Here is a 56,296-nt window from a genome sequence, read left to right as displayed (position 1 = left end):
GCGTGATGACCGTCGACTTCGTCCTGGACGGGAAGGAGTTCACCGCGCTCAACGGCGGGCCCGACTTCACCTTCAACGAAGCCTTGTCCCTGCTCGTCGACTGCGCGGACCAGGACGAGGTCGACCACTACTGGTCCAGGCTGTCCGAGGGCGGCGAGGAGGGCCCGTGCGGCTGGCTGAAGGACCGGTTCGGCGTGAGCTGGCAGATCGTCCCGTCCGTCCTGGAGGAGCTCATCGCCGACCCGGACGAGGCCCGCGCCCAGCGGGCGATGAAGGCGATGCTGGGCATGGGAAAGCTCGACATCGCCGCGTTGCTGGCCGCGGCGGACAAGACCTGACCGGTACAGAAACGGGCAGGACCGTGGGCGGCGCTCCCGGTGGGCCGCAGGGCGGAACGGCGCGATCATGGAGGTGAGGGAAGCTGACGCGAGGAAGTGACGATCATGGACGGCTCCCGGACCTCCTACCCTCCGGTCACGGTGACGGCCCGGCTGGACACCCCGCTGTCGCGCTGGCTGTGGCTGGTCAAGTGGGTCCTGGTGATCCCCCACTGGATCGTCCTGATCTTCCTCTGGATCGGCTTCCTGATCGTGACCGTGATCGCGTTCTTCGCGATCCTGTTCACCGAGCGCTATCCGCGGGCCCTGTTCGACTTCAATCTGGGGGTGCTGCGCTGGTCCTGGCGGGTGTCCTTCTACTCGTACAGCGCCCTGGCCACCGACCGTTACCCGCCCTTCAGCCTGGGCCCGGAGCCCGGCTACCCGGCACGGCTGGACATCGCGTACCCGGAGCGTCTCTCGCGCGGTCTGGTCCTCGTCAAGTGGTGGCTGCTCGCCATCCCCCAGTACCTGGTGATCGCCTTCTTCGCCGGCGGGATGCGGGCGGGATGGTGGAGCGGCGGCCTGACGTCGCTGCTGACCCTGATCGCGGCCGTCGCCCTCGCCTTCACCGGCCGGTACCCGCGGGATCTGTTCGTCCTGGTGGTCGGCCTGAACCGCTGGGTCCTGCGGGTGGCGGCCTACGCCTTCCTGATGACGGACGCCTACCCGCCGTTCCGGCTCGACCAGGGAGGCGAGGAGACCCCGGTCAAGCCCTGGCCGGTCGAGGACCGCTGACCGCCGGGCGCCGACGGGAAGGGCCCGCCCCGGGCCGGACGGCGGATGTCGGGGTGCGGATCAGGAGTAGACGAGCGGGCAGCCGCGGCGGATCGAGTGCTGCGCGGCGCGCAGGTACAGGGCGACGTAGAAGGCTGTGTCCAGGTCTTCGCCCCACGGTCCCGGCCGGGTCGCGGCCAGCTCCTTCGCCGCTCCGTCCATGAACCACGTGGTGAGGTCGAGGTTGTCGCACATCGACGGGGTCTCGGCCGGCAGGGCGACGGCCGCCGACAGTCTCTCCGCGAGGGCCAGCACCTGAGGCGCGCCGGCGACGACGGTCGACTCCGTGTAGCCGGTCTCGAACGGGAGCCGGATCTCCTCGTCCAGCGACAACGGAACCAGCACCGACCAGCCGCAGACCGTGTCGAACTCCTCCGGTGTCAGGTGCGCCTCGCACAGGGCGCTGAAGCCGTCCATGGGAGGGATGAGCTTCTCCTCGAACGCCTGCCCCGAGCCGCGCACGAAGGGGGCCTCCTCGGGCACGGAGAGATAGGGCGCCAGGCCCCGCTGCCGCAGCTCCCCGTTCAGCGCCGCAGCGACGTCGCCCCACCCGTCCTCCTCCGCACCGAACCACTCCGCCGCGTCGACACTGACCAGATATATGCCCATGGCCCGCAACGTACAGCGCACCACTGACACCCGGGGATCACCGACAACATCGGTTTCCGGTTCAACATCGACCGGGTCCGCTCCCGGTGGCATCCGTCCCGGCCCTTCCGCAGACTTTCCGTATGAGGGCCGATGCCGAGGCGTTCCTCCGTCGACTCGCCCGGGAATTCAGACCACGGGCGGACCGCTCGGTCGATGTGATCCTGGTACGGCTCCAGGAAGAGCTTCCCGAGCTGTGGGAGCACGAGGATCTGGCCGCCATCACGCTCAGTGAGACGGCCGGGCACGTCATGACCTTCCTCGACGCCCTCGAGAACGGCCTGGACGCCACCGAGGCCGAGCCACCGCCCGAGGGCCTCGAACTCGCCCGGACCTTCGCCCGGCGCGGGCTCTCGCTCAGCACGCTGCTGCGCGCGTACCGGATCGGCCACATGAGCGTGCTCCAGCAGCTCCAGGCCGAGGCGCTCCGGCTGACGGGGGACGCGGAGCTGGTCAACGCCGCCACGATCAGGATGACCGGGACGGCGTTCGCGTACGTCGACCGGGGCTCGCAGCAGGTGGTCGCCGCGTACCAGGAGGAGCGCGACCGGCGGCTGCGGCGGCGCCTCGCCCTGGCGGCGGAGGCGAGCCTGCGGATCGGGAGCACCCTCGACATGGCCCGTACCGCCGAGGAGTTGGCCGAGGTCGGCACCGAGGACTTCGCCGAACTGGTCATCGTCGATCTCCTGGAGCCCGCCCTGCAGGAGGACGCCCCGCCCCATCCGGCCGCGGAGGATCCGGTCCTGCGTCGCGTCGCCCAGCTTCCCGCCGGACCACAGTCGTTCACCGTCTCCGTGGGGCGGACGCATCACTTCCCGCCCGATTCCGAACCGGCGCGCGCGCTGGCCACGGGAAGGCCCGCCCTGTGCGAGGTGAAGGGCACGTCGGCGTGGTGGACTCAGGAGGCGGGAGGCGACGTCGCCTTCCCCTCGGTCCTGCTGCTCCCGCTCCAGGCGCGCGGGAGCGTCCTCGGCCTCGTGCAGTTCTTCCGCGGCCCCGACGCGGCCCGGTTCGACGAGGACGACCTGCATCTCGCCCAGGAGATCGCCGCCCGCGCGGCGGTGTCGATCGACAACGCCCGTCAGTACACGCACGAACATCTGACCGCGCTCACCCTCCAGCGCAGCCTGCTTCCCCGGCACACTGCGGTGCAGTCGGCCGTGTGGACGGCCTCCCGGTATCTGCCCAGCGGAGCGCGTGCGGGTGTCGGCGGCGACTGGTACGACGTGATCGCGCTGTCCGGTGCCCGTGTCGCGCTCGTCGTGGGCGACGTCGTCGGCCGCGGTCTGCATGCCGCCGCCACCATGGGCCGCCTCCGTACGGCCGTCCGGGCCTTCGCCGACATCGACCTGATGCCCGACGAACTCCTCACCCACCTCGACGACGTGGTCATCCGGATGCAGCGCGAGGAGGGCCGCGACGACGGCGAACTCAGCGCCACCTGCCTGTACGCCGTGTACGACCCGGTCTCCCGCGTCTTCTCGCTGGCCAGCGCGGGACATGTGCCCCCGGCCGTGGCGCACCCTCCCGGAGCGGCACCCGCCGATCTCGCCGACGTCCCCGACCTTCCGATCGGCCCACCCCTGGGGCTCGGCGGACTGCCCTTCGAGACGGTCCAGTTGACGCTGCCGGAGGGCAGTCTGCTGGCGCTGTACACCGACGGTCTCATCCAGAGCCGTACGTACGACGTGGACACCGCCCGCGCCGCCCTGGGCGCCGCCCTCGCCGGAGCGCCCGAGGATCCGGAGGAGGTCTGCGACAGGCTGCTCGCCGCGCTGCTGCCCGACCACCCCTCGGACGACGTCGCCCTCCTGGTGGCCCGCACCCGTGCGCTCGACCCCGGCCACGTCGCCACCCTGGACGTCACCTCCGACCCGGCGGCCGTGGCCGGGGCCCGCGCCTTCACCGCCGAGCGGCTCACCGACTGGGGCCTGGAGGAGCTCGCCTTCACCACGGAGCTCGCGGTCAGCGAGCTGGTGACGAACGCGATCCGGTACGGCAAGCCGCCCGTCCGGCTGCGGCTGATCCTCCAGTCGACGCTCACCTGCGAGGTCTTCGACGGCAGCAACACCGCGCCGCACCTGCGCCGCGCCCGGACCTCCGACGAGGGCGGCCGCGGCCTGCTGCTGGTCGCCCAGATCACCGAGCGCTGGGGCACCCGGCAGGGCCGCGAGGGCAAGGTCATCTGGGCCAAGCAGGCCCTCCCGGCATAGCCGCGGCCGCGCCCGGTGGGCGTCGGCGCGAAACGGGACTCTTAGCCGAAAATGCCTCTGGCGCCGGCCCGTGGTCGGTGCCACCCTCGTGCGAATCGGCCGAGTGCCTTTCCGATCGGCCCGCATGCCGAGATCGCTGGAGGAACCGTGTCCGGTTGTTCAGATTCCTGTGGTGCGACGAGCGGCGCGCAGCCCGGCCCGGTCTTCATCCCCCAGGGCTCACTGCGGGTCGGCCCGCCCGAGGCCGCCCCGCTGACCCGGCTGCTGGTCGAGATCCCGGCCGACCCGGCCACCTCGGAGCGGGGAGAGCTGGAGAACGACGTGCAGCTCGTCGCCTTCGGAGACGGCACGTACTGCCTGACGCACGCGCTGCGACACCGGCAGATCTTCGGCGGCGAAGACCTCCGCAGGACGGTGGAGGCCCTCTCTGCGGACGGAGCCGTGGACGATGCGGTGTTCGCCCTGATGAAGGCCGAGGGGTTCGTCTCGGGACGGGGCGAGGACAAGAACGCCGTGCGCGCCTCGCTGGCCGCCCAGGAGGCCGAGCGGGTGGAGAAGGATCCGGACTTCTCCCTGCTCCGCGTCCTGCTCACCGACTTCTGCAATCTCAAGTGCGACTACTGCAAGGTCGTCCAGAACGTCGAGGCACCCCAGAAGGCGCCCACCGGCACCGCGCGGCTCACCGAGGTCGTCGAGTACTTCTTCGCCAACTCCAGGCCCGCCCAGCCCAAGATCATCCACTGTACGGGCGGTGAGCCGACCCTGCACTGGCCGGAAATGGAGCACCTCCTCGAGGAGAAGCAGCGGCTCGCCCGGCCGGACGAGAACTGCTGGGTCGTCGTCGGCACCAACGCGACCCTGATCACCGCCGAGCGCGCCCGGACCCTCGCCCGCCACGGCGCCAAGTGCATCGTGTCGATGGACGGACCGGAGGAGATCCACGACCTCTTACGCCCCAACCACGCCGACCGCGGCTCCTGGACGCAGGTCGACCGGGGCATCAGGATCCTTCAGGAGCACGGTGTCGAGGTGTCCATCTCCGCCGTCTTCGGCAGCCACAACCTGACGCGGGCCGACGAGATCATCGAGTGGTTCATGGCCGAGTACCGGCCGACCGGCCTGGGCGTGAACTTCATGAAGCCTCCCACACCGCAGCAGCAGGACTACCCGTATCTCATCGACGGTGTGGACTACGCACAGACCCTCTACGACATCCACCGCAAGTGGCGCGACCAGGGCCTGTTCCTCGAACTCGTCCACCGCAAGCTGGAGCCGTTCGTCAAGGGCCACTACCGCTTCCACGACTGTGGGGCCGCGGCCGGCGCGAACCTGAACCTCGACGCCAAGGGGAAGGTCGGACCCTGCAAGTCGTTTCTCGTCATGGACCGGCTCGCGCTCTCCGCGCTGGACGGCACCGCGTACTCGGATTCCGTCCTCAGCCGCTGGCGGATGCGGTCACCGATCTACTACACCCACTGCGACGGCTGCTCGGCCCGTGGCATGTGCGGCAACGGCTGTGCCTACGACGCCTACGTCGCCCATGGGGACGAGATGTCCATCGACCGCAGAAGCTGCGAGTACACCAAGAGGTTCAACGAGCTGATGCTGCGCGACCTGTTCGAGCTGTCGGGCGGCGGCGAACGCGTCGAGCGCGAGGGTGCCTACGCGGTGACCCAGCGGGGGCGCGACCTGGTGATGGGCGCGGTCGCGGCGATCCCCGGCACACTGTCGTACTCGATCGGGCACCACACCCACCAGTAGCACCGCGGGAGGACGAAGGCGAGGGGGCAAAGATGCGGGAGCGTGAGGTCATCGCACTGATGCGCGGCGGGCTCGGGGACGGCGAGGGCACGGACGCCGACTTCGATCACTGGCTGGTCCCGGGCACGGACGTGCGCCTCGCGTCGAGTGTGGACCGGGCGGTCCACGGCGACTGTCCTCCCGGCGAGCCCTTGGACATCTGGGCGTACCGAGCGGTCAACGCGGCCCTGTCGGACCTGGCGTGCGCGGGGGTGTCGCAGCCGGCGGTCCAGCTCGACCTCCAGATCCCCCGGAGCGCCGACCCCACCATGGTCGTGGCGATCGCCACCGGAGTACGGCATGCGATCCGGATCAACGGCGCGACCGTGCAGAACGGCTGCAACACCACCTTCGGCCCCACCGCCCTCACCACGTCGGTCAGGGGCGCCGGGCGGAGCTCCGCACTCCCGCCGGGGCGAACCGGAGCGGCTCCGGGAGACCTGGTGGTCGTGTCGCGCCGGCCGGGACGCTTCAACGCGGCGCTCGCCCACCTGAACCGCCCCGCGGGCGACGTGCCACCCGGCTGGCTCGCGTCCGCGCTGCTCGGCGGAGTGCCCGAACTGGAGCTCGGGCGGCTGCTCGTCGAGGGCGCGTCGATCACCGCCGTCATCGACGCCAACGACTGCCTGCTCCTCACCCTGGCCGATCTGGCCAGAGCCTCCGGGGTCGGCATCGACCTCGACGGCTCCGCCCTCGACAGGCTGGGTGAAGGACTTCCCGAAGCCGTGTCCGTCGAGTGCCTGCTGGGGCCGCCCTCCGGCGACCTGTCCCTCGTCATGACCCTTCGTCCGGAACGGTTCGACGAGATCCGGGCCGTCTTCGCGCGGCTGGGCCGCCGCCCCTGGCTCCTGGGCCGCTGCACGACGGCCCGGGGCGAACTGACCCTGGACGGCGGGGGCCCGGTGACGGAGACCGAGGTGGCGCAGCGCAGGTGGTCCCCGTCGACGGCGTTCCACCACCCCCTTCCGTGCCTCCCGGAAGCAGTCGTACGCGGGCAGGGCGAACCCTGCGTCGGGAGGCAGGGGGAATGACGGCCGAGGTGACCCTGGGGGTGTGCGCCCACACCCATGATTCGTCGGCAGCCCTGTTCGTCGCCGGCAGCCTGATCGGCTTCCTGGAGGAGGACCGGCTGGTCGACGACAAGCACACCCGGGCGTTCCCCGGCGAAGCGGTCCGCCTGCTTCTGGCGGAAGCGGGGCTCGGACCCGAGGAAGTGACCGCCGTCGGATACACCTTCGACAGCTCCCTCTACCGCCTCGGCAGGGAGAGGGCCGTGCGCAGGGCAGGGGACCCCGAACGCCGTCGCCGGGCCGTGCGCTCGTACGACTCCATCGCCGCGGCGCACGCCGCGACGCTCGGACGGCTGGCCGCCGAGTTCCCGTGCGCGGCGATCACGGAGGTGCCCCACCACCGGGCCCATGCCTTCTCGGCGCTGGCGCCGCAGGGCTGGCACGATCGCGACGTGCTGGTCGTCGACAGCATCGGAGAGGCCGCGACCACCTCGCTGGGCGGCTGGAACCGTGCGGCCCGCTCTCTCGATCTGCACGCCCTGACGTTCGACACGGACTCCCTCGGCTACGTGTACGGGGCGCTCACGGACCACCTGGGCTTCCGGATGCGGGACGAGGAGGGCACGGTCATGGCGCTCGCGGCCTACGGGGACCCGTCGCGGTTCCGGGCACTGCTCGCGCGCACGGTTCCCCTGACACCCCAGGGGTTCCGGGTGAGCACCCGCCTCGTGGGACAACGGGTGTTCGGCGACGGCGGCGACCGGCTGACGGACGCGTTCGTGGGGGCCTCCGTCCCCCGCCGCACACGCGGAGAAGAGCTCACGCAGGACCACGCCGATCTGGCGGCCTCCCTCCAGGAGCGCGTCGAGGAGGTGACCGCGCACCTGGTGGGTCTGCGTCCCGGACCGGGCAGGAGCTGGGCGGTCGCCGGCGGGGTCGCCACCAACTGCGTCGCCGTCGGCAGACTGCGCGACCTTCCGAACGTCGCGGAACTCTTCGTGCCCCCGGCGCCGGGCGATTCCGGAACGTCACTGGGCGCCGCCGTGGCCGTCGTCCTGGAGAGGCAGGGTCTGCTGGCCGAGGTACCCGCGTCGCCGTACTGGGGTGTGGAACCGGCGGTCCCGGAGGCCGAGGAGGTGCGCGCCCTCGGGTTCGAGGCGTCCGGCCCCCACGAGGAACGGGACCTCGCTCACCAGGTGGCCGCGGCCCTGGCCGGGAACGGCATCCTCGGCATCTACCGGGGCGATGCGGAGGCGGGCCCCAGAGCCCTGGGGCATCGGTCCGTCGTCGCCAATCCCCTCTCGCCCGAGGTGCACGAGCGGCTGGCCACCCGGGTCAAGAGGCGCGAGACCTTCAGGCCGTTCGCTCCGATGGTCCTCGCGGACCGAGCGGCCGGGTACTTCGACCTGCGGGGGCGCGAGTCGCCCTACATGAGCCTCGCCGTGGACGCGCGGCAGGAACTCCTCCACCACGCGCCCACGGTGATCCACCGCAACGGCACGGCTCGGGTGCAGACCGTGGCGGCGGGCACGGACGCGTTCCTGGAGGCGCTGCTCCGTCACTACGAACGGTTGACGGGCTCGCCCCTGCTGATCAACACCTCGCTGAACCTGAAGGGCCGCCCCACCGCGGGATCGTGGCAGGCGGCGTTGAGCTGCCTCACCGACATGTCCCTGGACGGCCTCGTGCTCGGGGACCTGTTCGTGACGCGTCGCCCGGAGGATGCGCCGTAGAGAAGCCCGTTCTCCGGCCAGGGCGTGTTGCGCCCTGGCCGTCGGCGCCGGCGCAGGGCGTGAGCGTCACAGGGCGGTGCCGACCGGTCCCGGCGTGGTCTCGGCGATGCTTGCCCGCTTGTACGTGCGCATGAGGACGGCCGTCTCCGTGGCGGTGACCCCGTCCAGGCGCGCGAAGACGCGGGTGGTGAAGGCGTGCAGTTCGCGGGTGTCACGGTGGCTGGAGTAGCCCAGGACGTTGCTCGCGCCCGTGGTGAGGACCAGGTGCCGGACGGCGGGTTCGCGCGCCAGCAGGCGGAGCGCCGGTTCCAGGCCGCGCGGGGCGACGGAGAGCCTGAAGCGGGCCTCCACCGGATAGCCGAGGACGGCCGGGTCCGCGTGCAGCCTCAGGTGCAGGACGTGGGACGCCATCAGGCGGGCGAGCCGGCGGCGGGCCGTGGTCTCGCCCATCTGGAGGGCATGGGCGAGGCGTGTGGTCGACATGCGGGCGTCCGTGCCCAGCAGGGAGACCAGGCGGCGGTCCAGGTCGTCCACGGCCGGCGGGTCCGGCAGGGGTACGCCCTCCGTCATCCGGCGCCGTACGTCCGTCGGCATGTCGTCGTACGGGGCCCAGTCGCTGGCTGTCAGGAGGAGCCGCAGCACCACCTGGGAGCGGATGTCGACGACGCCGTCGAGGCGGCCGATCGCCGAGTCGATCAGGGTGAGCAGCGTGTCGTGGTCAGGAGCGGCGATCTCGGCGTACACCTCCAGATCGCCGGTGGCGACCTCGACCGACCGGGTGTCCGGGCGGCGTGCGAGCGACAGGGCGGTCTCGTGCAGGCGGCCCGGTGCGCACCGTACGGCGATCTCGGCGATCACCCCCTCACCCAGGTATTCAGGCACCAGAGCGGCGGTGAACCGGACCCTCCCGGTCGCGGTGAGCCGCTCCAGGCGGCGGGCCACGGTCCGTTCGTGGACCCCGGCGGACGCGCCGATCTCGGCGAAGGGCGCCCTCGGGTTGCGGTGAAGAGCCCGGAGCACCATGTGGTCCACGGCGTCCAGCGCCAGGGGGGCGGTTGAGGGGGCGGTGGCGGTCATGGGCCCTCCGTCTCGGACGCGGTGCGCCGGGCACCCTACGGCACGTCGGCGGTCGTGCGGACGGATGCCCGATCCCAGCCGGTGGACGCGGGCTGCTGCCAGAATCCGCCGTATCCCCTTCTCCATTGTCTCCTTCCCCCGACTGTGGGCGTGACTCTTGTCGGGTCCGGTGAGCGTTGGCCACATTGTGGTGCGGATCGCGTCGCCCGACGGCCCGGTCGGCCCGGTCGTCCGACGGCCCGACCGACCCGGTCGTCCGGCCGGGTCTCCGCCGCCCCCTTCCGGCCCGCCCGCGAGGGCCCCACTCCTTCCCACAGGTGGTACGTATGACGGACACCGCTGCACCTCCGGCCACACCGAGATCGCCGGTACGCCCTACGCCCGCGGTCGCCGTGCTCGCCTCGGTGATGCTCGTGGAGCTCTCCAGCGGCATCACCCAGGGCTTCCTCTCGCCGATCCTGCGCGGCCTCACGGACACCCTGAAGGTGTCGGCGGCGGACCTGAACTGGATCAGCATCGCCAACCTGCTCTCCAGCGTCGCGTTCACGCCGGTGCTCTCCCGCATGGGAGACCTGTACGGCCACCGCAGGACGCTGCGCTGGAACCTCGCGATCGTCCTGCTCGGCTCCGTCCTTGTCGGCGTCTCCCGCGACTTCTCGACGCTGCTCGCCGGGCAGGTCCTCCAAGGCGCCTTCGCCGGCTTCTTCCCTCTCCTCGTCGGCATCCTGCGCAACCGCTCCGGGCGGGCCGCCGAAAGCCGCAAGGGCATCAGCGTGATGGTCGCCGCGCTCGTCGGCGGCCTGGCCCTGGGACTCGTGACCAGCGGCCTGGTGGCGCGCTCGGTCGACAGTCCGACCGCCGCCCTGTGGGTGCCCGCCGTCGCCACCTCGATCGCCCTCGCCGTCAGCTGGCGCCTGCTGCCGGAGTCGGACCACCGGCCGGGCGGCAGGATCGACTGGACCGGTGGCATCCTGCTCTGCGTCGGGCTCCTCGCCGTGATGCTCGGTCTCGGCCTCGGCGGCACGCCGGGCTGGGAGTGGATCTCCCCGCGCACGCTGGGCTGCCTGATCGGCGGCGCCGTCGTGACGGCGATCTGGGTCCGCGTCGAGCTGAGGACCGACGACCCGATGATCGACGTCCGGATGTTCCGCCGCCGCAACGTCGCCGTGGTCTCCCTCGTGACGATCACCTTCACCTTCTGCATGCTGGGCCTCCAGGTCGCCAACCCCGTGTTCCTCGGCACCAGCACCGCTCGCGACGGTTACGGACCCGGCCTCGACCCCTTCGCCATCGCCCTGGCCATGCTGCCCAACCTGCTGGCCCTCGCCGCGGGTGCGCTCGCCGCCCCCGCGGTGGCCCGGGCGCTGTCCGACCGGCTCACGCTCGTGTGCGGCTGTCTCCTGATGGCCTTCGGGTACGTCGTCTCCGCCCTGTGCCACACCGATCTCGCCGGCTTTCTCGCCGGCACGGCGGTGGCCGGGCTCGGCACCGGCTTCATGCAGCACTCCACCCGCACCCTCGCGGTCGAGTCCGTACCGCACGACCGCACCGCCGTCGGGTCCGGCATCAACGAACTGCTCATCAACGTCGGCGGATCCCTCGGCGCCGCGGCCGTCCTCACGGTCTTCGCCCACCACACCGCCGCCGGCCGGCCGCTGCCCGCGCTCGGCGCCTACACCACCTCATGGACCCTGTGTGCGGTCGTCTCCGTCGCCGGCGCCGCACTCGCCCTGCTGTACCGCACGAACCAGCCCGCGAAGGACCACGCATGACCGCCACCACACTGCGAGAACGGACCCGTGCCGTCCTCGAAGCCCGCCGGGACGAACTCCGCGGCCTCAGCCACGCCCTGCACGCCGACCCCGAACTCGCCTACGAGGAGCACCGGTCGGCCCGGCGCATCGCCGACCTCGTCGAGGCCGCGGGCTTCGACACCGAGCGCGGTGCGTACGGCCTGCCGACCGCGTTGCGGGCGACCGCGGGCACCGGCGAGCTGGTGATCGGCATCTGCGCCGAGTACGACGCCCTGCCCGGCATCGGCCACGCCTGCGGGCACAACGTCAACGGCGCCGCCGCGGTGGCCACCGCCCTCGCCCTCGCCCCGTACGCCGACGACCTCGGCATCACCGTGAAGCTGCTGGGCACCCCTGCCGAGGAGTCCGGCGGCGGAAAGGTGGACATGCTGCGGGCCGGCGCCTTCGACGACGTGGCGGCAGCGATGATGGTCCACGCCGCCCCGCAGGACGCCGTGGGTATGACCTCCCAGGCCATCGGCAGCTGGAAGGTCGGCTACACGGGCCGCGCCGCCCACGCCGCGGCCATGCCCGACCGCGGGATCAACGCGGCCGACGCGATGATGATCGCTCAGGTCGCCATCGCCGCCCACCGCCAGCAGATGCTGCCGGGGGCGGTGGTCTCCGGCGTCGTCACCCACGGCGGGGACGCCGCCAACGTCATCCCCGACCGTGTCACCGCTGACTACGACTGCCGTGCCGGCACCCTGGAGGAGCTCCGTACGCTGCAGGCCCGCATCCGTGCCTGCTTCCGGGCCGGTGCGATGGCGACGGGTGCCGAGCTCGCGATGGAAGCGGTCGGCAACGACTACGCGGACCTGCGCCAGGACCTCGCCATCGCCCGCCGCTACCTGGAGGCCGCCCGGGACCTCGGACGGGTGGTCCAGGACGTCGACCCCACCCTGCGCGGCGGATCGACGGACATGGGCAACGTCTCGCACCTCGTGCCCACCATCCACCCCATGATCGGCTACGACTGCGGGGGCGCGATCATGCACAACCCGGAGTTCACCCGGTACGGCACCACGCCGCAGGCCGACCTGGCTCTGCTCGAGGGCGGCCTGGCCATGGCGTGGACCGCCATCGACCTCGCCGCCGACGACGCCCACCGCACCTCCCTGCTCACCCGCCTGACCACCCGGAACCCCGCCACCCCTCACTGACGTGGTTCGACGCAAGTCGTCCCCGCCGCGCTCAGCACGGCGGGGACGAGCCCGTCACGGTGGCCTCGGCGGGCCGGCGATCCAGCCGAGTTCGTAGGCGCGCCAGCCCAGTTGGATCCTGGTGGTGCCGCCCGCCAGGTTCATCATTCCTCTCACTCGTCGCTTCACGGTACGCAGACCCATCCGCAACTGCTTCGCGATGCTCGTGTCCGTCATTCCGACCAGGAGCAGGGCGAGGATCTGGAGGTCGGTCGCATCGGGTCCGGCGGGTTCGACGGGTTCGTCCTCGATCAGCTTTCCGCCCCCGCCGAGCTGCAGCGGCAGCGCGCTCCTCCACACCCGCTCGAACAGATCCATCAGCAGGTCCAGAACCCCGCTCGCGTGGATCACCAGAGCGGCGGGCTCGGAGCCGTGGTCACCGAGCGGCACCATCGCCAGCGTGCGGTCGGCCACCACCAGCTTCGTCGGAACCCTCTCGACCAGCCGGACCTCCTGCCGGCGCCCGAGCCCCACGACGAGTTCGGAAAGCTGGCCCGGCAGCACCAGAGCGCCGCGCTCGAGCACCACCCGATAGGCGACTCCCCGGGCCACGGCCTCGCCCTCGACCGGGTTGTCCATCGGCGCGACGGCGACCGGCGTGCCGGTGACCAGCACGCACAGCTCCTCCACCGCCCCCATCTGCAACTGGAGGAAGCGGTGCGAGACAGCGGTCGCTCCTGTCACCACCTCCACGAGGTCGTGCACCGCGGGCCGCGCGGCCTCGAACCGGTAGGCGTCCGCCAGCAGCGCCGCCGCCCGTTCGACCTCGTCCAGCACGTGTCGCTGCCGGGTGAGCAGCGCGCCCAGGGCGACCCCGGGCGGAGCCGCCACCCAACGCCCCGCGGCGGCGTCGGGCTGTGCCGCGAGGCCTCGCTCCTCGAGGTGGCGCAGCACGGCAGCCACCGAGGTCTCGGCGAGCGCGAGCCGACGGGCGAGTTCGGGCACGTCAGCGCCGCCGAGCCGAACGAGGCTGCGGTACGCCTCCTCCTGCGTGTCGTCGAGTCCCACTGCTCCGAGCACTCTGCCCCCCTTTCGGAGGGTGTCCTTCCACCGTCCCCCTGGCGGGAAACGGCCGCGGCACCTTCCCGCCCGCGAACGCTGTTCCGCACCGCTCGTCCCCTTTGCCAAGGTGTCGCCACCGCAGCAGCAACGACCAAGGGAGAACGATGCGCCCGAAACCACGTACGGCTCTGGGAGCGGCGACCGCCGCCGTCCTGGCCGTCACCGCGCTGACGCCGTCAGCGGCCGCCGAGCCGCAGGAAGGCGCCCCCGGCGACAGACCGCTCGTCGGTACGCAGGCGGCGACCGCACAGCACACGGACAGGCCCGTGACGGTCACCCTCGTCACCGGGGACCGGGTCCTGGTGACCACGGGCCACTCGGGTCGCGCCTCCGCGACGGCACTGCCGCGCGACGACGGCAGCGTCCCCCTGCTCGAGACCCGCCGCTCCGGCAAGGACTTGTACGTCTACCCCGAGGGCGCCGCCGAGCCGCTCGCCGCGGACCGCGTCGACGAGGAACTCTTCAACGTCACGGGTCTGATCCGGCAGGGGTACGACGACTCCCGCACCTCGGCCCTGCCCCTGATCGCGGTCTACGACTCGTCCGTCGACGTGACCCGGGCCGTCCCGGCCTCCCCACGCGGCGCGGCCCGCGGCCAGGTCCTCAGGGCTGTCGACGGCGTGGCGCTCAAGGCCGACAAGAAGAACGCGGCCGCCTTCTGGGCCGACATCACCTCGCGCCGCTCCCGATCCGGCGCCGACGTCCGGAAGCTCTGGCTGGACCGTAAGGTTCAGGCCACGCTGGAGCGTTCGACGAAGCAGGTCCACGCGCCCGAGGCCTGGGCCGCCGGCTTCGACGGCAAGGGGACCAAGGTCGCCGTCCTCGACACCGGCGCCGACGTCGAGCACCCCGACCTCAAGGGCCGGGTCGTCGCCTCGGAGAACTTCACCGACTCCGACACCACCGACGACCGCCAGGGCCACGGCACCCACACCATCTCCACCGTCGGCGGCTCCGGCGCGGCGAGCGGCGGCGCGAAGAAGGGCGTCGCACCGGGCGCGGACCTCCTCAACGGCAAGGTCCTGAACGACTCCGGCTCCGGCGCCACGTCCTGGATCATCGCCGGCATGGAGTGGGCCGTCGCCCAGGGCGCCGACGTCGTCTCCATGAGCCTGGGCAACCCCGCCGAAACCGACTGCACCGACCCCATGAGCATCGCCGCCGAGGAACTCGCCCAGAACCAGGGCACCCTGTTCGTCGTCGCCGCCGGGAACACCGGACCCTCGCTCAACACGGTCTCCTCGCCGGGCTGCGCGCCCAGCGTCCTCACCGTCGGCGCCACCGACCGCGACGACTCCACCGCCTCCTTCTCCAGCCGCGGCCCGACCACACTGAGCCACACCCTCAAGCCGGAGATCGCCGCCCCGGGCGTCGGCATATCCGCCGCGGCGGCCGGCGGCCGGGGCGTGTACGCCTACCAGGCCATGTCCGGTACGTCGATGGCCACCCCGCACGTCGCCGGCGCCGCCGCCATCGTCAAACAGCGACACCCCGACTGGACCGCCCAGCAGATCAAGGCCGCGCTCGTCTCCTCCGCCCACAGCGCCGTCCCCGGCGACGTCCGCGAGACCGGCGCAGGCCGGCTCGACGTCAAGGCCGCCATCGACCAGACGGTCCTCGGCGCCGACGCCGTCCAGGGCGGCACCTTCAACTGGCCCCAGCACAACAGCGACCGCACCACGGTCCCCGTCCCCTACACCAACACCACCGCCAAGGCCCTCACCCTGACACTCGCCGTCGACAAGGTCACCGGCAACGACGGCTCGCACATACGGTCCACCGTCGCCCGGCTCGGCACACGCACCGTCACCGTCCCGGCAGGCGCCACCGTCCAGGTCCCGCTCCACCTGGACCCCACCGCCCACCTGGAGCGCGCCCAGTACGGCGACGTCACCGGCCGCGTCCTCGCCACCGGCCCCGACGGCCTCCACGTCTCCACACCCTTCTCCCTCTACGTCCAGCCCGAGACCGTCACCCTGCGCGTCAAGACCGTGGACCGACTCGGCCGGCCGGCAGCAGGCGCCTCCGCACTGGACGTCGTCAGCACCGACACCGCCACCGGCGAGCGCCGCTACAACGGCGGCGCGGCGGAGCAGACGTACCGGCTCCGCGTCGGCAGCTACTTCCTGTCCGGCTACGTCGTCACCCCCGACGCCGGCGAGGGTGCCGGGCTCGTCGACTCGATCACGTACCTGGGCCGCCCGCAGATCGAGCTGACGAAGGACACCACCGTCGTCCTCGACGCCCGCCGGGCGCACCGGCTGCGACTGCGCACCGACCGCACGACCGAAGTGCGCAGCGCGGTGCTGAGTTTCGCGCGGTCCTGGGACGACACCTGGGGGCACTCCGGGACGTTCTCCGGCAGCCGTACCGTTCGCGGTTACTACGCCTCCGTCGAAGGCGAGGCGAGCGACGGGGACTTCGAGTTCACCAGCTACTGGCGGGCCGCGGCGCCACAGATCTCCGAGTTCGCCGTCGTCGGGGGCGAGGGACTGCACCCCGTCACCGCGTCGACGGGTTCGGTCAACCTCGACGGAACGGGCCGGGCACCTCTCGTCGATGCCAAGTCCGGAACGGCCGAGGAGCTCGCGGCCGCCGGTGTCCAGGGCAGGATCGCCCTGGTTCGTGTCGCGGACGGCGCGGCGAGCGTCGCCCGGCACGTCCGCGACGCCAAGGCCGCGGGTGCCAAGGCCGTCCTCGCCTACCACACCGCCCCCGGCCGCTGGCTGCCCACCATCGGCACCGGCGCCGAACTCCCGGCTCTCGCCGTCGAGTCCGCCGAGGCCAGGGCGTTGCTGGACCGGCTGGCGACCGGCGAGGTCACCCTCTCCTGGAAGGCCACGGCGAAGAGCCCGTACACGTACACCCTCGCGTTCCCGCACCGCGGCGAGATCGACGAGGACCGCACGTACCGCGTCGACGACGACCGCCTCGGCCGGAGCACGTCCACGTACCACTCCATGGGCGTCGCCACCGACTACATCGACGCCGTGTTGGCCGGCCGGCCGGACGGCTCGCGGGTACTGGTGCCCTTCGACAGCGTCGCGGTGCCCGGCACCCGGGCCGATCTCTTCACCCCCGGCGACACCACCTGGCAGCGCTACCTCTCCAGCAGCTTCCCCTGGGGCGAGTCCATGGTGGCCGCACCGCGCGCGTACACGACGGGCGAGCGGCGCACCGAGGAGTGGTACGACGGCGTCATCGCCCCGCGCGCGCCGATCGACGTCACAGGAAAGCCCCGTCTGGCCGCCGAACGCCAGGGCGACCTGATCGGATTCGCCTCCGCGATGTGGGGCGACGGCACTCACTACGGCGAGGCCGGATCGTTCGGGGACATCGGCAACCTCACACTGCGCCGCGACGGAGAGCAGCTCGGCAGATCCGTCTACCCCTACGGGGTCTTCGACGTCCCGGCACAGGAAGGCACGTACGAGCTCGAGCAGTTCATCCAGAAGATCAGTGCGCCGGCCAAGGTCTGGCAGCGGTCGACCGCGGTCGACACCGTCTGGCGGTTCCGCTCCGCACGTGACGAGAGCGTCTACTCCCAGCCCGTCCCGATCCTCTTCCCCCGCTACGGGCTGCCCGAGGACGGTGCCAAGACCCTCGCCGCGAAGGCCGGTCAGAGGATCACCCTGACCGCGACCGGTCATGGCGGCTACACCCCAGCCGCTCTCGCCTCCGCCGCGCTGTCGTACTCGTACGACGGCGGCGCGACCTGGACCGCTGCCCCGGTCACCCGGCACGACGGCCGGTGGACCGCGACCGTGGACCACGCGGCCGCCTCCGGCCGACAGGTCACCCTGCGTGCCGAACTGACCGACGCGAACGGCAACTCCGTCCGCCAGACGGTCACCCGCGCCTACGACGTCCGCTGACCCCGAGGCCCCGCAGGACGTCCCCCACAACGGACGGACGTTCCGCGGGGCCACAGCCGCCCGATGGCTGGAGGCGGCCGCATGCGCCCGTACGGCGAGCGGCGGAGCCCACCCGGGTCAGCCCAGGAAGCTCAGCCGCACCTGGCGCTCCGGGTTGTCCTTGTTCGTGTCCACCAGGCAGATCGACTGCCAGGTGCCCAGTTCCAGGCGTCCTGCGATCACCGGGAGCGTCACGTGGGGTGGGACCAGGGCCGGGAGGACGTGGTCGCGGCCGTGGCCCGGGGAGCCGTGGCGGTGCTGCCAGCGGTCGTCGGCCGGAAGGAGGTGGTGGAGCGCCGTCAGGAGGTCGCTGTCACTGCCCGCGCCCGTTTCGAGGATGGCCAGGCCGGCCGTGGCGTGGGGGACGAAGAGGTTGAGGAGGCCGTCGCTGGCCGGTGCCGTCTGCGTGAGGAAGTCCGCACAGGCCTTGGTGAGGTCGGTGACCGTCTCCGCAGAGCCGGTGGTGAGCGTGAGCACACGGGTGGTGAAGGTGGACATGAGGCCATCCTGCCGGTCACCGGGCGGGATCGCGCCTCCACGCTCCGCGGGGCAGGACGGGAAGATCCCGGGCCGCTCCTCGGTTGGTGGAATCGTGAACGATTTCGGGGTTGAGAGCAGCGGGCAGGACGTGCGGGACATCGACGTGGTCGTGATCGGCGCCGGGCAGGCGGGGCTCTCCGCCGCCTATCACCTGCGCCGCACGGGCCTCGCGCCCGATCGCGACTTCGTCGTCCTCGACCACGCCCCGCGCCCCGGCGGCGCGTGGCAGTTCCGCTGGCCCTCGCTCACGTACGGCAAGGTGCACGGGATGCACGCGCTGCCCGGGATGGAGCTGACAGGCGCGGACGGGCGCCGGCCCTCGTCCGAGGTGATCGGCGAGTACTTCACGGCGTACGAGGAGCGTTTCGACCTGCGCGTCCACCGGCCGGTGGAGGTGAGCGCCGTCCGCGAGGGCGAGGGCGGGCGGCTGCTCGTGGAGACCTCGGAGGGGACGTACGCGACCCGTGCACTGATCAACGCGACCGGCACCTGGGACCGGCCCTTCTGGCCGCGCTACCAGGGCCAGGAGACCTTCCGGGGGCGTCAGCTGCACACCGTGGACTACCCCGGCCCCGAGGAGTTCGCGGGTCTGCGGGTGATCGTGGTCGGCGGCGGGGCCTCGGGTACGCAGCACCTGATGGAGATCGCCGAGGTCGCGGCCGGGACGACCTGGGTGACCCGGCGCGAGCCCGTCTACCGCGAGGGGCCGTTCGGCGAGATGCAGGGCCGGGCGGCGGTCGCGCTGGTCGAGGAGCGGGTACGGCGCGGGCTGCCGCCGCAGAGCGTCGTCTCCGTCACCGGGCTCCCGCTCACCGACGCGATCCGCGACGCACGGGAGCGCGGCGTCCTGGACCGCAACCCCATGTTCGACCGGATCACGCCGACCGGCGTGGCCTGGGCCGACGGCCGGACCGTCGACGCCGATGTGATCCTCTGGGCGACCGGCTTCCGCGCCGCCATCGACCACCTCGCCCCGCTCAGGCTCCGCGAGCCGGGCGGCGGTATCCGGGTGGAGGGCACGCGGGCGGTACGGGACGAGCGCGTCCACCTCGTCGGATACGGGCCCTCGGCCTCGACGATCGGCGCCAACCGGGCCGGGCGCGCCGCCGTCAGCGAGATCCGCCGCCTCCTGGAGCGAGAGCCCGTCGCGGCCTCGTAGGCCGGCAGGGCCGCGACGGAGAAGCGAGGTCAGCCGGCCGTGGCCGCGCGGCGGACGGCGTTGAACTCCTCTACGTTCGCCTGGTGTTCGGCGTAGTCGGCGGTGAACCGGGTGTCCCCCGGCTTCACGGTCACGAAGTACAGCCAGTCGCCCTCGGCGGGCCGGGTCGCCGCCGCCATCGCCTGCTCGCCCGGATTGCCGATCGGGGTGGGCGGCAGACCGGGGCGCTCGTAGGTGTTGAACGGGCTGTCGATCTTGGTGTCGGCGTGGCTGGTGTCGACGGTGGAGCGCCCCATGGCGTAGTTCAGCGTGGAGTCCATCTGAAGCGCCATGCCCCGGGCGAGCCGGTTGTAGACGACGCGGGCGACCTTGCTCATGTCCTCGCCGGTGTCGGCCTCCGCCTGCACGATGCTGGCGATGATCACCGTCTGGTGCACGCTGACCTTGTTGCGCTGGGCCCCCGCGGCGATGTGGTCGGCGCCGAAGCGCTTCCCCGCCGTCTGGACCATGTACCGCAGCAGGCTCTCCGGGGTGGTCGCGGCGGCCACCGGGTACGTCGCCGGGAAGAGGTACCCCTCGGGGTTCCCCCGGGCGGCGGCCGGCAGCCCGAGGGCCGTGGCCGGGGCGTCCGCGACGCCGCGGGTGGTGCCCTCGGCGAGGCCGAGGGAGCGGTCGACCGCCGCGTACACCTGGCCGGCCCGCCAGCCTTCCGGGACGAGCAGGGTCCGCTGCTTCTCGGGTACGGGGACGGGAGCACGCTCGTCCTCACCGAAGAGCAGCACCAGGGGGATGGTGATCGCCGCGGCCAGGGCGATGCCCGCCCCGAAGAGCACGGCGAACCGGCCGAGCCGGGTGAGCCGGGGACGGCGGCGACGGTGTTCGGGCTGCCAGGTCCGGTGCGTCATGGTCGCACGCTAACCCGCGCCGCGGCCGAAACCGGGGATCCGCACATGCGGCGGCGCCGCCGGTCCCCTGGGACGGGGGACCGACGGCGTCGCTTTCCTGCCGGGCGTGAGGGTCAGACAAGCCAGCCCAGGAAGTGGAAGACGCCGGCGAGCAGGTTGGTGATGACGTTCATGGTGGTGCGTTCTCCTTGTGCAGGTACAGCGTGGGACGTCTGTACGACATCCGCGGGACAGTGCGCGGTGACGGTCTGCAGCCCGTCGCTTGCGCACCGTAATCATCAGCTGTCACACGGGAGTTGAGCAACGGAATCGGGAACGATCACACGTTCTGGGGAACAACCGCTCCCGCGTTCGTGTGTTCGTCGCGGCGCACGAGGGCCGCGTACCGGCCGTCGCGGGCGAGGAGTTCCTCGTGGGTGCCGCGCTCGGCGATCCGGCCGGCTTCGAGGACCATGATCTGGTCCGCGTCCCGGACGGTGGAGAGCCGGTGGGCGATGGTGATGGTGGTCCGTCCGGCGGAGAGGGCGTCTATCGCCTGCTGCACCGCGTGTTCGGTACGGGTGTCCAGCGCGCTGGTCGCCTCGTCGAGGATGAGCACCGGCGGGTCGCGCAGGATGGTCCGCGCGATGGCGAGGCGCTGCTTCTCACCACCCGAGAAGCGGTAGCCGCGCTCGCCGACGAGGGTGTCGTACCCCTCGGGCAGGCCGGCGATGTGATCGTCGATCTGCGCGGCGCGGGCGGCGGCCCGGATCTCCTCGTCCGTGGCGTCGGGCTTGGCGAAGCGCAGGTTGTCGGCGACGGAGGCATGGAAGAGGTACGTCTCCTGGGAGACCACGCCGACGGCCCGGGCGAGGCTGTCGAAGTCGAGGTCGCGGACGTCGACGCCGTCGATCAGGACCCTGCCGCCGGTCACGTCGTAGAGCCGGGGCACCAGATAGCTGAGCGTGGACTTGCCGGAGCCGGTGGGTCCGACGACGGCGAGACTGCCGCCGGCCGGGACGGTCAGGTCGATGGAGTCGAGCGTCGGACGGCCGCGGCCCTCGGGGTCGTAGCGGAAGTCCACGTTCTCGAACGTCACCTCGCCGCTGATCTTCTCCAGCCGGACCGGGTTCGCGGGTTCGGTGATGTCAACGGGGAGGTCGAGGTACTCGAAGATCCGCTGGAAAAGGGCGAGAGAGGTCTGCATCTGGACGCCGGTGGACAGCAGGCTCACAGCCGGCCGGAACAGGCCCTGCTGGAGCGAGACGAAGGCGACGAGCGTGCCCAGCGAGATGGCCGGGCCTCCGGCCTGGAGGGCGAAGCCCGCGGCCCAGTAGATCAGCGCGGGCATGGCGGCCATGACGATGCCTATCGTCGACATCCGCCAGCGTCCGGCCATGGAGGAGCGCACTTCGAGGTCGACGAGGCGCTCGGACTCCTCGGCGAAGGACTTGGTCAGCGAGTCGGAGCGGCCCATGGTGCGGCCGAGCAGGATGCCGCTGACGGAGAGCGACTCGGTGACGGTCGCGGCCATGACGGCCATCTGCTTCTGCCGCTGGGTGGTGATCTTCTTGCGCTCGCGGCCGACGCGGCGGCTGATCCAGACGAAGAGCGGCAGCAGGAGCAGCGAGACGACGGTGAGCCGCCAGTCGAGCGCCAGCATCGCGACGACGGTGGCGACGACGGCGGTGAGGTTCGAGACGAGGGAGGTGGCGGTCGAGGTGACCGTCGCCTGCATGCCTCCGATGTCGTTGGCGATCCGGGACTGGACCTCGCCCGTGCGCGTCCGGGTGAAGAAGGCGAGCGGCATCCGCTGCAGCTGGGCGTAGACCGCGGTGCGCAGATCGTGCATCACCCGCTGGCCCACGGTGGTGGAGATGAGGGTCTGGAGCACGCCGAACACGCTCGTCGTCACGGCGGTGACGATCATGCCGAGGGCGAGCAGGCTCAGCAGCCCGGTGCGGCCCTGCGGGATCGCGGTGTCGAGGATCTCCTTGAGGAGGAACGGCGACGCCACCGTCACCAGGGACGAGGCGCCGACGAGCAGGCCGACGACGGCGAGCCGGCCGCGGTAGGGCCGGAAGAGCCGCAGGATGCGCCGCGTCTGCGCGGGCTCCTTCGGCTGCGCGGGATCGCGCGGTGGAGGTGTCCAGTCGGACTCTTCGTGGTGGCGCATGGGCTCCTACGAGGGGTGTGAGGGTCAAATCGATCAGAGCATAGCTCATTGTTACCTATACTCACAATGAACAAGGTCCTGATATTGTTCCCCCATGAACACGCCCGACGCCGACGGCCTTCTCGCCGAGCAGCTGCTGCGCCTGACCCGACGGCTGCAGCGCAGCCAGAAGCGGCTGCTCGAGCCGGTCGGCATCACCCCCGCGCAGTCCCGGCTGCTGCGCACGGTCGCGCACTACGAGCACCCGCCCCGGATGGCCGATCTCGCCGAGCGCCTGGAGGTCGTCCCCCGGGCGGTCACGAGCCTCGTGGACGGTCTGGAGGCCGCCGGACGGGTGCGCCGCGTCCCCGATCCGACGAACAGACGGGTGGTCAGGATCGAGCTCACCGACGACGGACGCGAGACCCTCCGCGCGTTGCGGAGCGCGCGCAGGGCCGCCGCAGAGGACATCCTTGCTCCATTGACCGTCGATCAGCGCGAGGTGCTCGGAGGTCTGCTGTCCGCTCTGGTCGACCACGTGCCGGAGCGCCGCTGCTGACCGCGCGGGCACCGGGACGCCGAGGGGAGCCGTGACATGCCACTGCTGGAGCCGAACCCACGGGCCCTGCGCGCCGGTACGAAGCGGACTCCGGCCCCCGACCGCGTCCCCGCGCTGCAGTCCCGGGGGACGCCGCGCCTGCTGCGGGAGGAACTGGTCGCGCTCCTGGGCCCCGACAAGGTCCTCTCGAAGATCTCCGACCTGGTGCGGTACGCCTCCGACGCGAGCCCCTACCGCTTCGTGCCGCAGGTCGTGGTGGTCGCCCAGGACCTCGACGACATCTCCGCCGTCCTCTCCTTCGCCCACGGCAAGGGCCGCGAGGTCGTCTTCCGGGCGGCGGGGACGAGCCTGAACGGGCAGGCGCAGGGAGAGGACATCCTCGTCGACGTGCGCCGCCACTGGGCGGGGGTCGAGGTCCTCGACGACGGCGCACGCGCCCGGATCCGCCCCGGCACCACCGTCGCCCGCGCCAACGCCGCCCTCGCCCGTCACGGCCGGGTCCTCGGACCCGACCCCGCGAGCGCCGTCGCCTGCACGATCGGCGGGGTCGTCGCCAACAACGCCTCGGGCATGACGGCCGGGACGACCAGGAACTCGTACCGCACGGTCGCCTCCCTCACCTTCGTGCTGCCGAGCGGCACCGTCGTCGACACCGGCGACCCGGGCGCCGACGAGGAGCTCGCTCGCGCCGAGCCCCGGCTGTGCGCCGGGCTGATGGCGCTCAAGGCCGAGATCGAGGCCGATCCGGAGCTGGTCACCCGGATCCGCGCCAAGTACGCCATCAAGAACACCAACGGCTACCGCCTGGACGCCTTCCTCGACGGTGACACGCCGGTGCGGATCCTGCGCGGCCTGATGGTCGGCTCGGAGGGGACGTTCGGCTTCATCTCCGAGGTCGTCTTCGACACGCTGCCGCTGGAGCGGCGCGTCTCCACGGCGCTGCTGTTCTTCCCCTCGCTGCCCGCCGCGGCCGCCGCCGTGCCGCTCTTCAACGAGGCGGGAGCCGTCGCGGTCGAGCTGATGGACGGCAACACGCTGCGCGCCTCGGTCAGCGTCTCCGGGGTCCCCGCGGACTGGGCGGACCTGCCCGGCCGGACGGCGGCGCTGCTCGTGGAGTTCCGCGCCGCGGACACCGCCGCGCAGGAGGGGTACGAGCGGGCGGCCGCCGAGGTCCTGGCAGGGCTCGAGCTCGTCGCGCCGGTCGCCTCGGTGGAGAACGCGTTCACCCGCGACCCGGGCACGATCGCCGGGTACTGGAAGGCCCGCAAGGCGTTCGTGACGGCGGTGGGCGGCTCGCGCCCGTCCGGTACGACTCTGATCACCGAGGACTTCGCCGTACCGCCGGACCGGCTCGCCGAGGCCTGCGCCGACCTTCTCGACCTGCAGTCGCGGCACGGATTCGACGCGGCCGTGGCCGGTCACGCCGCACACGGCAACCTGCACTTCCTGCTGGCCTTCGACGCCGGCGACCCGCGGGACGTGGCGCGGTACGCCGCGTTCATGGACGAGTTCTGCAAGCTGACGGTGGAGCGGTACGACGGCTCGCTCAAGGCCGAGCACGCCACCGGCCGCAACATCGCCCCCTTCCTGGAGCTGGAGTGGGGCGCGACGGCGACGGAACTGATGTGGCGGACCAAGGAGGTCATCGACCCCGACGGGGTGCTCGCGCCCCGGATCGTCCTGGACCGCGACCCGCAGGCCCACCTCCGCGGCCTCAAGACCATCCCGAGGGTGGAGTCGATCGCCGCCCCGTGCATCGAGTGCGGCTTCTGCGAACCGACGTGTCCCAGCCAGGACCTGACGACGACTCCGCGCCAGCGCATCGTCCTGCGCCGCGAGATGATGCGGCAGAGCGACGGTTCCGCGGTGGAGGCGAGCCTGCTGGACGCCTACGGCTACGACGCCGTGGACACGTGCGCCGGCGACTCCACCTGCAAGCTGGCGTGCCCGGTCGGAATCGACACCGGGGCGCTGATGAAGGAGTTCCGCCATCAGCGGCACTCGCCGCGCGAGGAGCGGATCGCGGCCCTGGCGGCCAGGAACTTCCGTGCCGTGGAGGCCTCGGCCCGCCTCGCCGTCGCGGCGGCCGACCGGATCGGCGACCGCGTGCTGAGTGCGGTGACGGGCGCGGCGCGCAAGGCGGTGCGGCCCGATCTCGTACCGGAGTGGATGCCGCAGATCCCGGGCGCGGCCGCCCGGCGTCTTCCTCGTACGCACCGCCCGGCGGCGGTGGCCGTCTACTTCCCGGCCTGTGTGAACCGGATCTTCGGGGCGCCGGACGGCGTGCGGGGGCCCTCCCTCCCCGACGCGATGGTGGCTCTCTCCGGCCGGGCGGGCAGGCCGGTGTGGATCCCGGACGACGTGGCCGGAACGTGCTGCGCCACGATCTGGCGCTCGAAGGGGTACGAGCGCGGCAACGAGGTGATGGCCAACCGGATCGTCGAGGCGGCCTGGGGCTGGACGGCGGGCGGGCGGCTGCCGCTGGTGGTCGACGCGTCCTCCTGCACGCTCGGGATCGCGCACGAGGTGGTGCCCTATCTCACCGACGACAACCGGGAGTTGCACGCGGAGCTGACGGTCGTCGACTCGCTGGTGTGGGCGGCGGACGAGCTGCTGCCCCGGCTCGACGTACGCCGCACGGTGGGCTCGGCGGTGGTGCATCCGACTTGTTCCATGCGGCATCTGGGGGACGAGGAGCACCTGACGGCGCTGGCGGGGGCCTGCGCCGATGAGGTCGTCGTACCCGCCGACGCGGGCTGCTGCGCCTTCGCGGGAGACCGGGGCATGCTCCATCCGGAGCTGACGGATTCGGCCACCGCGCGCGAGGCCGCCGAGGTGACGGCGCGTCCGTTCGACGTGCACCTGTCGGCCAATCGGATGTGTGAGATCGGCATGGAGCGGGCGACGGGCCGGAGCTATCAGTCGGTGCTCCTGGCACTGGAGCGTGCGACACGGCCTGCGTGACAGGGTTCTGACGCGCCGTCTGGCACGACGAGGGTCCCTTACCCCATGTGGGTGAGGGACCCTCGTCGTCCGCATGGTCCGGTGATCCGGAATGGAAGAGTCCAACTACCCGTCACAAGAATCCAATCCGCGCCCTTGCGCACCACCAGTCTCGATTGTCAGGGTCCTCAGCGGGATTCATGAGCCAGCCGTGCACACAGCTACTGGAGGTTCCATGAACGACATCGCACCGCAGCCCCCGAGCCGCCGCTCCGTCCTGCGGACCACGGCCGGGGTCGCGGGGGCGGGCATCGGCCTCGGCGCCCTGGGCGCCGGCAACGCGGAGGCCGCCGCTCCCGTAGCCGCCTCCTCCGAGGCTGCCGTCGCCGGGGCGGCCCCCGGGGCCCCGCGGCGCAGAGGCGCCACCATGGCCGGTGTCCCCTTCGAGCGGCGCTCCACGGTCCGGGTCGGCATCGTCGGCCTCGGCAACCGGGGCGGCAGCATGATCGACCTCTTCCTCGCCCTTCCGTGGGTGCGGGTGGTCGCGATCTGCGACCCGGTCAAGGACAAGACGGAGCGCGCCGCCGCCAAGGTCGTCGCCGCCGGGCAGCCCTCGCCCGCCGTGTACACGAACGGCGAGGACGACCACGAGAACCTCTGCAAACGCTCGGACGTCGACTTCGTCTACGTGGCGACGCCCTGGGAGCTCCATTTCGCGATGGCGCGGGCGGCGATGCTGAACGGCAAGCACGTCGGAGTGGAGTGTCCGGTCGCGATGACCATCGACGACCTGTGGGAGCTGGTCGATCTCTCCGAGCAGACCCGCCGCCACTGCATGCAGCTCGAGAACTGCTGTTACGGCCGCAACGAGATGCGGGTCCTGCGGATGGCCCATGCGGGCAGGTTCGGGGATCTGCTGCACGGGGCGGGGGCGTACAACCACGACCTGCGCGAACTGATGTTCTCGCCGACGTACTACGAGGGTCCCTGGCGCCGGATCTGGCACACCAGGCTGCGCGGCGATCTCTACCCGAACCACGGCTTCGGTCCGGTCGCCAACTACATGGACGTCAACCGGGGCGACAGCGTGGTGAGCATCAGCAGCTTCGGCACCCCGGCGCTGGGCCTCGCCCAGTACCGGGCGGAGCACATGCCGCCGGGTGATCCGAGCTGGAAGGAGACGTACATCGAGAGCGACCGGACGATCAGTCTGGTCCAGACGGCGAAGGGCCGCGTGATCCGGCTGGAGCACGACGTCTCGTCCCCGCACCCGTACAGCAGGATCAACAGCCTGGGCGGCACCCGGGGCGTGTTCGAGGACTACCCGGCCCGGATCTACCTGGAGCCGGACCACCAGGGCCACCAGTGGGGCGACTTCGACGCCTACGCCACGGAGTTCGACCACTGGCTCTGGAAGGAGCACTCCCATCCCCCCGGCGGGCACGGCGGGATGGACTACATCATGCTCTACCGGCTGATGCAGACCATGCAGCTCGGCCTCGTCCCCGACTTCGACGTCTACGACGCGGCGGTGTGGACGGCGCCGGTGCCGCTGAGCCACGCCTCGATCAAGGCGAAGGGCGCGCCCCAGGCGATCCCGGACTTCACCCGTGGCGAGTGGAAGAAGTCCCGGTCCGGCGTGGACTCGGTCCGTCCGGCCTAGGGCCTGTCCTTCGGACCAGGCCGGACCGGGCCGGATCAGGCCGGATCAGGCCGGATCAGGCCGGACCGGACGGACCTGCCGCCGGCCCGGCTCAGCAGCGCAGCCGGTCCTCCGTGATCATGCCCTGCGCCGTCCTCACGGTGCGGTCGTAGCAGCCGTCGGAGCCGTGGAGCCGGTAGCGGTCGGACGTCGTCCCGACCGCGTGCCGCTGATCGCGCGGAACGCCGGTGGTGTACGTGGCATCACCGGCGTACGTGTGGTCCAGGTGCGACCAGGAGAGCCGCTTGCCGCCCCGCACGACGTCGGTGCGGGCGCGGTCGCCGAGCGTCAGCACGGTCCGCAGGCGGTCGCCCGCGCCGATCGTCGTCTCCCCGTCCATCGTGTACGTGCGGTGGGTGCGGGTGCTCGTGCGCCCGACGGTCACGGTCTCGTCGTCGGTCCACCGCGCGGTGAGCGCGTCCGGGTTCTCGCCGTCGGCCCAGCGGTGCACGGAGGTGTGCGACAGGGTCCGCGTGACGGTGGTGTCGACGCGGCCGTGCGAGGTGTTCAGGTGACCGGCGACGGTGAGGGCGCGGCCGCCCTCGGTGTCGAGCCGGTGCGGCGAACCCGGCGTGTACACGGAGGAGTTGCGGGGTGCGCTCTCCTCGTGCCGGTCGACCCCTCCGGTGACCACGGCGCGGCCCTCGTCCTGCCAGAGCAGGATGTTGGCCGGGGTGCTCCATCCGGTCTGCCCCGCGGGGACACCCCCCACCGACACCTCGACCCGGTGGGCGCGGCCGTCGTTCAGGATGCCCGCGAAGGGGGTCAGGTCGTAGACGACCGGCCGGACGTCGAAGGCGCGCGGGGCGGGCGAGACGTACCAGAGGAAGGGGTTGGACCAGCCGCCCGTCCAGACGGTCGGGAAGGGGGCGGCGATACCCGCCGTGCGTCCGTCGACGGAGATCCGGACCTCGCGGTACGGCCCGTCGGCCGCCTTGCAGGAGTACGGCGCCGCGTCGGGCACGGTCAGGTACCAGTACTCCTCGCAGCCACCGCCGGAGCCGGTCGCGTACACCTCGGCGAGGATGCGTTCGGTGTTGCGCGGGGTGGTCAGGCTCGTGGAGTCGAGCGGTATCACCCGGTCGGGCGTGTCGGCGGCGGGCTTCACCGCGCCCCGGGCTGCGTAGAAGGTGAGCGTGACGCGGACGTCGATGACGCCGGTGTAGGTCTCGTTCACGACATTGCCGATGAGCATCTCGACGGCCCTGGGGCGGGCGAGGGTGTCGCGGTAGCGGGTGACGTCCTTCTCCACCGACCAGCGGATCCCGTCGGGCGAGGGCTGGGGCGTGGAGGTGCGGAGGATCTCCACGCCGCCGACGGAGACATGACCGAGCCGGTCGTACTGACGCCCCTTCACCTCTCCGTCGAGGCGGAGGACGATCTTGCTCCAGCGGGCTCCGCACTCCTTCGGGGGTGCGTAACTCCCTTGGTACGGCGTGAAATCGCGGAACCGGGCCGCGGCGAGCAGGACCTCGCAGGACCGGGTCGGCGGTGTGGCCACCGGCGGCGCGGCGGTCAGCGGGTCGTGCCAGTCGCTGCCGAACTCGGCGGGCGGCGGATCGGCCGGAGCCGCCTGGGACCGTTCCGCCGCAGGGAGCGCGGCGGCCGGGTGCGCCGTGAGCAGGGCGCCGGCGGCCAGGACGAGCCCACCGATCATGCTCATGATCTTCTGATGTCTCATGGGTCGCGAGTGAAGCGCGGGGCGCCGGACAGGTCCAGAGGGCGTCGTGCGACCTTGGCGTGTTCTGTGCGCCTCTGCGAATAAATCGATTGCAGGCGGCCGTCCAGCGGCGCGAACCTTGCACGGTTTGCGCCACTCCGCGAAGAGACCGGAAGCCCTGGGACGACATGAAGATTCGCGATCTACCGTATGCCGATCCAGGGGTTCCCGATGTCCGCTCGGGCACCCGGTTCCTCCTCTGGCTCGGCCGCAACCAACTCGGCGGGCAGGTCGGCTCCCTGCTCTGGGGGCTGCTGCTGCAGCTCAGCATCGCCGGTCTGTCCCTCGCGGTCGGACTCGCCGTCCAGGCCGTCGTGGACCGGGACGGCGGACGGCTCGCGCTCGCGGGCGGCCTGCTGGCCCTGCTCGGCGCGGGCATCGCGGTCGGCGACCTGATGCTCCACCGCACGGCCGTCACCAACTGGATCACCGCGGCCGCGCGCGTCCAGCAACTGCTCTCCCGCAAGACCGCCGAGCTGGGCTCGGTCCTGACGCGGCGGGTCGCGGCGGGCGAGGTCGTGGCCGTCTCCACCGGGGACGTCGAGAAGATCGGCTGGTTCGTCGAGGCGCTGTCCCGGTTCGCCGCGGCCGCGGTGACGATGGTCGTGGTCTGCGTGGGCCTCGTCGTCTACCAGCCGGCCCTCGGTGTGGTGGTGGCGGTGGGCCTGCCGGTCCTCGCGCTGGCCGTCCTGCCGCTGCTCCCCCGCGCCACCCGCAGGGCCGACGCCCAGCGCGAGAAGGCGGGCCGGGCCACCGAGCTGGCCTCGGACACCGTGGCAGGACTGCGCGTGCTGCGCGGCATCGGCGGCGAGGAGCTGTTCCTCGCACGCTACCGGGCCGCCTCGCAGGAGGTCCGGCACGCCGCCGTCCGCAGTGCCCGGATGTGGGCGCTGATCGCGGCCGTGCAGGTCCTGCTGCCGGGCCTGCTCCTCGTGGGTGTGCTCGCGTACGGGGCACGGCTCGCGCTCGACGGGCGGATCGCGGTCGGCGAACTGGTCACCGTCTACAGCGCGGTGGCGCTGATGCTGCATCCTCTGCGCCACGTGGAGGAGATCGCCATGGCCTACTCCTTCTCACGGCCCTCCGCCAAGCGGGCGGCCCGGGTCCTCTCGCTGGCCCGGACCTCCACCACGACGGCGGAGGACCACGGAACGGCGAAGGGCGATCTGTACGACCCGGTCACCGGGCTCCTCGCCCCCGCCGGCCTCCTCACCGCCGTCGTCTGCGGCGACCCGGACGCGGCCGGGAGGCTCGCCGACCGGCTCGGCGGCCACCCCACCGAGGCGGGCGAGGGACACACCTCGGTCCTGCTCGGCGGGGTGCCGCTGGACGAACTGGAGCTGGACGCGGCCCGTACCGCCGTGCTGGTCCAGGACAAGGACCCGGTCCTGCTCTCCGGCACGCTCCGCGAGCTGCTCGACGTGCCCTCCTCGGGCACGGTCCGGCCCGAGGAGGCCCTCGCCGCGGCCCAGTGCGGGGACGTGCTCGACGCGCTCGCGCAGGCGTCCGTCGACACCGAGGGCGACCCGATGAGGACCCGGATCACCGAGCGCGGCCGCTCGCTCTCCGGCGGGCAGCGCCAGCGCCTGGCACTGGCGCGTTCCCTGGTCACCGACCCGGAGGTGCTGGTCCTCGACGAGCCGACCTCGGCGGTCGACTCGCACACCGAGGCACGCGTCGCCGCGGGGGTGCGGAGGCTGCGCGAGGGCCGTACGACGGTCGTCCTGGCCTCCTCGCCGCTGCTGCTCGACCGCGCCGACCGGGTGGCGCTCGTCCACGACGGCGAGGTGGTGGCCGTGGGAACGCACCGCGATCTGCTCCGTACCGAAGCGCGCTACCGCGCCGTCGTCACCCGCGACACCGACGACGAGCCGGCCGTCGAAGCAGGACTGCACGAAGCGAAGCTCGAAGCAGAGCTGGAAGGAGAGTCGGCATGACCGCCATGGCACCACCCGCCTACGACCCCGGTGCCCCGACGTCGGCGACGACCCTGCCCGTGGGCACGGCCGCGACCGTACGCGGCTACGTACGCGATCTGCTGCGGCGTCACCGTGGGGCGTTCGCGCTGCTCATCGGCGTCAACGCGGTCGCGGTGACGGCCTCGATGGCGGGTCCGTACCTGCTCGGCTCGCTCGTCGAGCGCCTCTCCGAGGGCGCGCGCGACCTCCATCTGGGGCGCACCGTCACGCTGTTCGCGCTCGCCCTCGTCGTCCAGACCCTGTTCGTACGGATGGTGCGGCTGCGCGGGGCGATGCTGGGCGAGGAGATGCTGGCCGATCTGCGCGAGGACTTCCTCGTCCGGTCGGTCGGGCTGCCGCCGGGAGTCCTCGAACGGGCCGGGACCGGCGACCTGCTGTCCCGTATCACCACGGACATCGACCGCTTGGCCAACGCGATGCGGGAGGCGGTGCCGCAGCTCGCCATCGGGGTGGTCTGGGCGGGTCTGCTCGTCGGAGGGCTCGCCGCGACCGCGCCGCCGCTCGCGCTCTCCCTGCTCGTCGCCGCGCCGCTGCTGATCGTCGGCTGCCGGTGGTACTTCAAGCGGGCCCCTTCGGCGTACCGCTCCGAGGCCGCGGGCTACGCGGCGGTCGCCTCCGCGCTCGCCGAGACCGTCGACGCGGGCCGCACCGTCGAGGCACACCGCCTCGGTGCCCGCCGGGTCGCGCTCTCCGACCGGCGCATCCGGGAGTGGACCGCGTGGGAACGGCACACCCTGGCCCTGCGCTCGGTCCTCTTCCCGGTCATCAACCTCACCCACACGCTGGTGCTCGCGGGTGTCCTGATGCTGGGTGGCGTGTTCGTCCTGCGCGGCTGGATCGACGTGGGCCAGCTGACCACGGGCGCGCTGCTCGCCCAGATGCTGGTCGACCCGGTCGGGATCATCCTGCGCTGGTACGACGAGCTGCAGGTCGCCCAGGTGTCGCTGGCGCGGCTCGTGGGCGTCCGGGACATCGAGCCGGACGCCGGCGACGGGGTGCTGCGCCCCGAGGGCCGGGACGTCCGTGCGGACGAGGTGCGCTTCGGCTACCGCGAGGGCGTCGACGTGCTGCACCGGGTGTCGATGGACGTCGCCCCGGGCACCCGGCTCGCCCTCGTCGGGCCCTCCGGCGCGGGCAAGTCGACGCTCGGCCGGCTGCTCGCGGGGATCTACGCCCCGCGGACCGGCTCGGTCACGCTCGGCGCGGCCGAGCTGGCGAAGATGCCCGCGGAGCGCGTCCGGGAGCATGTGGCGCTGGTCAACCAGGAGCACCACGTCTTCGTCGGGTCGCTCCGCGACAACCTGCGGCTCGCGCGGACGGGCGCGGAGGACGCCGAGCTGTGGGCGGCGCTCGGCGCGGTCGACGCGGACGGCTGGGCGCGGGGGCTCGACGAGGGCCTGGACACCGAGGTCGGCTCGGGCGGGCTGGCCCTCACCCCGGCCCAGGCCCAGCAGATCGCCCTCGCCCGGCTGGTCCTCGCGGATCCGCACACCCTGGTCCTGGACGAGGCGACCTCGCTCCTGGACCCGCGGGCGGCCCGCCATCTGGAGCGCTCGCTCGCCCGGGTCCTGGACGGCCGCACCGTCGTCGCGATCGCCCACCGGCTGCACACCGCGCACGACGCGGACGTGATCGCGGTGGTCGAGGAGGGGCGCATCAGCGAGCTGGGCAGCCACGACGAACTGGTGGCGGCGGACGGCGCGTACGCGGCGCTCTGGAGGTCGTGGCACGGGTGACAGCGCGGTGGGCCCGTCCCCGGGAGGGGGCGGGCCCACCGTCGTACGCGGGTCAGAGGTAGCCGAGCGCCGAGGCCCCGCCCACACCGCCGAGCAGCATGAAGGCGGGCATGAGCACCTTCAGCTCCACCCAGCTGCCGGCACGGAACCGCATCCCCTTCGGCGGCCCGACCGGGTACCAGCGCTTGCGGCCCACCGGGATCGGCCACAGGATCGGGCAGCCCGAGACCGTCAGGGCGTCGCCGATGTCGTGGACCAGGGCGCCCAGGACGATGGGCAGGCCCAGCCAGAGGTACTCCTGCCCGGGGGCGGTGAAGAGCCAGTCCGCGCCGTTGCCGGGCTGGTCCAGGACGCCCGCCAGGATCCAGGCGCTGGTGGCGCCGAGCAGCCAGACCAGGACGTCGCTGGACATCCGGGCCGCCCGCCACAGCAGGCCTTCCACCGCGAGGACGAGGTGGACGAAGAGGATCGCGAGGACGGCCCAGCGGCCGCCGGTGATCGCGAGGACCGAGGCTCCGGCGCCGATCAGGACCGCCCAGAGCCAGGTGTGGGTGAGCGTCCGGTGGCCGCCCGACCGGCGGGGGTCGGCGGTGGAGCGGGTGGCCTTGTAGACGGCGTACGAGAGCTTGTCGACGATCTCGCACAGGCCCTTGGAGATGGGTCCGAAGGCCCGCGAGATGGTCGCGGACTTGTGATCGAGGTCCGGTGCGAGCGCCGCGCCCGCGCAGATGAGCGCCCCGACGACGACAACCGGCCACGGCATCGGGTGGCCCGCTGCGGCCGCCGCCGCTCCGACGCCCAGCCAGGCCGCCGCTCCGGACAGCGAGTGCGCCGGTCCCATCATGCTTGTCCCCGCCCCATTCCTCCGGTGCCGGCGCTCAGTTGACGGCCGGTCGACGCGACAGCGTACCGTCCGTGATCTTCGAGCCGATGGCCGGTTCCCTCATCCGAACGGAATCCAGGCAAGATGGGGGCGTGACCCTTATCGATCAGCTGCCGCCGAACGCCGACCCCGACGCCCTCTTCGAGGCTTTCTCCTCATGGGCGGAGGACCGGGGCATCACGCTCTACCCGGCCCAGGAGGAGGCGCTGATCGAGGTGGTCTCCGGGGCGAACGTGATCTTGTCGACCCCCACCGGATCGGGAAAGTCCCTGGTCGCGGCGGGGGCACACTTCGCGGCGCTGGCCAATGACCAGGTGACCTTCTACACCGCGCCGATCAAGGCGCTGGTGTCGGAGAAGTTCTTCGACCTGTGCAAGCTCTTCGGCACCGAGAACGTCGGCATGCTGACCGGGGACGCGTCGGTGAACGCCGACGCGCCGATCATCTGCTGCACGGCGGAGGTGCTGGCCTCGATCGCGCTGCGCGACGGCAAGTACGCCGACATCGGCCAGGTCGTGATGGACGAGTTCCACTTCTACGCGGAGCCGGACCGCGGCTGGGCGTGGCAGATCCCGATCCTGGAGCTGCCGCAGGCCCAGTTCATCCTGATGTCGGCGACGCTCGGCGACGTGTCGATGTTCGAGAAGGACCTCACCCGGCGCACGGGCAAGCCGACCTCGGTGGTCCGCTCGGCGACCCGGCCGGTGCCGCTGTCGTACGAGTACCGGCTCACGCCCATCACGGACACGCTCACCGAGCTCCTGGAGACCAAGCAGGCGCCCGTCTACATCGTCCACTTCACCCAGGCGCAGGCCGTCGAGCGCGCCCAGTCGCTGATGAGCATCAACATGTGCTCGCGCGAGGAGAAGGACAAGATCGCCGAGCTGATCGGCAACTTCCGCTTCACCACCAAGTTCGGCCAGAACCTCTCGCGTTACGTGCGCCACGGCATCGGTGTGCACCACGCCGGCATGCTGCCCAAGTACCGGCGCCTGGTGGAGAAGCTGGCGCAGGCCGGTCTGCTCAAGGTGATCTGCGGGACGGACACGCTCGGCGTGGGCGTCAACGTGCCGATCCGTACGGTGCTGTTCACGGCGCTGACCAAGTACGACGGCAACCGGGTGCGCACGCTCCGCGCGCGCGAGTTCCACCAGATCGCGGGCCGGGCCGGCCGGGCGGGCTTCGACACGGCCGGTTTCGTGGTGGCGCAGGCGCCCGAGCACGTCATCGAGAACGAGAAGGCGCTCGCCAAGGCCGGCGACGACCCGAAGAAGCGCCGCAAGGTCGTGCGGAAGAAGGCTCCGGAGGGCTTCGTCGCCTGGAGCGACACCACGTTCGAGAAGCTGATCGCCGCCGAGCCCGAGCCGCTGACCTCGCGCTTCAAGGTCACCAACATCATGCTGCTCTCGGTGATCGCCCGGCCGGGCAACGCCTTCGAGGCGATGCGCAAGCTCCTGGAGGACAACCACGAGCCGCGCAAGGCCCAGCTGCGCCACATCCGCAGGGCCATCGCCATCTACCGCTCGCTGCTCGACGGAGGTGTGGTGGAGCAGCTGGACACGCCGGACGCCGAGGGCCGCACGATCCGGCTCACGGTCGACCTCCAGCAGGACTTCGCGCTGAACCAGCCGCTGTCGACGTTCGCGCTCGCCGCGTTCGACCTGCTCGACCCGGAATCCCCGTCGTACGCCCTGGACATGGTCTCGGTCGTCGAGTCGACGCTCGACGACCCGCGCCAGATCCTGGCCGCCATGCAGAACAAGGCGCGGGGCGAGGCCGTCGGGCGGATGAAGGCGGACGGAGTCGAGTACGAGGAGCGCATGGAGCGGCTCCAGGAGATCTCGTACCCGAAGCCGCTGGAGGAGCTGCTCTGGCACGCGTACAACGTGTACCGGAAGTCCCACCCCTGGGTGGGCGACCACCCGGTCTCGCCGAAGTCCGTCATCCGTGACATGTACGAACGGGCTCTGTCCTTCACGGAGTTCACGTCCTGGTACGAGCTGGCGCGGACCGAGGGCATCGTGCTCCGTTACCTGGCGAGCGCGTACAAGGCGCTGGACCACACGATCCCGGACGACCTGAAGACCGAGGACCTGCAGGATCTGATCGAGTGGCTGGGCGAGATGGTGCGCCAGGTGGACTCCTCGCTCCTGGACGAGTGGGAGCAGCTGGCCAACCCCGAGATCGAGTCGGCCGAGGAGGCGCAGGAGAAGGCCGACCAGGTCAAGCCGGTCACGGCGAACGCCCGTGCCTTCCGGGTCCTGGTCCGCAACGCGATGTTCCGCCGTGTGGAGCTCGCCGCCCTGGACAACGTGGACGCGCTGGGAGAGCTGGACGCCGAGTCGGGCTGGGACGCGGACGCGTGGGGCGAGGCGATGGACGCGTACTGGGACGAGTACGAGGACCTGGGCACCGGGCCCGACGCGCGCGGCCCGAAGCTGCTGAACATCGAGGAGGACGCGGCGCACGGCCTGTGGCGCGTCCGGCAGACCTTCGCCGACCCGAACGGCGACCATGACTGGGGCATCAGCGCGGAGGTGGATCTCGCGGCCTCCGACGAGGAGGGCCGGGCGGTCGTCCGCGTCACGTCCGTGGGACAGCTCTGACAGCTCTGACAGCTCTGAGGACTGACAGCCCTAAGGAGAAGAAGACGGTGACCAACCCCGCCGAGAGCCTCGTCGGCCTGCTCGATCTGGAGCGGATCGAGGACAACATCTTCCGCGGCCAGAGCCCGCAGGAGTCACTGCAACGGGTCTTCGGCGGGCAGGTCGCCGGCCAGGCGCTGGTGGCCGCCGGGCGCACCACGGAGGGCGACCGGCCGGTGCACTCGCTGCACTCCTACTTCCTGCGCCCGGGCCGCCCGGGTGTCCCGATCGTCTACCAGGTGGAGCGGGTGCGGGACGGTCGCTCGTTCACCACCCGCCGGGTGACCGCCGTCCAGCAGGGCCGGACGATCTTCAACCTGACCGCCTCCTTCCACCTCCCGGAGGAGGCCGGGTTCGAGCACCAGCTGCCGCCGCGCCACATGACGGACCCGGAGACCCTTCCGAGGCTCGCGGACGAGATCCGCGATCACCTGGGCATGCTTCCGGAGGCCCTGGAGCGGATGGCCCGCCGCCAGCCGTTCGACATCCGCTACGTGGACCGGCTGCGCTGGACCAAGGACGAGGTCAAGGACGCCGATCCGCGCAGTGCCGTGTGGATGCGCGCGGTGGGCCCGCTCGGCGACGACCCGCTCGTCCACACCTGCGCGCTGACGTACGCCTCGGACATGACGCTCCTGGACGCGGTCCGGATCCCGGTCGAGCCGCTCTGGGGCCCGCGGGGCTTCGACATGGCGTCCCTGGACCACGCGATGTGGTTCCACCGCCCCTTCCGCGCGGACGAGTGGTTCCTCTACGACCAGGAGTCCCCGATCGCGACGGGCGGCCGGGGTCTGGCCCGCGGCCGCATCTACGACCGTGAGGGCAGGCTGCTGGTGTCGGTGGTCCAGGAGGGACTGTTCCGGAAGCTGTAGCGCGGGATCGTAGGGTGAAGGGGCACGCCCGGTCTCGACGAGGAGCTTCCATGAGCCTGTACGACATTCCCCTGCGCACCCTGTCCGGCGACCCGATCTCGCTGGCCGACTACCGCGATCAGGCCGTCCTGGTCGTCAACGTGGCCTCCAAGTGCGGTCTGACGCCGCAGTACGCGGGGCTGGAGCGGCTGCAGAAGGAGTACGGGGACCGCGGTTTCACCGTGCTCGGTGTGCCGTGCAACCAGTTCCTGGGGCAGGAGCCGGGGAGCGCGGAGGAGATCCAGACCTTCTGCTCCGCCTCGTACGGAGTGACGTTCCCGCTCCTGGAGAAGACGGACGTGAACGGCGACGCCCGCCACCCGCTCTACGCGGAGCTGACGCGGATCGCGGACGCGGAGGGCGAGGCCGGGGACGTGCAGTGGAACTTCGAGAAGTTCCTGATCGGCCGGGACGGAGAGATCACCCGCTTCCGTCCGCGCACCGAGCCGGAGGCCCCGGAGGTCGTCGCGGCCATCGAGGCGGTACTGCCCGCCTGAGCCGACGGCGTGGCCGGTCGGGTCACACGGTGTCGATCATGTAATCTTTGCGGCTCCAGCGGAGAACGACCGAGGAGGTGGGATCCATCAACGCCATGCAGGCAGGGTGCTCCCCCTCCACGACCGTGTGGTCCGCCCGACAGAGGTGACCACGGGAGTGCCCCTCGGCTTCCCGGAAGGTTCCATGTCGCTCGACCCCTCTTGCACCCTTCGTTCCACCACCGTCTCCCGCCTCCGTGCCGCCGGCTGCGTGTTCGCCGAGGACGAGGCGGAGCTCCTCTTCTCCTCGGCGGACAGCGGCCGCGAACTCGACACGATGGTCGAACGGCGGACCGCCGGTCTGCCCATCGAGCACGTCGTGGGCTGGGCCGCCTTCGCCGGGCTGCGCGTCGCCGTCGACCCGGGGGTCTTCGTGCCCCGGCGGCGTACCGAGTTCCTCGTCGAGCACGCCGTGGCCCTGGCCCGGCCCGGGGCCCTGTGCGTCGATCTGTGCTGCGGGTCCGGCGCGGCGGGAGCGGTGCTGCTCTCGGCCGTCGAGGGCGCCGAGGTGTACGCCTCGGACATCGAGCCCGCCGCCGTGCGGTGTGCGCGGCGCAACATCGAGCCGCTCGGCGGCCGGGTCCTCGAGGGCGACCTCTTCGCCCCGCTGCCCGATGTCCTGCGCGGCCGGATCGAGGTCCTGGTCGCCAACGTGCCGTACGTACCGACCGAGGACGTCGGGCTGCTGCCGCCCGAGGCGCGCGAGCACGAACCGCTGGTCGCGCTCGACGGCGGCTCGGACGGTCTCGACGTCCTGCGCAGGGTGGCCGCCGAGGCCCCCGGCTGGCTGGCGCCGGGCGGTCATCTGCTGGTCGAGACGTCCGAGCGCCAGGCCGCCCGGGCCGTCGAGACGGTCTCCGGGTGCGGCCTGACGCCGCGGGTGATCACGTCCGAGGAGCTGTACGCGACGGTCGTGACCGCCACCCGGCCGTGACGGGGCGGGGCTCCCTCGCCTAGGCCGTACGGGGCCGGACCCGGCAGCGTGCCGGGCCGGCCGCGCGGAGGGTGATCGCCGAGGTGACGGGCACCTCGGTGTCGACCGCCTCCAGGTCGTAGGCCTGGAGGATCATCGCCAGCGCGACGACCGACTCCAGCATCGAGAAGTGCTGGCCGATGCAGGCGCGCGGGCCGCCGCCGAAGGGGAACCAGGCGTAGCGGGGGCGGCTCGCCTCGGCCTCGGGCGTGAAGCGGTCGGGGTCGAAGCGCTCCGGGTCCTCCCAGTACGCGGGGTGCCGGTGGGTGACCCACGGGGCGACGACCACGTCGGCGCCGGCCGGGATGGTGTGCCCGTCGATCTCGGTGGCCGCGACCGCGCGCCGGCCGATGACCGGTCCGGCGGGGAAGAGCCGCATGGCCTCCTTGAGGACCTGGGTCAGGTACGGCAGGGCGTCGAGGTCGGCGGCTGCGGGGGTACGGCCGGCCAGGACGCGGTCGACCTCCTCGTGCGCCCGCTTGCGCTCCTCGGGGTGCAGGGCGAGGAGGTGGAGGGCGAAGCCGAGCGAGGTGGCCGTCGTCTCGTGCCCGGCGAGCAGGAAGATGAGGACCTGCTCGCGCAGTTCCGCGGCGTCGAAGCTGCCGTCCTGCGCGCTCTCGGCCTCGGCGAGAAGCGTCAGCAGGTCCTGCGCGCCGCTGTCGCCGTCGCCGCCCGCGTCGGCGTCGGCGTCGGCCGCCGCCCGTCGCCCGGCGATGATCCGGTCGCAGACGGCGTACAGCTCGTCGCACGCGGCCGCGGCGCGACGGTTGCCGGGGGTGGGCCAGTCACGGGGGATGTTGAGGGGGGAGAATCCGCGGCGCAGGACGTAGTCGCCCATCACCGGGAAGGCCCGCTCGACGATCTCCACGGCGGCCTCGACGTCGGTGCCGAAGAGGATGCGGGCCACGGCGCGCAGGGCGAGCCGGGTCATCTCGTCGAGGACGTCGACGGTGGAGTGCTCGGCGGTGTGCCACTCCTCGGTGACGGCCCTGACCTCGGCGGCGATGGCCTCGGCGTAACTGTCGACGCGGCGGCGGGTGAAGAGCGGCTGGACCAGTCGGCGCTGCCGCAGGTAGTCCTCGTCCTGGCTGGTCAGCAGGCCGTTGCCGAAGGACTCGCGGACCTCCTGGTAGAAGGCGTTGTCCTTGCGGAAGTTGGCGGACTGGGCGGCGAGGACCTGCTGGACGCCCTCGGCGGAGAAGATCCCGTAGACCGTGGCGCGCACTCCGGGCGGCCCGGCGGTGATCCGTACGACGTCTCCGTGGGCGCGCTGGGACGCGAGGAAGGTGCCGAGGGCGTCGTTCCTGAGGTCGAACATCGAGCCGAGCAGCGGCAGCCCCGCCGGGCCCGGAATCTCGTCGGTGGTGGTCATGCGTGCGTTACCCCCTTGATCGTCACCGGCACGGCGATTCTCCACCACCGCCCGACTCACCGGTAGCCATGCCGAACACCCGGCCGGATCAGGTCTGTTGGCCCGGCTTCCGGCGGAACCCGGCCGGCGCGCTCCCCGGAACCCGTGGCGGGCGCGTCCGCGCGGCGGCCCTCCGGCGGCGGCCACGACGTGCGGGGAGCCCCGGGCGGTGCTGGAATGACTGAGCGGCCGCCTGTCGCCGGCGGGGGCCGCCCGCAACCCGGTCCGGTCGAGGCGGAAACCCCGAGCGCTTGGAGGAGTGGCCATGAGCGACGACCTGTCGGAACTCGAGGACATGGGCCCCGTCGACTACCTGATCCTGGAGTTCCCGGGCAACCGGATGACGGGTGAGGGTTTCCCCCTCCTCGTCGACCTGGTGGAGCGGGGCGTCATCCGCATCCTCGACCTGCAGTTCATCCGCAAGGACGCAGACGGGTCGGTCACCGCGGTGGATCTGACGGATTTCGGCGGCGAGGTCGATCTCACCGTGTTCGAGGGTGCCTCCTCCGGTCTGCTGGACCAGAGCGACGTCGACGACGCCGGTTCCGCGCTGGAGCCGGGCAACTCCGCGGGGGTCATCGTGTACGAGAACGTGTGGGCCGCCCCCTTCGCACGCGCCATGCGCCGCAGCGGCGCGCAGATCGTGGCGAGCGGCCGGATTCCCGTCCAGGCGCTCCTGGCCTCGCTGGACGCCGCCGATGCCGCCGGTCCCGGCGGCGGGGCCGCTGCCTGACCTCCCGATCGCATCCGGCATACGAGCACACACTGGGAGATGACTGATCATGCCCGGACTTCTCCGCGGCGTCGCCCGCACCGCCGTCGTCGCAGGCACCGCCACCGCGGTGTCCAACCGAGTGTCACGGCGACAGGCGGGCCGCTGGGCCCAGCAGGACTACGAACAGCAACAGCAGTACCAGCAGCCGCAGTACCAGCAGCCGCCCGCGCCGGCTCCGGAACCCGCCGGGGACGACATGAGCACCAAGATCGACCAGCTGAAGCAGCTGGGGGAACTGAAGGCGCAGGGCGTACTGACCGAGGCGGAGTTCGAGGCCCAGAAGCGCGCGCTCCTCGGCACGTGACCCGCCCACACCGCCCTCACCGCGCACCAGGGCCCGCACCCCCGTCAGGGGGTGCGGGCCCTGGTGCGCGCGCCGCCGGCTAGCGGATCGGCATTCCGGAGAGGGTGCGGGCGATCACCAGGCGCTGGATCTCGCTCGTGCCTTCGAAGATCGTGTAGATCGCCGCGTCGCGGTGCATGCGCTCCACGGGGTACTCACGGGTGTAGCCGTTGCCGCCCAGGATCTGGATGGCCTGGGCGGTGACCTTCTTGGCGACCTCGCTCGCGTACAGCTTGGACATCGAGCCCTCGGCCGAGGTGAACGGCTTTCCGGCGGTCGCCATCCAGGAGGCGCGCCAGACGAGGAGCCGCGCGGCGTCGATCTGGGTGCGCATGTCGGCGAGCTGGAAGGCGACACCCTGGTTGTCGATGATCGGGCGGCCGAACTGCTCGCGGGTCTTTGCGTACTCGAGGGCGACCTCGTACGCCGCGCGGGCCGTGCCCACGGCCATGGCGCCGACGGCGGGGCGGGAGGCCTCGAAGGTGGCCATGGCCGCGTTCTTCACTCGCTCGCCGCCGCCCGCCCTGGCCTTCTCACGGGCCCGGGCCAGGCGCTCGTCCAGCTTCTCCTTGCCGCCGAGGAGGCAGTGGCCGGGGACGCGTACGTTCTCCAGGACGACCTCGGCGGTGTGCGAGGCGCGGATGCCGTGCTTCTGGAACTTCTGCCCCTGGGAGAGACCGGGGGTGTTCGGCGGCACGATGAAGGAGGCGTGCCCCTTGGAGCCGAGCTCGGGGTCCACGGCGGCGACGACGACGTGGACGTTGGCGATGCCGCCGTTGGTCGCCCAGGTCTTGGTGCCGTTGAGGACCCACTCGTCCTTGGCCTCGTCGTACACCGCACGGGTGCGCATCGAGGCGACGTCGGAGCCGGCGTCGGGCTCGGAGGAGCAGAAGGCGGCGACCTTCACGTCGTCGACGTCGCCGTACATCTGCGGGATCCACGTGCCGATCTGCTCCTCGGTGCCGTTGGCGAGGACGCCGACGGCGGCGAGGCCGGTGCCGACGATGGAGAGGGCGATGCCGGCGTCGCCCCAGAAGAGCTCCTCCATCGCCATCGGGATGCCGAGCCCGGTGGGGTCGAAGAACTGCTGGGCGTAGAAGTCGAGGGAGTAGATGCCGATCTTGGCGGCTTCCTGGATGATCGGCCAGGGAGTCTCCTCACGCTCGTCCCACTCGGCGGCGGCGGGGCGCATCACGTCCTCGGCGAATCCGTGCAGCCAGTCACGGACCTGCTTCTGGTCGTCGTTGAGTTCGAGCGTGAACTCGGCCATGTTCCCTCCCAGCAGTACATTACTTGCGGTAACAGCAGTCTGTTACCGGCTGGTAGGAGCTGTCAACCTGCGGCGGAGCGGTCCCCACGGCGCGGCACCGGGTGCCGGTCTGGTGTTACGTTGCGACAGCCTCACGGAATTCGCACGGGCGGGGAGACACGCTATGGAGACCACACACCGGACCACCGACCAGCAGAAGCCGGCCGATCAGCGGCGCCGCGAACTGCTGGAGGCGGCGGACCGGGTGGTGCTCCGGGACGGGCCCAAGGCCTCGATGAACGCGATCGCCGCCGAGGCGGGGATCACGAAGCCGATCCTGTACCGGCACTTCGGCGACAAGGGCGGGCTCTACCGGGCCCTGGCCACCCGGCACACCGACGCCCTGCTCGCCGCGCTGCGGGCCGCGCTCGACGCGCCTGCCGACCGGCGCCGGCGGGTCGAGTCCACCCTCGACACCTACCTCGCCTCGATCGAGGCGCTGCCGCAGGTCTACCGCTTCCTGATGCATCCGGCCGACGAGACGCACCAGGCCGAGCAGGGCTTCGACGTGGGCCGCCACTCGGCGCCGGTGCTGCGGCGCATGGGCGAGGAGCTCGGCCAGGTCATCGCCGAGCGCATCGACCTCGGCGAGGCCGGCGAGGCGCAGGCACGCATCTGGGGCCACGGCATCGTCGGCATGATGCACGCGGCGGGCGACTGGTGGCTGGGCGAACGGCCCTGCTCACGCGGCGAGTTGGTCCGGGCACTGGCGGACCTGCTGTGGGGCCGCCTGGCGGAGGCGGGCGACCGCGCAGGGGCCCCGGGGTTCTGAGGGTCCCCGATCCGTTCCCCGCGAGGGGCGCTCAGCCCTGGAGCGAGTCCACGCCCCTCCCCCACGGTTCCTTGCGGATCGCGCGCAGCAGCCGTGATCTGCGCCACCCGGTCACATGGTCCGCGTAGACCCCGCCCTCCAGATGGTCGGCCTCGTGCTGGAGACACCGGGCGAAGAACCCCGTGCCCTCGACGCGCGCCGGGGTGCCGTCGAGGAGGACGCCCTCGACGACCGCGCGGTCGAACCGCGGCGTCGGGGCCTCCAGACCCGGCAGGGACAGACAGCCCTCCGCGCCCCGGATCACGTCGCCGTCCGCCTCCACGAGGCGCGGGTTGACCAGGTGCCCGAGGTGGCGCACCTCCTCGTCGTCCGGGCAGTCGTACACGAAGACCCGCAGCCCCACGCCCACCTGGTTCGCCGCAAGGCCGACGCCGTTCGCCGCGTACATCGTCGCGAACATGTCCTCGATCAGCCGGGCGAGCTCCGGGCCGAAGTCGCTGACGGGTTCACAGGGGGCGTGCAGCACCGGGTCGCCGAGCAGGGTCATCGCTCGGACGTGGCCGGAACTGCCGGGGATCGGCCGGTTTCGCATGGGCGTAAGGGTACGGTCCGCCGTGACCTCGTCGTTTCGCCGAGGGGAGCAGGGGTGCCGCAGTTCGGGTCCCTGGCCTGATCTCGATAGGCTGAGCCCGGACCGACGCAAGGAGGAACAAGGAAGATGTCAGGACACCCCGGTAATCCAGAGCCGCTGTCGCCGCGCGCCAAGCTGGCCGTGACGGCGGGCAAGGCCGCGGCGGCGGTGTCGCGCGCGGCGGGACGCGGCAGCGGATCGGTGATCGGCGGCAAGGTGGCGCTGAGGCTCGACCCGGACCTGCTGGGTCGGCTCGCGCAGCATCTGGACGTCGTCCTGGTGTCCGCGACCAACGGCAAGACCACCACGACCCGGCTGATCGCCGAGGCGCTGCGGGCCAGTGGTCCCGTCGTCTCCAACGCGCTGGGCGCCAACATGCCCGCGGGCATCACCTCGGCGCTGGCCGGCGGCTCGGACGCCAAGTACGGCGTGATCGAGGTCGACGAGAAGTACCTCGCCGGAGTCGCCCGGGACACCACGCCGAAGGCGATCGCGCTGCTCAACCTCTCCCGCGACCAGCTCGACCGCGCCGCCGAGACCCGGATGCTCGCCGAGAAGTGGCGCGAGGGTCTGAGCGGCACGAAGGCGGTCGTCATCGCCAACGCCGACGACCCGCTGATCGTGTGGGCCGCCTCCTCCTCCCCCAACGTGGTGTGGGTCGCCGTCGGTCAGGAGTGGAAGGACGACGCCTGGTCGTGCCCCGCCTGCGGCGGTGTGATGCAGCGCCCCGGCGACGACTGGTTCTGCGGCGAGTGCGGCTTCCGCCGCCCCGCGCCGAGTTGGGCGCTCAACGGCGACCACGTCCTGGACCCGCACGGTTCGGCCTGGCCGATCCACCTCCAGCTGCCCGGCCGCGCGAACAAGGCCAACGCCGCGACCTCGGCCGCCGTCGCCGCCGTCTTCGGTGTCCCGCCGCAGGTCGCCCTGGAGCGGATGTACCAGGTGCAGGCCGTGGCCGGCCGCTACGACGTGGTCTCCTTCCAGGGCCGCGACCTGCGTCTGCTGCTCGCGAAGAACCCGGCGGGCTGGCTCGAAACGTTTTCCCTGATCGACCAGCCCCCGACCCCGGTCATCCTCTCCGTCAACGCCCGCGGCGCCGACGGCACGGACACCTCCTGGCTCTGGGACGTCGACTACGGACGGCTCGCCGGCCACCCGATCATGGTCATCGGCGACCGCAAGCTGGACCTGGCGGTCCGCCTGGAGGTCGCGGGTGTGGAGTTCCGCGTCTGCGAGACGCTCGACGAGGCGGTCCAGCTGGCCCCGCCCGGTCAGATCGAGCTGATCGCCAACTACACCGCCTTCCAGGACGTCCGCCGCCGCGTCGGCAACTGACCCGTAGAGGACTTGCAGCATGAGTGAGAGCAGCCTGCGCCTGGTCTGGGTCTACCCGGACCTGCTCAGCACGTACGGCGACCAGGGCAACGCCCTCGTCGTCGAGCGCCGCGCCCGTCAGCGCGGTCTGGACGTCCAGCGCGTCGACGTCCGCAGCGACCAGCCGGTGCCGACCTCCGGCGACATCTACCTGATCGGCGGCGGCGAGGACCGGCCGCAGCGGCTCGCGGCCGAGCGGCTGCGCCGTGACGGCGGCCTGGAGCGGGCCGCGTCCAACGGCGCGATCATCTTCTCGGTCTGCGCCGGCTACCAGATCCTGGGCCACGAGTTCATCAACGACCTCGGCGAGCGCGAGCCCGGCCTCGGTCTGATCGACGTCATCTCCACCCGCGGCGAGGGCGAGCGGTGCGTCGGCGACGTCCTCGCGGACATCGACCCGCGCCTGGGCCTCCCCCAGCTCACCGGGTTCGAGAACCACCAGGGCATCACCCATCTCGGCCCGACGGCCCGCCCGTTCGCGCGGACCGTCCTGGGCAAGGGCAACGGCACCGGCGACGGCACCGAGGGCGCGTACAACGACACCGTCTTCGGTACGTACATGCACGGCCCGGTCATGGCCCGCAACCCGCAGATCGCGGACCTGCTCCTGAAGCTGGCCCTCGACGTGAACGCGCTGCCGCCGACCGACGACCGGTGGTACGAGGCGCTGCGCGCCGAGCGCATCGCGGCGGCGACCCAGCCCGCCTGACCGTCCGGCGGACTGCACGTCTGAGCGCCCTTACGCCCATTGGATTCGTAAGTAAATACGGTGTCCAAACTGCGGACATCGGGTTCGGCCCCGCCACTCGGCACCGATAGGGTGGCGGGGATCCAACCGGACGACGTGGTCCGGAAGTCGGCCCACGTTGCAAAGGTATTTGGGCTATGCGCATTGGTGTGCTCACCTCCGGCGGCGACTGCCCCGGTCTGAACGCCGTCATCCGTTCCGTCGTGCACCGCGCCGTCGTCGACCACGGCGACGAGGTCATCGGCTTCCACGACGGGTGGAAGGGCCTCCTCGAGTGCGACTACCGCAAGCTCGACCTTGACGCGGTCGCCGGCATCCTCGCCCGCGGCGGCACCATCCTCGGCTCCTCCCGGGTCCAGCCGGCGCATCTGGTCGACGGCGTCGAGCGCGCCCGGGGCCATGTCGCCGATCTGGGTCTCGACGCGATCATCCCGATCGGCGGCGAGGGCACGCTGAAGGCGGCGAACCTGCTCTCCCAGGCCGGGCTGCCGATCGTCGGCGTGCCGAAGACGATCGACAACGACATCGCCTCGACCGACGTCACCTTCGGCTTCGACACCGCCGTCGGGGTGGCGACCGAGGCCCTGGACCGTCTGAAGACCACCGCCGAGTCGCACCAGCGGGTGCTCATCGTCGAGGTCATGGGCCGCCACACCGGCTGGATCGCCCTGCACTCCGGCATGGCCGCCGGCGCGCACGCGATCGTCGTGCCCGAGCGCCCCTTCGACATCGACGAGCTGACCGCACGGGTCGGCGAGCGCTTCGAGGCCGGCAAGCGCTTCGCGATCGTGGTCGTCGCCGAGGGCGCGAAGCCGCGCGAGGGCTCGATGAACTTCGAGGTCGGCGCCAAGGACCAGTACGGGCACGAGCGCTTCACCGGCGTCGCCAACCAGCTCTCGGTGGAGCTGGAGCGGCGGCTCGGCAAGGAGGCCCGCCCGGTGATCCTCGGGCACGTCCAGCGCGGCGGCACGCCGACCGCGTACGACCGGGTCCTGGCCACCCGCTTCGGCTGGCACGCGGTGGAGGCGGCGCACCGCGGCGAGTTCGGCATGCTGACCGCGCTGCGCGGCACGGACATCACGATGGTGCCGCTGGCCCAGGCCGTGGAGACCCTCAAGACGGTCCCGGCCGAGCGCTACGCCGAGGCCGAGTGCGTGCTCTGACCTCCGTACGACACCATGAGCCGCCCCCGGTCGCATCCGCGAACGGGGGCGGTTCTAGTCTGGTGCGGACAACAAGCGCGAATCGGGCTCCAGGAGTACACACATGGATCACAGCGGGCACGGCATGACCATGGATCTGCCGCCGTTCACGCTGGGACGGGGGCTCGAGTTCTCGCCGAACCTGTTCTTCCTCATCGGCTGTGTCGTCGGGCTCGCGCTGTACGGCTGGGGCGTGGCGCGGCTGCGCGGACGCGGTGACAGCTGGCCGCTGAGCCGGACGGTCTTCTTCACGGTGGGCGTGCTCTCCGTGGCGCTGATGATGTGCACCAAGCTGAACGACTACGGCATGGTCATGTTCAGCGTGCACATGGTGCAGCACATGGTCATCTCGATGCTCTCGCCGATCCTGCTGCTGCTCGGCGCACCGGTGACCCTGGCGCTGCGCGCGCTCCCGGTCGCGCCGCGGGGCGACAAGGGCCCGCGCGAGCTGCTCCTGATGCTGCTGCACAGCCGCTACATGCGGATCGTCACGCATCCCGCGTTCACGATCCCGCTCTTCATCGCGAGCCTGTACGGCTTCTACTTCACGCCGCTCTTCGACACGCTCATGGGGTCGACGATCGGGCACATCGCGATGATGGTGCACTTCCTCGCCGTGGGTCTGGTCTTCTTCTGGCCGATCATGGGCGTCGACCCCGGGCCGCACCGCCCCGGCTACGTGATGCGGATGCTGGAGCTCTTCGCGGGCATGCCGTTCCACGCCTTCTTCGGCATCGCCCTGATGATGGCGAGCCAGCCGATGATCAAGGCGTACGAGAACCCGCCGGCCTCGCTGGGGATCGACGCGCTCGCCGACCAGAACGCGGCGGGCGGCATCGCCTGGGCGTTCAGCGAGATCCCGTCGGTGCTGGTGCTGATCGCGCTGGTCTACCAGTGGTACCACTCCGAGCAGCGGCAGGCCGTCCGCAAGGACCGGGCCGCCGACCGCGACGGGGACAAGGAGCTGGAGGCGTACAACGCGTATCTCGCCTCGCTCCGCGGCGGCGGGCCGCAGGTCTCGACGCGGGAGTAGCGCTCCCCCCGCCTCAGGGGTCACGATGGGCAGGACGGCCCCGTCGGGAGGAGGGCGGACCCATGTCCGGTCCCACGAAGGCGATGAGCGTGACGACCGTCGCAGCCCTGGTGCTGACGACGGCGTACACGGTGGCGCTCGGCAGCAGCGGCTGGCTGTGGTTCGGCTGGGTGGTGCTCGGAGTGGTCACCATCGGCATGGCGGCCGCGGACAGCTCCGTCCCCTCGGGCCCGCGCCGCGGCCCGGGCCGCCCCGGCCCCCAGCCGTAGCCCCCGTGGCCCCCGCCGTCAGCGCGGTGCGAGCACGACCCAGGTCCGGCCGGGTGCGAAGTTCAGGGGTGCGCCGTCGGGTGTGGTGAAGGCGGTGCCGTCGCCGGCGGCCGGGCGGCTCCAGCGGGCGTCGTGGACGCGGCCGTCCCGCAGGACGAGGGCGCTGCCGCTGCCGACCGTCTCGGTGTACGGGGAGACGCTGCCGAGGACGTCGTGGAAGCGCGACGACCGTATGGTCACGTACTGCACCACGACGGTCGACGCCGTGACCTGGCCCTCGTCGGTGGTACGGGCGGGTCTGCCGTCCATCGCGACCCGCCAGCTCTTCTCGGTCGCGTTCCAGGTGAACGTGTAGCGGGAGGCCGGGAAGCGCACGGTGCGTTCGTTGACCGGTTCGCCGCCGGAGGGGGCCGGTCCGAAGCGGAAGCCGATGTCCTTGGCGTCCTGCGCGTCCGGGGCGGCGGCGAGGGCCCGTCCGGGCAGCACGTAGAGGTTGTGGGGAGCGGCCCTGCCACGGTCGCGGACGTAGGCGCCCGGGGCGTCCTCGGGCGGCAGGGGGTAGAGCGGAGCGGCTTTGAGCAGGGGTTTCAGGGCGGTCTGCGAACCGGAGTAGGCAAGCGCCGGGCGGCCGAACTGGGCGAGGAGCTCGATGTCGGACTCACGGGCGCTGCGCACGGGGCCGATCCGCTCGGGGAGGTCCGTGGAGTAGACGGCGAGCAGCCGGGTCTGGCCGCCCTCCACCTGCTCGACGTAGACGAGATCGGCCGCGCCGAGGCCGGTGTGCGGGCGGGCAGGAGGCACGTTGTCGATCTTGACGGCGAGGACCGGCGCGGGCCGGGCGGGCAGTCCCGTGAAGGGCGAGAGGCCCTTCGGGACGGGGGTGGACGGCGGGGTGGGCGGGGGCGGCGTCGAGGTCGGGGCCGGTTCCGGGGTACCGGAGTCGGCGCATCCGTACAACCCGGCGGTCATCACCGCGCACAGCAGCACGGTGACGGCCGCGCCGGGTCGTCCGTATGACGGTGCGTGTCGGCGTTCGGCAGCCATCGGGCCCCACTCTCCGTCTCCAGTGTGGACCAGGGTCGCGCAAGTGGTTACAAATAATCATCGCTCTACCGAGACGGGGGCCACAGTTGTTCTACTACGTCCTGAAGTACGTCCTGCTCGGTCCAATTCTGCGGCTGCTCTTCCGGCCGCGCACGGAAGGCCTCGAACACATCCCGGCGGAGGGCGCGGCGATCGTCGCCGGAAACCACCTGTCGTTCTCGGACCACTTCCTGATGCCGGCCGTCCTCAAGCGGCGGATCACGTTCCTGGCCAAGCAGGAGTACTTCACCGGGCCGGGGCTCAAGGGCCGGCTGACCGCCGCGTTCTTCCGCAGCGCCGGGCAGATCCCGGTCGACCGCTCCGGCAAGGAGGCCGGGCAGGCGGCGATCCGCGAGGGGCTCGGGGTGCTGTCCAAGGGTGAGCTGCTCGGCATCTATCCCGAGGGGACGCGCTCGCACGACGGCCGGCTCTACAAGGGCAAGGTCGGCGTCGCGATCATGGCGATCACGGCCGGTGTGCCGGTGATCCCCTGCGCGATGGTGGGGACCTTCGAGATCCAGCCGCCCGGCAAGGTGGTGCCCCGGGTCAAGCGGGTCACCATCCGGTTCGGGGAGCCGCTCGACTTCTCCCGCTTCGCGGGCATGGAGGGCGAGAAGGCCGCGGTCCGGGCGGTGACGGACGAGATCATGTACGAGATCCTCGCGCTGTCCGGACAGGAGTACGTCGACGACTACGCGGCCAAGGTGAAGGCCGCCGAGCAGGAGGCGAAGGCGGCCGACGCCGGGACGCGGAGGAAGTTCCCGCGCGGCGGACGCTGACAGCGGATCAGCTCCCGGCGAAAGACCCTGGGACCGCCGGACCGCACCGCCGTAGCGTCCCATCCATGGGACAAGGAAACGCACTGGTACTCGGAGCGACAGGGCAAGTGGGACGGGCGGCCGTGCGGGCGCTCGTCGCGGACGGCTGGGAGGTGACGGCCGCCTCGCGCGGCGGCCGGCTGGACGGTGCATGGCCGGCGGAGGTCCGGTCGGTGGCCTTCGACCGGAACGAGGAGGGCGCGCTGGCCACCGCGCTCGGCACCGGCTACGACGTCCTGGTGGACATCGTCGCCTATCACGCCGGCCACGGACGGCAGTTGAGGGCGCTGGCCGACCGGATCGGATCGGCGGTGGTGGTCTCCAGCGGCGCCGTCTACGAGGACGACCGGGGCCGCAGCTTCGACACCCAGGACGAGCCGGACGGCTTCCCCGCCTATCCGGTGCCGATCCCGGAGTCGTGGCGGACGGTCGCCCCGGGCGAGGGGTCGTACGGGACGCGGAAGGTGGCGCTGGAGCGGGAGCTGCTCGCGGCGGGCGAGACCCTGCCGACGACGGTGCTGCGGGCGGGCGCGATCCACGGGCCGTACTGCCCGGGCCCGCGGGAGCTGTGGTTCGTCAAGCGCGCGCTCGACGGACGGCCGGTGCGCGTCCTCTCGTACGACGGCGCGTCCCGGTTCCACCCGGTGCACGTGGACAACCTCGGGGAGCTGGTACGGCTCGCCGCGGCGAAGCCGGGGACCCGGGTGCTCAACGGCGGCGATCCCGAGGCTCCGACGGTCGCGGAGATCGGGGCGGCGATCGACGCCGTGGTCGGGGTGGAGAGCGAGACGGTGCTGATCGCCGGTGAGCCGGAGGGCACGGTGGGGCTCACCCCGTGGACCGCGGCCCACCCGGTCGTCTACGACATGGGCGCGGCGGAACGGGAGCTCGGCTACCGGCCGGTCGTGTCCTACACCGGGTCCCTGCCCGCGACGGTCGTGGATCTGACCCGGCGACTGGCGGAGGGCGAGTGGCGGGAGGTGTTCCCCGGCCTGGCGAAGTACGGGGTGGACTTCTTCGACTACGCGGCCGAGGACACCTGGCTGGCCGATCGCCGGTAGGGCCTGCCGGCGGTCGGAGGACCTACCACGGGGCGAGGATGCCGAGGGCCTCGTCGAGGACGCGGCGGAGCCGGAGCGCGTCGGGGGCCACGGCGGTGACCAGGGCCGCCGGCCCGGCGAGCGGGGCGAGGACGGCGTTCTCGGCGAGCGGCCGGGACTCCACCGGCTTCTCCTCGAACTCGGGTTCGACGACCAGGAGTTGCCCCGTCGCGCGGTGCCCGTCGAGGACCGCTCCGCCGTCCCAGCCGACCGGGGCTCCGGGTCCGTACGCCAGCTCCTGGTCGAGCAGCGGACGGCCGGCGCGGTGCACGGTGAGCCGGGTGGTGAGCGTTCCGGTCTCCTCGCCGTGGCGGCCGAGGACCTGCTCCTCCCGGAGCACGAGCCGTGCGGTGGGGGCGAGGTCGACGGTGGTGCGCATCCGCAGGTCGGATCCCCGGGCGGAGACCAGCGGTTCGGGGAGCCAGCGCAGCAGGGCCCCGTCACCGACGCTCATCCGGAGGTCGTACGTGGCGGTTTCGGCGCCGCGGCCGGGCAGGGCGACGGTCGCGGCGGCCGAGTCGACCAGGAGTCGCGCCCCGTCCCGTACCTCCGTCTCGATCGCCAGCCGGTCGCCGCCGAGCGGGGCGCTCATCGCGCCGACGACGGTGACGCGGGTGCAGGCGTCGGTGGTGCGCGTCCGGCGGAGGGCGAGCGGGCCGTCGCCGCGAAGGACCGGCAGTCCGCCGTCGGCGTCGGCGACGATGCGGGCGGTGGCGCGCAGGCTCATACGGCGACGGTCGCGGTCCAGGCGGCGAGCCGCTCGCGGACCCAGTCGGCGACGGGGGCGACACCCTGCTCGCCGGTGAGCGAGGTGAAGGCGACGGGCAGGCCGCCGCGCTGCGCCTCGGCGTCGCGGGCCATCCGCTCCAGGTCGGAGCCGACGTACGGGGCGAGGTCGGTCTTGTTGACGACGAGCAGGTCGGCGGTGGTGACGCCCGGGCCGCCCTTGCGGGGGATGTCGTCGCCGCCCGCGACGTCGATGACGAAGATCTGGGCGTCGACGAGGCCCTTGGAGAACGTGGCGGTCAGGTTGTCGCCGCCGGACTCGACGAGGATCAGGTCGAGCGGGCCGACGGTGTCCTCCAGTTCCTCGACGGCTTCGAGGTTGGCGGAGATGTCGTCGCGGATCGCGGTGTGCGGGCAGGCGCCGGTCTCGACGGCCTGGATGCGCTCGGGCGGCAGGACGGCGTTGCGGAGCAGGAACTCGGCGTCCTCCCTGGTGTAGATGTCGTTGGTGACCACGGCGATCGAGAGCTGGTCGCGCAGCAGTCGGCAGAGCGCGGCGACCGTGGCGGTCTTGCCGGAGCCGACGGGTCCGCCGAGTCCGATCCGCAGGGCGCGCCGGGTTCCGTCGGGGCGGTGGGCGTCGGCCGAGACCGCGCCGAGGTGGTCGTGGGAGTGGTCGAGGTGCATGGGACGGCTCCTGTGGTTCTCAGGTCTCAGGACGCGAAGAGGCGGACGGGCCAGGCCGCGTGCTGTTCGGCGGTGATGTCGAGGAGGGGTGCGGAGGCGGCCGGGAGGGCGTCGACGCCCTGACGTGCCGCGGCGGCGGCCCGCCCGGCGACCCGGTCCATGTCGGGGGCGAGGCGGGCGAGCACGGCGGTGGCCCGGAAGGGGTCGAGGCTGAGCAGCCGTACGGCCGCGGTGGCCGGGCCGCTGACCGTCTCGTACACGACGCAGTGTGCGGCGTCCTCGGGGCCGAGCCCCGCCGCGCGTGCGGCGACGCCGAGGACGATCGGCTGGTGCGCGCCGCGTGGGAACGCCGCCGCGAGCGCGTCGAGTTCGGCGCACGGCCAGGTGGCGCGGGCCGCGCGCATCATCTGCCGGCCGAGCTTGCGGGCGACCGTGCGCAGGGCCGGTGACGGGGTGCGGGCGTCGGCGGCCGCGTCGAGCACGTGCGGGTCGTGGCCGAGGGCGGCCGCGGCGGCGAGACCCGCCGCCGTGAGCCCGGTGGTCTGCAGCCGGCCTCTGCAGAACGACTCCAGGCTCGCCGGGTCCGTGATCCGTCCGGCCTTGACCGCGGCCTCCGCGCCGCCGGAGTGGGCGTGCCCGCCGGCCGGGAACCGCCCGTCGGCGAGGACGAGGAGCGCGGCCCGGCCGACGCCGTTCTCTGTGCTGGTGGACGTCATCAGAAGAGGAAGTACCGCTGGGCCATGGGCAGTTCTTCGGCGGGCTGCGGTTCGACCGGTTCGCCGTCGATCGTGACGGTGAAGGTGTCGGCGTCGACCTCGACCCGGGGCAGGGCGTCGTTCTCCCGCATGTCGGCCTTGGTGACCCGGCGGGTGCTGCGGATGGCCGTGAACTCCTTCTGCACACCGACCCGTTGCGCGAGGTCGTCCTCGATCGCCGCCTCGGCGACGAAGTTGAACGAGCCTGCGGCGGCGGCTCTGCCGAGCGCTCCGAACATCGGGCGGGGCAGCACGGGCTGCGGGGTCGGGATGGAGGCGTTGGCATCACCCATCTGCGCGTACGCGATCTGCCCGCCCTTGAGCACGGTCTGCGGCTTCACTCCGAAGAACGCCGGGTCCCAGAGCACGAGGTCGGCGAGCTTGCCGGGTTCGACCGAGCCGATGAGGTGGTCCATGCCCTGCGCGACGGCGGGGTTGATCGTGTACTTGGCGACATAGCGACGCGCCCGGTGGTTGTCCGCACGGCCGTCGCCGGGCAGGGAGCCGTGGCGCCGTTTCATCACGTGCGCGGTCTGCCAGGTCCGCATGATCACCTCACCGACGCGCCCCATGGCCTGGGAGTCGGACGAGATGATCGAGATGGCACCGAGGTCGTGCAGGACGTCCTCGGCGGCGATGGTCGAGGGGCGGATGCGGGACTCGGCGAAGGCGAGGTCCTCGGGCACGGCCGGGTTCAGGTGGTGGCAGACCATCAGCATGTCGAGGTGTTCCTCGATGGTGTTGACGGTGTGCGGCCGGGTCGGGTTGGTGGAGCTGGGCAGGATGTACGGCTCGGAGACGACGGAGATGATGTCGGGGGCGTGCCCGCCTCCGGCGCCTTCGGTGTGGTACGCGTGGACGGTGCGGCCCGCGATCGCGGCGAGTGTGTCGCCGACGAACCCCGCCTCGTTCAGGGTGTCGGTGTGGATGGCGAGCTGGGCGCCGGTCTCGTCGCAGACGCTCAGACAGGCGTCGATGACGGCCGGGGTCGCGCCCCAGTCCTCATGGATCTTGAACCCGAGTGCGCCGCCGCGGAGTTGGGAGTGCATGGCCTCGCGGGACATCGTGTTGCCCTTGCCGAGCAGTCCGATGTTGACGGGGAAGGTGTCCAGCGCCTCGAACATCCTGGCGAGGTGCCAGGGCCCGGGAGTGATGGTGGTGGCCTTGGTGCCCTCGGCCGGTCCGGTGCCGCCGCCGACGAGCGTGGTGATCCCCGTGGCGAGGGCCTGTTCGACGACCGTGGGCGAGATGAAGTGGACGTGGGCGTCCACGCCGCCCGCGGTGACGATCTTCCCGTTGCCGACGATCACCTCGGTCTCGGGACCGATGACGAGGTCGGGGTGGACCCCGTCCATCGTGTCGGGGTTGCCGGCCTTGCCGATGCCGGTGATCCGGCCGTCGCGGATGCCGATGTCGGCCTTGACCACGCCCCAGTGGTCGATGATCACGGCGCCGGTGATCACGGTGTCGGGCGCGCCTTCGGCCCGGGTGGTCCGGGCCTGGCCCATCGACTCGCGGATGACCTTGCCGCCACCGAACACGGCCTCGTCGCCCGCGCGACCGGGGCCGCCGGAGCGGTCCTCCTCGATCTCCACGAGCAGGTCGGTGTCGGCGAGCCGGATGCGGTCACCGGTGGTGGGGCCGAACAGGTCGGCGTAGACGGCGCGGTGCAGCTCAGGCACGGTCGCCTCCGTTCGCGTCGAGAGGGCCGGCCGTCTCGCCGCGCAGGCCGGGGACGACACGGCGGCCCCGCAGAGGGACGAGTTCGACCTCGACCGGGATGCCGGGCTCGAAGCGCACCGCCGTGCCGGCGGCGATGTGGAGTCGCTGTCCGCGCGCGGCGGCGCGGTCGAAGTCCAGTCCGGGGTTGGCCTCGGCGAAGTGGTAGTGGGAGCCGACCTGGACGGGCCGGTCGGCGGCGTTCAGGACGGTGAGGCGGGTGACGGGGCGGCCCTCGTTGAGGACGACGCCACCTTCACCGTAAAGAGTCTCTCCGGGGATCATCGGCTGCGGTCCCCCGTCACACGATCGGGTCATGGACGGTGACGAGCTTGGTGCCGTCGGGGAAGGTGGCCTCGACCTGGACGTCGTGGATCATCTCGGGGATGCCCGTCATCACCTCGTCGCGGGTGAGCACCTTGCGGCCGGAGGCCATGAGCTCCGCGACGGTCCGGCCGTCGCGGGCGCCCTCCAGGACATGGGTGGTGATCAGGGCGACGGCCTCGGGGTGGTTGAGCTTCACACCGCGCGCCCGGCGCTTCTGGGCCACGTCGGCGGCCACATGGATGAGCAGGCGTTCCTGCTCGTGCGGCGACAGTTGCACGCTTCC

At 72.0% G+C, this 56,296-nt stretch carries 47 protein-coding genes (1 of these 47 cut by a window edge); 29 read left to right on the top strand and 18 right to left on the bottom strand.

Translation table 11 applies throughout. The features are described from left to right. Nucleotides 1-338 carry the 3' portion of a VOC family protein gene (locus ACFVGW_RS20705; protein WP_383223693.1) on the top strand. The gene continues 136 nt to the left of window position 1, outside the view, so the window shows 338 of its 474 coding nt (coding positions 137-474); its start codon lies off the left edge, out of view; the stop codon is at nt 336-338. A gap of 105 nt (nt 339-443) precedes the next feature. Continuing rightward, entirely contained in the window at nt 444-1,115 is a 672-nt protein-coding gene (locus ACFVGW_RS20700) for a DUF4389 domain-containing protein (protein ID WP_385853006.1), read from the top strand. A 60-nt stretch (nt 1,116-1,175) separates the two neighbouring features. Here the strand turns inward: ACFVGW_RS20700 and ACFVGW_RS20695 are convergent, their stop codons facing one another. Then, complete coding sequence (locus ACFVGW_RS20695) at nt 1,176-1,763, bottom strand: hypothetical protein (protein ID WP_385853005.1); 588 nt, start codon at nt 1,761-1,763, stop codon at nt 1,176-1,178. A 122-nt stretch (nt 1,764-1,885) separates the two neighbouring features. Between ACFVGW_RS20695 and ACFVGW_RS20690 the strand changes: the two genes are divergently transcribed. From ACFVGW_RS20690 to ACFVGW_RS20675, 4 genes are all read left to right on the top strand, one after another. Further along, entirely contained in the window at nt 1,886-4,015 is a 2,130-nt protein-coding gene (locus tag ACFVGW_RS20690; RefSeq protein ID WP_385853004.1) for a SpoIIE family protein phosphatase, read from the top strand. Between the two features lie 147 nt (nt 4,016-4,162). Beyond that, the gene (locus ACFVGW_RS20685; RefSeq protein ID WP_385853003.1) at nt 4,163-5,776 is read left to right on the top strand and encodes a radical SAM protein; all 1,614 of its coding nucleotides are present in this window, start codon (nt 4,163-4,165) and stop codon (nt 5,774-5,776) included. Nucleotides 5,777-5,808: 32 nt separating this feature from the next. Beyond that, complete coding sequence (locus tag ACFVGW_RS20680) at nt 5,809-6,846, top strand: AIR synthase related protein (protein ID WP_385853002.1); 1,038 nt, start codon at nt 5,809-5,811, stop codon at nt 6,844-6,846. Beyond that, nucleotides 6,843-8,558, top strand: coding sequence for a carbamoyltransferase (locus ACFVGW_RS20675; RefSeq protein WP_385853001.1), 1,716 nt, complete (start codon nt 6,843-6,845; stop codon nt 8,556-8,558). The genes ACFVGW_RS20680 and ACFVGW_RS20675 overlap by 4 nt, the downstream gene beginning before the upstream one ends. A gap of 66 nt (nt 8,559-8,624) precedes the next feature. Here the strand turns inward: ACFVGW_RS20675 and ACFVGW_RS20670 are convergent, their stop codons facing one another. Beyond that, a complete protein-coding gene (locus ACFVGW_RS20670; protein ID WP_385853000.1) occupies nt 8,625-9,635 on the bottom strand; it encodes an Lrp/AsnC family transcriptional regulator in 1,011 nt (336 codons plus the stop codon). A 326-nt stretch (nt 9,636-9,961) separates the two neighbouring features. On the opposite strand from ACFVGW_RS20670, the gene ACFVGW_RS20665 reads away from it, so the two are divergent. Further along, nucleotides 9,962-11,407, top strand: coding sequence for an MFS transporter (locus ACFVGW_RS20665; RefSeq protein WP_385852999.1), 1,446 nt, complete (start codon nt 9,962-9,964; stop codon nt 11,405-11,407). Further along, nucleotides 11,404-12,591 (top strand): M20 family metallopeptidase, encoded by a 1,188-nt coding sequence (locus ACFVGW_RS20660; RefSeq protein WP_385852998.1) that lies wholly within the window; start codon nt 11,404-11,406, stop codon nt 12,589-12,591. The genes ACFVGW_RS20665 and ACFVGW_RS20660 overlap by 4 nt, the downstream gene beginning before the upstream one ends. A gap of 54 nt (nt 12,592-12,645) precedes the next feature. Here the strand turns inward: ACFVGW_RS20660 and ACFVGW_RS20655 are convergent, their stop codons facing one another. Next, the gene (locus ACFVGW_RS20655) at nt 12,646-13,650 is read right to left on the bottom strand and encodes a helix-turn-helix domain-containing protein (RefSeq protein WP_385852997.1); all 1,005 of its coding nucleotides are present in this window, start codon (nt 13,648-13,650) and stop codon (nt 12,646-12,648) included. Nucleotides 13,651-13,796: 146 nt separating this feature from the next. On the opposite strand from ACFVGW_RS20655, the gene ACFVGW_RS20650 reads away from it, so the two are divergent. Next, nucleotides 13,797-17,567, top strand: coding sequence for a S8 family serine peptidase (locus ACFVGW_RS20650; RefSeq protein WP_385852996.1), 3,771 nt, complete (start codon nt 13,797-13,799; stop codon nt 17,565-17,567). A gap of 117 nt (nt 17,568-17,684) precedes the next feature. Here the strand turns inward: ACFVGW_RS20650 and ACFVGW_RS20645 are convergent, their stop codons facing one another. Beyond that, nucleotides 17,685-18,104 (bottom strand): secondary thiamine-phosphate synthase enzyme YjbQ, encoded by a 420-nt coding sequence (locus ACFVGW_RS20645; protein ID WP_385852995.1) that lies wholly within the window; start codon nt 18,102-18,104, stop codon nt 17,685-17,687. Between the two features lie 130 nt (nt 18,105-18,234). Between ACFVGW_RS20645 and ACFVGW_RS20640 the strand changes: the two genes are divergently transcribed. Beyond that, nucleotides 18,235-19,305, top strand: coding sequence for an NAD(P)-binding domain-containing protein (locus ACFVGW_RS20640; protein WP_385853122.1), 1,071 nt, complete (start codon nt 18,235-18,237; stop codon nt 19,303-19,305). 29 nt (nt 19,306-19,334) lie between these two features. Here ACFVGW_RS20640 and mltG read toward each other — a convergent pair whose 3' ends face one another. Then, nucleotides 19,335-20,210 (bottom strand): endolytic transglycosylase MltG, encoded by an 876-nt coding sequence (gene mltG / locus ACFVGW_RS20635; protein WP_385852994.1) that lies wholly within the window; start codon nt 20,208-20,210, stop codon nt 19,335-19,337. Between the two features lie 319 nt (nt 20,211-20,529). Continuing rightward, nucleotides 20,530-22,365 carry an ABC transporter ATP-binding protein gene (locus ACFVGW_RS20630; protein WP_385852993.1) on the bottom strand — a complete coding sequence of 612 codons (1,836 nt, stop codon included), beginning with the start codon at nt 22,363-22,365 and terminating at the stop codon, nt 20,530-20,532. A 94-nt stretch (nt 22,366-22,459) separates the two neighbouring features. Between ACFVGW_RS20630 and ACFVGW_RS20625 the strand changes: the two genes are divergently transcribed. The 3 genes from ACFVGW_RS20625 (at nt 22,460) to ACFVGW_RS20615 (ending at nt 27,509) form a co-directional block, all read left to right on the top strand. Continuing rightward, nucleotides 22,460-22,903 (top strand): MarR family transcriptional regulator, encoded by a 444-nt coding sequence (locus ACFVGW_RS20625; RefSeq protein WP_352190974.1) that lies wholly within the window; start codon nt 22,460-22,462, stop codon nt 22,901-22,903. Between the two features lie 36 nt (nt 22,904-22,939). After that, complete coding sequence (locus ACFVGW_RS20620) at nt 22,940-25,867, top strand: FAD-binding and (Fe-S)-binding domain-containing protein (protein WP_385852992.1); 2,928 nt, start codon at nt 22,940-22,942, stop codon at nt 25,865-25,867. A 214-nt stretch (nt 25,868-26,081) separates the two neighbouring features. Next, nucleotides 26,082-27,509, top strand: coding sequence for a Gfo/Idh/MocA family protein (locus tag ACFVGW_RS20615; RefSeq protein ID WP_385852991.1), 1,428 nt, complete (start codon nt 26,082-26,084; stop codon nt 27,507-27,509). Between the two features lie 91 nt (nt 27,510-27,600). Here ACFVGW_RS20615 and ACFVGW_RS20610 read toward each other — a convergent pair whose 3' ends face one another. Next, entirely contained in the window at nt 27,601-29,229 is a 1,629-nt protein-coding gene (locus ACFVGW_RS20610; protein WP_385852990.1) for a peptide-N4-asparagine amidase, read from the bottom strand. 167 nt (nt 29,230-29,396) lie between these two features. Here ACFVGW_RS20610 and ACFVGW_RS20605 point away from each other — a divergent pair, with 167 nt between their 5' ends. Next, complete coding sequence (locus ACFVGW_RS20605; protein WP_385852989.1) at nt 29,397-31,205, top strand: ABC transporter transmembrane domain-containing protein; 1,809 nt, start codon at nt 29,397-29,399, stop codon at nt 31,203-31,205. Next, complete coding sequence (locus ACFVGW_RS20600) at nt 31,202-32,983, top strand: ABC transporter ATP-binding protein (RefSeq protein ID WP_383226954.1); 1,782 nt, start codon at nt 31,202-31,204, stop codon at nt 32,981-32,983. The genes ACFVGW_RS20605 and ACFVGW_RS20600 overlap by 4 nt, the downstream gene beginning before the upstream one ends. A gap of 52 nt (nt 32,984-33,035) precedes the next feature. Here the strand turns inward: ACFVGW_RS20600 and ACFVGW_RS20595 are convergent, their stop codons facing one another. Continuing rightward, nucleotides 33,036-33,827, bottom strand: a complete 792-nt coding sequence (locus ACFVGW_RS20595; RefSeq protein WP_383297180.1) for a metal-dependent hydrolase — start codon at nt 33,825-33,827, stop codon at nt 33,036-33,038. A gap of 71 nt (nt 33,828-33,898) precedes the next feature. Between ACFVGW_RS20595 and ACFVGW_RS20590 the strand changes: the two genes are divergently transcribed. The 4 genes from ACFVGW_RS20590 (at nt 33,899) to ACFVGW_RS20575 (ending at nt 38,892) form a co-directional block, all read left to right on the top strand. Next, a complete protein-coding gene (locus tag ACFVGW_RS20590; protein WP_383226951.1) occupies nt 33,899-36,472 on the top strand; it encodes a DEAD/DEAH box helicase in 2,574 nt (857 codons plus the stop codon). 47 nt (nt 36,473-36,519) lie between these two features. Continuing rightward, nucleotides 36,520-37,383, top strand: a complete 864-nt coding sequence (locus tag ACFVGW_RS20585) for an acyl-CoA thioesterase (RefSeq protein ID WP_385852988.1) — start codon at nt 36,520-36,522, stop codon at nt 37,381-37,383. Between the two features lie 50 nt (nt 37,384-37,433). Next, nucleotides 37,434-37,919: a glutathione peroxidase gene (locus ACFVGW_RS20580; protein ID WP_385852987.1), complete on the top strand. Its 486-nt coding sequence runs from the start codon at nt 37,434-37,436 to the stop codon at nt 37,917-37,919. Between the two features lie 184 nt (nt 37,920-38,103). Beyond that, nucleotides 38,104-38,892, top strand: a complete 789-nt coding sequence (locus tag ACFVGW_RS20575) for a putative protein N(5)-glutamine methyltransferase (RefSeq protein ID WP_385852986.1) — start codon at nt 38,104-38,106, stop codon at nt 38,890-38,892. A 19-nt stretch (nt 38,893-38,911) separates the two neighbouring features. Here the strand turns inward: ACFVGW_RS20575 and ACFVGW_RS20570 are convergent, their stop codons facing one another. Further along, nucleotides 38,912-40,303, bottom strand: coding sequence for a cytochrome P450 (locus ACFVGW_RS20570; RefSeq protein ID WP_385852985.1), 1,392 nt, complete (start codon nt 40,301-40,303; stop codon nt 38,912-38,914). A gap of 304 nt (nt 40,304-40,607) precedes the next feature. On the opposite strand from ACFVGW_RS20570, the gene ACFVGW_RS20565 reads away from it, so the two are divergent. Both ACFVGW_RS20565 and ACFVGW_RS20560 read left to right on the top strand, forming a co-directional pair. Then, nucleotides 40,608-41,075, top strand: coding sequence for a DUF6325 family protein (locus ACFVGW_RS20565; RefSeq protein WP_385852984.1), 468 nt, complete (start codon nt 40,608-40,610; stop codon nt 41,073-41,075). Between the two features lie 49 nt (nt 41,076-41,124). After that, complete coding sequence (locus ACFVGW_RS20560; RefSeq protein WP_352190987.1) at nt 41,125-41,421, top strand: SHOCT domain-containing protein; 297 nt, start codon at nt 41,125-41,127, stop codon at nt 41,419-41,421. Between the two features lie 79 nt (nt 41,422-41,500). Here ACFVGW_RS20560 and ACFVGW_RS20555 read toward each other — a convergent pair whose 3' ends face one another. Then, nucleotides 41,501-42,730 carry an acyl-CoA dehydrogenase family protein gene (locus tag ACFVGW_RS20555; RefSeq protein ID WP_385852983.1) on the bottom strand — a complete coding sequence of 410 codons (1,230 nt, stop codon included), beginning with the start codon at nt 42,728-42,730 and terminating at the stop codon, nt 41,501-41,503. Nucleotides 42,731-42,893: 163 nt separating this feature from the next. Between ACFVGW_RS20555 and ACFVGW_RS20550 the strand changes: the two genes are divergently transcribed. After that, nucleotides 42,894-43,541: a TetR family transcriptional regulator gene (locus ACFVGW_RS20550; RefSeq protein ID WP_385852982.1), complete on the top strand. Its 648-nt coding sequence runs from the start codon at nt 42,894-42,896 to the stop codon at nt 43,539-43,541. Nucleotides 43,542-43,572: 31 nt separating this feature from the next. Here the strand turns inward: ACFVGW_RS20550 and def are convergent, their stop codons facing one another. Next, entirely contained in the window at nt 43,573-44,133 is a 561-nt protein-coding gene (gene def / locus ACFVGW_RS20545; protein WP_385852981.1) for a peptide deformylase, read from the bottom strand. Nucleotides 44,134-44,259: 126 nt separating this feature from the next. Between def and ACFVGW_RS20540 the strand changes: the two genes are divergently transcribed. The 5 genes from ACFVGW_RS20540 to ACFVGW_RS20520 all read left to right on the top strand — a co-directional run bounded on the left by ACFVGW_RS20540 (nt 44,260) and on the right by ACFVGW_RS20520 (nt 48,798). Next, nucleotides 44,260-45,507: a MurT ligase domain-containing protein gene (locus ACFVGW_RS20540; RefSeq protein ID WP_352190991.1), complete on the top strand. Its 1,248-nt coding sequence runs from the start codon at nt 44,260-44,262 to the stop codon at nt 45,505-45,507. A gap of 19 nt (nt 45,508-45,526) precedes the next feature. After that, nucleotides 45,527-46,255, top strand: a complete 729-nt coding sequence (locus tag ACFVGW_RS20535) for a type 1 glutamine amidotransferase (protein WP_137990746.1) — start codon at nt 45,527-45,529, stop codon at nt 46,253-46,255. 176 nt (nt 46,256-46,431) lie between these two features. Next, the gene (locus tag ACFVGW_RS20530; RefSeq protein WP_385852980.1) at nt 46,432-47,457 is read left to right on the top strand and encodes a 6-phosphofructokinase; all 1,026 of its coding nucleotides are present in this window, start codon (nt 46,432-46,434) and stop codon (nt 47,455-47,457) included. Between the two features lie 103 nt (nt 47,458-47,560). Continuing rightward, nucleotides 47,561-48,529 carry a cytochrome c oxidase assembly protein gene (locus ACFVGW_RS20525; protein ID WP_385852979.1) on the top strand — a complete coding sequence of 323 codons (969 nt, stop codon included), beginning with the start codon at nt 47,561-47,563 and terminating at the stop codon, nt 48,527-48,529. A gap of 62 nt (nt 48,530-48,591) precedes the next feature. Further along, a complete protein-coding gene (locus ACFVGW_RS20520) occupies nt 48,592-48,798 on the top strand; it encodes a hypothetical protein (RefSeq protein WP_385853127.1) in 207 nt (68 codons plus the stop codon). Nucleotides 48,799-48,816: 18 nt separating this feature from the next. Here the strand turns inward: ACFVGW_RS20520 and ACFVGW_RS20515 are convergent, their stop codons facing one another. Then, nucleotides 48,817-49,842: a DUF3048 domain-containing protein gene (locus ACFVGW_RS20515; protein ID WP_385852978.1), complete on the bottom strand. Its 1,026-nt coding sequence runs from the start codon at nt 49,840-49,842 to the stop codon at nt 48,817-48,819. An 86-nt stretch (nt 49,843-49,928) separates the two neighbouring features. Between ACFVGW_RS20515 and ACFVGW_RS20510 the strand changes: the two genes are divergently transcribed. Both ACFVGW_RS20510 and ACFVGW_RS20505 read left to right on the top strand, forming a co-directional pair. After that, nucleotides 49,929-50,660: a lysophospholipid acyltransferase family protein gene (locus ACFVGW_RS20510; RefSeq protein ID WP_385852977.1), complete on the top strand. Its 732-nt coding sequence runs from the start codon at nt 49,929-49,931 to the stop codon at nt 50,658-50,660. Nucleotides 50,661-50,725: 65 nt separating this feature from the next. Continuing rightward, on the top strand, nt 50,726-51,760 hold the full coding sequence (locus ACFVGW_RS20505; RefSeq protein ID WP_385852976.1) for an NAD-dependent epimerase/dehydratase family protein: 1,035 nt from the start codon (nt 50,726-50,728) through the stop codon (nt 51,758-51,760). Nucleotides 51,761-51,782: 22 nt separating this feature from the next. Here ACFVGW_RS20505 and ACFVGW_RS20500 read toward each other — a convergent pair whose 3' ends face one another. From ACFVGW_RS20500 to ACFVGW_RS20475, 6 genes are read right to left on the bottom strand one after another with little or no spacing between them, the layout of a single operon-like run. Then, entirely contained in the window at nt 51,783-52,526 is a 744-nt protein-coding gene (locus tag ACFVGW_RS20500; RefSeq protein ID WP_385852975.1) for an urease accessory protein UreD, read from the bottom strand. Beyond that, nucleotides 52,523-53,212, bottom strand: coding sequence for an urease accessory protein UreG (ureG, locus tag ACFVGW_RS20495; protein ID WP_385852974.1), 690 nt, complete (start codon nt 53,210-53,212; stop codon nt 52,523-52,525). The genes ACFVGW_RS20500 and ureG overlap by 4 nt, the downstream gene beginning before the upstream one ends. A gap of 26 nt (nt 53,213-53,238) precedes the next feature. After that, the gene (locus ACFVGW_RS20490; RefSeq protein WP_385852973.1) at nt 53,239-53,928 is read right to left on the bottom strand and encodes an urease accessory protein UreF; all 690 of its coding nucleotides are present in this window, start codon (nt 53,926-53,928) and stop codon (nt 53,239-53,241) included. After that, complete coding sequence (locus tag ACFVGW_RS20485) at nt 53,928-55,649, bottom strand: urease subunit alpha (protein WP_385852972.1); 1,722 nt, start codon at nt 55,647-55,649, stop codon at nt 53,928-53,930. The genes ACFVGW_RS20490 and ACFVGW_RS20485 overlap by 1 nt, the downstream gene beginning before the upstream one ends. Next, complete coding sequence (locus ACFVGW_RS20480; RefSeq protein WP_383226923.1) at nt 55,642-55,971, bottom strand: urease subunit beta; 330 nt, start codon at nt 55,969-55,971, stop codon at nt 55,642-55,644. The genes ACFVGW_RS20485 and ACFVGW_RS20480 overlap by 8 nt, the downstream gene beginning before the upstream one ends. Nucleotides 55,972-55,987: 16 nt before the next feature. Continuing rightward, nucleotides 55,988-56,290: an urease subunit gamma gene (locus tag ACFVGW_RS20475; protein WP_383226920.1), complete on the bottom strand. Its 303-nt coding sequence runs from the start codon at nt 56,288-56,290 to the stop codon at nt 55,988-55,990. Nucleotides 56,291-56,296 lie beyond the last annotated feature (6 nt).

It is taken from the genome of Streptomyces sp. NPDC127129 (genome assembly GCF_042671585.1).
Lineage (GTDB): Bacteria > Actinomycetota > Actinomycetes > Streptomycetales > Streptomycetaceae > Streptomyces.
The sequence above is the reverse complement of the archived record's forward strand: the minus strand, read 5'-3'. Positions and strand labels throughout refer to the sequence as shown.

Bases quoted from the DNA above. Each gene is read 5' to 3' on its own strand.
- ACFVGW_RS20700 (WP_385853006.1), top strand. From the start codon at position 444: ATGGACGGCTCCCGGACCTCCTACCCTCCGGTCACGGTGACGGCCCGG.
- ACFVGW_RS20695 (WP_385853005.1), bottom strand. From the start codon at position 1,763: ATGGGCATATATCTGGTCAGTGTCGACGCGGCGGAGTGGTTCGGTGCG.
- ACFVGW_RS20690 (WP_385853004.1), top strand. From the start codon at position 1,886: ATGAGGGCCGATGCCGAGGCGTTCCTCCGTCGACTCGCCCGGGAATTC.
- ACFVGW_RS20680 (WP_385853002.1), top strand. From the start codon at position 5,809: ATGCGGGAGCGTGAGGTCATCGCACTGATGCGCGGCGGGCTCGGGGAC.
- ACFVGW_RS20675 (WP_385853001.1), top strand. From the start codon at position 6,843: ATGACGGCCGAGGTGACCCTGGGGGTGTGCGCCCACACCCATGATTCG.
- ACFVGW_RS20670 (WP_385853000.1), bottom strand. From the start codon at position 9,635: ATGACCGCCACCGCCCCCTCAACCGCCCCCCTGGCGCTGGACGCCGTG.
- ACFVGW_RS20665 (WP_385852999.1), top strand. From the start codon at position 9,962: ATGACGGACACCGCTGCACCTCCGGCCACACCGAGATCGCCGGTACGC.
- ACFVGW_RS20660 (WP_385852998.1), top strand. From the start codon at position 11,404: ATGACCGCCACCACACTGCGAGAACGGACCCGTGCCGTCCTCGAAGCC.
- ACFVGW_RS20650 (WP_385852996.1), top strand. From the start codon at position 13,797: ATGCGCCCGAAACCACGTACGGCTCTGGGAGCGGCGACCGCCGCCGTC.
- ACFVGW_RS20645 (WP_385852995.1), bottom strand. From the start codon at position 18,104: ATGTCCACCTTCACCACCCGTGTGCTCACGCTCACCACCGGCTCTGCG.
- mltG (WP_385852994.1), bottom strand. From the start codon at position 20,210: ATGACGCACCGGACCTGGCAGCCCGAACACCGTCGCCGCCGTCCCCGG.
- ACFVGW_RS20630 (WP_385852993.1), bottom strand. From the start codon at position 22,365: ATGCGCCACCACGAAGAGTCCGACTGGACACCTCCACCGCGCGATCCC.
- ACFVGW_RS20625 (WP_352190974.1), top strand. From the start codon at position 22,460: ATGAACACGCCCGACGCCGACGGCCTTCTCGCCGAGCAGCTGCTGCGC.
- ACFVGW_RS20620 (WP_385852992.1), top strand. From the start codon at position 22,940: ATGCCACTGCTGGAGCCGAACCCACGGGCCCTGCGCGCCGGTACGAAG.
- ACFVGW_RS20615 (WP_385852991.1), top strand. From the start codon at position 26,082: ATGAACGACATCGCACCGCAGCCCCCGAGCCGCCGCTCCGTCCTGCGG.
- ACFVGW_RS20610 (WP_385852990.1), bottom strand. From the start codon at position 29,229: ATGAGACATCAGAAGATCATGAGCATGATCGGTGGGCTCGTCCTGGCC.
- ACFVGW_RS20605 (WP_385852989.1), top strand. From the start codon at position 29,397: ATGAAGATTCGCGATCTACCGTATGCCGATCCAGGGGTTCCCGATGTC.
- ACFVGW_RS20600 (WP_383226954.1), top strand. From the start codon at position 31,202: ATGACCGCCATGGCACCACCCGCCTACGACCCCGGTGCCCCGACGTCG.
- ACFVGW_RS20595 (WP_383297180.1), bottom strand. From the start codon at position 33,827: ATGATGGGACCGGCGCACTCGCTGTCCGGAGCGGCGGCCTGGCTGGGC.
- ACFVGW_RS20580 (WP_385852987.1), top strand. From the start codon at position 37,434: ATGAGCCTGTACGACATTCCCCTGCGCACCCTGTCCGGCGACCCGATC.
- ACFVGW_RS20575 (WP_385852986.1), top strand. From the start codon at position 38,104: ATGTCGCTCGACCCCTCTTGCACCCTTCGTTCCACCACCGTCTCCCGC.
- ACFVGW_RS20570 (WP_385852985.1), bottom strand. From the start codon at position 40,303: ATGACCACCACCGACGAGATTCCGGGCCCGGCGGGGCTGCCGCTGCTC.
- ACFVGW_RS20565 (WP_385852984.1), top strand. From the start codon at position 40,608: ATGAGCGACGACCTGTCGGAACTCGAGGACATGGGCCCCGTCGACTAC.
- ACFVGW_RS20560 (WP_352190987.1), top strand. From the start codon at position 41,125: ATGCCCGGACTTCTCCGCGGCGTCGCCCGCACCGCCGTCGTCGCAGGC.
- ACFVGW_RS20555 (WP_385852983.1), bottom strand. From the start codon at position 42,730: ATGGCCGAGTTCACGCTCGAACTCAACGACGACCAGAAGCAGGTCCGT.
- ACFVGW_RS20550 (WP_385852982.1), top strand. From the start codon at position 42,894: ATGGAGACCACACACCGGACCACCGACCAGCAGAAGCCGGCCGATCAG.
- def (WP_385852981.1), bottom strand. From the start codon at position 44,133: ATGCGAAACCGGCCGATCCCCGGCAGTTCCGGCCACGTCCGAGCGATG.
- ACFVGW_RS20540 (WP_352190991.1), top strand. From the start codon at position 44,260: ATGTCAGGACACCCCGGTAATCCAGAGCCGCTGTCGCCGCGCGCCAAG.
- ACFVGW_RS20535 (WP_137990746.1), top strand. From the start codon at position 45,527: ATGAGTGAGAGCAGCCTGCGCCTGGTCTGGGTCTACCCGGACCTGCTC.
- ACFVGW_RS20530 (WP_385852980.1), top strand. From the start codon at position 46,432: ATGCGCATTGGTGTGCTCACCTCCGGCGGCGACTGCCCCGGTCTGAAC.
- ACFVGW_RS20525 (WP_385852979.1), top strand. From the start codon at position 47,561: ATGGATCACAGCGGGCACGGCATGACCATGGATCTGCCGCCGTTCACG.
- ACFVGW_RS20520 (WP_385853127.1), top strand. From the start codon at position 48,592: ATGTCCGGTCCCACGAAGGCGATGAGCGTGACGACCGTCGCAGCCCTG.
- ACFVGW_RS20515 (WP_385852978.1), bottom strand. From the start codon at position 49,842: ATGGCTGCCGAACGCCGACACGCACCGTCATACGGACGACCCGGCGCG.
- ACFVGW_RS20505 (WP_385852976.1), top strand. From the start codon at position 50,726: ATGGGACAAGGAAACGCACTGGTACTCGGAGCGACAGGGCAAGTGGGA.
- ACFVGW_RS20500 (WP_385852975.1), bottom strand. From the start codon at position 52,526: ATGAGCCTGCGCGCCACCGCCCGCATCGTCGCCGACGCCGACGGCGGA.
- ureG (WP_385852974.1), bottom strand. From the start codon at position 53,212: ATGCACCTCGACCACTCCCACGACCACCTCGGCGCGGTCTCGGCCGAC.
- ACFVGW_RS20490 (WP_385852973.1), bottom strand. From the start codon at position 53,928: ATGACGTCCACCAGCACAGAGAACGGCGTCGGCCGGGCCGCGCTCCTC.
- ACFVGW_RS20480 (WP_383226923.1), bottom strand. From the start codon at position 55,971: ATGATCCCCGGAGAGACTCTTTACGGTGAAGGTGGCGTCGTCCTCAAC.